General features: G+C 35.3%; 45 protein-coding genes, 26 tRNA genes, 3 rRNA genes and 1 riboswitch (2 of these 75 running past the window's edge). Of the genes, 13 read left to right on the top strand and 61 right to left on the bottom strand.

Annotated elements, in window-relative coordinates; all coding sequences use genetic code 11:
- Together EQM13_RS11970 and EQM13_RS11975 are read right to left on the bottom strand one after the other, a co-directional pair.
- Positions 1–71, bottom strand: partial view of a winged helix-turn-helix domain-containing protein gene (locus EQM13_RS11970; protein ID WP_128752781.1) — the beginning only. Its footprint begins 1114 nt before the window's first position; 71 of the gene's 1185 nt are visible here — the first part of the coding sequence; it begins with the start codon at positions 69–71; its stop codon lies beyond the left edge, outside the window.
- Between the two features lie 262 nt (positions 72–333).
- Complete coding sequence (locus EQM13_RS11975; RefSeq protein WP_128752783.1) at positions 334–2055, bottom strand: IS1634 family transposase; 1722 nt, start codon at positions 2053–2055, stop codon at positions 334–336.
- 285 nt (positions 2056–2340) lie between these two features.
- Between EQM13_RS11975 and EQM13_RS11980 the strand changes: the two genes are divergently transcribed.
- From EQM13_RS11980 to EQM13_RS11990, 3 genes are all read left to right on the top strand, one after another.
- Positions 2341–2416, top strand: a tRNA-Thr gene (locus tag EQM13_RS11980).
- A gap of 227 nt (positions 2417–2643) precedes the next feature.
- Positions 2644–3174 (top strand): flavin reductase family protein, encoded by a 531-nt coding sequence (locus tag EQM13_RS11985; RefSeq protein WP_128752784.1) that lies wholly within the window; start codon positions 2644–2646, stop codon positions 3172–3174.
- A gap of 35 nt (positions 3175–3209) precedes the next feature.
- The gene (locus tag EQM13_RS11990) at positions 3210–3464 is read left to right on the top strand and encodes a TIGR04076 family protein (protein WP_071140974.1); all 255 of its coding nucleotides are present in this window, start codon (positions 3210–3212) and stop codon (positions 3462–3464) included.
- 158 nt (positions 3465–3622) lie between these two features.
- Here the strand turns inward: EQM13_RS11990 and EQM13_RS11995 are convergent, their stop codons facing one another.
- A complete protein-coding gene (locus EQM13_RS11995) occupies positions 3623–5182 on the bottom strand; it encodes a ClC family H(+)/Cl(-) exchange transporter (protein WP_128752786.1) in 1560 nt (519 codons plus the stop codon).
- Between the two features lie 287 nt (positions 5183–5469).
- Between EQM13_RS11995 and EQM13_RS12000 the strand changes: the two genes are divergently transcribed.
- From EQM13_RS12000 to EQM13_RS12025, 6 genes are all read left to right on the top strand, one after another.
- A complete protein-coding gene (locus tag EQM13_RS12000; RefSeq protein WP_128752787.1) occupies positions 5470–5775 on the top strand; it encodes an AbrB/MazE/SpoVT family DNA-binding domain-containing protein in 306 nt (101 codons plus the stop codon).
- Positions 5772–6506 carry an ABC transporter ATP-binding protein gene (locus EQM13_RS12005; protein ID WP_128752789.1) on the top strand — a complete coding sequence of 245 codons (735 nt, stop codon included), beginning with the start codon at positions 5772–5774 and terminating at the stop codon, positions 6504–6506. The genes EQM13_RS12000 and EQM13_RS12005 overlap by 4 nt, the downstream gene beginning before the upstream one ends.
- A complete protein-coding gene (locus tag EQM13_RS12010; RefSeq protein ID WP_071140970.1) occupies positions 6503–7240 on the top strand; it encodes an ABC transporter permease in 738 nt (245 codons plus the stop codon). The genes EQM13_RS12005 and EQM13_RS12010 overlap by 4 nt, the downstream gene beginning before the upstream one ends.
- Positions 7241–7497: 257 nt before the next feature.
- Positions 7498–7926, top strand: a complete 429-nt coding sequence (locus tag EQM13_RS12015) for a MarR family winged helix-turn-helix transcriptional regulator (RefSeq protein WP_128752791.1) — start codon at positions 7498–7500, stop codon at positions 7924–7926.
- Between the two features lie 30 nt (positions 7927–7956).
- Positions 7957–9681, top strand: a complete 1725-nt coding sequence (locus EQM13_RS12020) for an ABC transporter ATP-binding protein (RefSeq protein ID WP_128752793.1) — start codon at positions 7957–7959, stop codon at positions 9679–9681.
- Positions 9681–11540: an ABC transporter ATP-binding protein gene (locus EQM13_RS12025; protein WP_128752795.1), complete on the top strand. Its 1860-nt coding sequence runs from the start codon at positions 9681–9683 to the stop codon at positions 11538–11540. Before EQM13_RS12020 ends, EQM13_RS12025 begins: the two co-directional genes overlap by 1 nt.
- A 98-nt stretch (positions 11541–11638) precedes the next feature.
- Here the strand turns inward: EQM13_RS12025 and asnB are convergent, their stop codons facing one another.
- The 17 genes from asnB to EQM13_RS12110 all read right to left on the bottom strand — a co-directional run bounded on the left by asnB (position 11639) and on the right by EQM13_RS12110 (position 28306).
- A complete protein-coding gene (gene asnB, locus EQM13_RS12030) occupies positions 11639–13462 on the bottom strand; it encodes an asparagine synthase (glutamine-hydrolyzing) (RefSeq protein WP_128752797.1) in 1824 nt (607 codons plus the stop codon).
- 185 nt (positions 13463–13647) lie between these two features.
- On the bottom strand, positions 13648–14013 hold the full coding sequence (locus EQM13_RS12035; protein WP_128752799.1) for a phosphatase PAP2 family protein: 366 nt from the start codon (positions 14011–14013) through the stop codon (positions 13648–13650).
- 68 nt (positions 14014–14081) lie between these two features.
- Positions 14082–14825, bottom strand: coding sequence for an AAA family ATPase (locus tag EQM13_RS12040; RefSeq protein ID WP_128752801.1), 744 nt, complete (start codon positions 14823–14825; stop codon positions 14082–14084).
- A 64-nt stretch (positions 14826–14889) separates the two neighbouring features.
- Complete coding sequence (locus EQM13_RS12045; protein ID WP_128752802.1) at positions 14890–15465, bottom strand: SGNH/GDSL hydrolase family protein; 576 nt, start codon at positions 15463–15465, stop codon at positions 14890–14892.
- A 39-nt stretch (positions 15466–15504) separates the two neighbouring features.
- Positions 15505–16497 (bottom strand): lipoate--protein ligase, encoded by a 993-nt coding sequence (locus tag EQM13_RS12050; protein WP_128752804.1) that lies wholly within the window; start codon positions 16495–16497, stop codon positions 15505–15507.
- A gap of 52 nt (positions 16498–16549) precedes the next feature.
- Positions 16550–17743, bottom strand: coding sequence for an NAD(P)/FAD-dependent oxidoreductase (locus EQM13_RS12055; RefSeq protein WP_128752806.1), 1194 nt, complete (start codon positions 17741–17743; stop codon positions 16550–16552).
- Positions 17744–17878: 135 nt separating this feature from the next.
- Positions 17879–18916 (bottom strand): ABC transporter substrate-binding protein, encoded by a 1038-nt coding sequence (locus EQM13_RS12060; RefSeq protein WP_240663033.1) that lies wholly within the window; start codon positions 18914–18916, stop codon positions 17879–17881.
- Positions 18917–18921: 5 nt separating this feature from the next.
- On the bottom strand, positions 18922–19707 hold the full coding sequence (locus tag EQM13_RS12065; protein WP_128752809.1) for an ABC transporter permease: 786 nt from the start codon (positions 19705–19707) through the stop codon (positions 18922–18924).
- Entirely contained in the window at positions 19701–20540 is an 840-nt protein-coding gene (locus tag EQM13_RS12070) for an ABC transporter permease (protein ID WP_170177315.1), read from the bottom strand. Before EQM13_RS12070 ends, EQM13_RS12065 begins: the two co-directional genes overlap by 7 nt.
- The gene (potA, locus tag EQM13_RS12075) at positions 20537–21586 is read right to left on the bottom strand and encodes a spermidine/putrescine ABC transporter ATP-binding protein (RefSeq protein ID WP_128752811.1); all 1050 of its coding nucleotides are present in this window, start codon (positions 21584–21586) and stop codon (positions 20537–20539) included. The genes EQM13_RS12070 and potA overlap by 4 nt, the downstream gene beginning before the upstream one ends.
- A gap of 21 nt (positions 21587–21607) precedes the next feature.
- On the bottom strand, positions 21608–22147 hold the full coding sequence (locus EQM13_RS12080; RefSeq protein ID WP_114219052.1) for a helix-turn-helix domain-containing protein: 540 nt from the start codon (positions 22145–22147) through the stop codon (positions 21608–21610).
- A gap of 289 nt (positions 22148–22436) precedes the next feature.
- Positions 22437–23204, bottom strand: a complete 768-nt coding sequence (locus tag EQM13_RS12085) for a TPM domain-containing protein (protein WP_071140955.1) — start codon at positions 23202–23204, stop codon at positions 22437–22439.
- A gap of 13 nt (positions 23205–23217) precedes the next feature.
- Positions 23218–23775 carry a LemA family protein gene (locus EQM13_RS12090; RefSeq protein WP_128752813.1) on the bottom strand — a complete coding sequence of 186 codons (558 nt, stop codon included), beginning with the start codon at positions 23773–23775 and terminating at the stop codon, positions 23218–23220.
- Between the two features lie 87 nt (positions 23776–23862).
- Positions 23863–25233 (bottom strand): radical SAM protein, encoded by a 1371-nt coding sequence (locus EQM13_RS12095; RefSeq protein ID WP_071140953.1) that lies wholly within the window; start codon positions 25231–25233, stop codon positions 23863–23865.
- 22 nt (positions 25234–25255) lie between these two features.
- Positions 25256–25846 carry a TetR/AcrR family transcriptional regulator gene (locus EQM13_RS12100; protein WP_128752815.1) on the bottom strand — a complete coding sequence of 197 codons (591 nt, stop codon included), beginning with the start codon at positions 25844–25846 and terminating at the stop codon, positions 25256–25258.
- Positions 25847–25977: 131 nt separating this feature from the next.
- Complete coding sequence (gene thiI, locus EQM13_RS12105) at positions 25978–27144, bottom strand: tRNA uracil 4-sulfurtransferase ThiI (RefSeq protein WP_128752816.1); 1167 nt, start codon at positions 27142–27144, stop codon at positions 25978–25980.
- 4 nt (positions 27145–27148) lie between these two features.
- A complete protein-coding gene (locus EQM13_RS12110) occupies positions 27149–28306 on the bottom strand; it encodes a cysteine desulfurase family protein (RefSeq protein WP_128752818.1) in 1158 nt (385 codons plus the stop codon).
- A 669-nt stretch (positions 28307–28975) separates the two neighbouring features.
- Here EQM13_RS12110 and EQM13_RS12115 point away from each other — a divergent pair.
- Positions 28976–29989 carry an asparaginase gene (locus tag EQM13_RS12115; protein ID WP_071140949.1) on the top strand — a complete coding sequence of 338 codons (1014 nt, stop codon included), beginning with the start codon at positions 28976–28978 and terminating at the stop codon, positions 29987–29989.
- Between the two features lie 3 nt (positions 29990–29992).
- Here EQM13_RS12115 and EQM13_RS12120 read toward each other — a convergent pair whose 3' ends face one another.
- Both EQM13_RS12120 and EQM13_RS12125 read right to left on the bottom strand, forming a co-directional pair.
- On the bottom strand, positions 29993–30187 hold the full coding sequence (locus EQM13_RS12120; protein ID WP_071140948.1) for a DUF5320 domain-containing protein: 195 nt from the start codon (positions 30185–30187) through the stop codon (positions 29993–29995).
- Positions 30169–31236 carry a hypothetical protein gene (locus EQM13_RS12125; RefSeq protein ID WP_071140947.1) on the bottom strand — a complete coding sequence of 356 codons (1068 nt, stop codon included), beginning with the start codon at positions 31234–31236 and terminating at the stop codon, positions 30169–30171. The genes EQM13_RS12120 and EQM13_RS12125 overlap by 19 nt, the downstream gene beginning before the upstream one ends.
- Positions 31237–31387: 151 nt before the next feature.
- On the opposite strand from EQM13_RS12125, the gene EQM13_RS12130 reads away from it, so the two are divergent.
- A complete protein-coding gene (locus tag EQM13_RS12130; RefSeq protein WP_071140946.1) occupies positions 31388–32386 on the top strand; it encodes a hypothetical protein in 999 nt (332 codons plus the stop codon).
- Positions 32387–32443: 57 nt separating this feature from the next.
- Here EQM13_RS12130 and EQM13_RS12135 read toward each other — a convergent pair whose 3' ends face one another.
- The 10 genes from EQM13_RS12135 to EQM13_RS12175 all read right to left on the bottom strand — a co-directional run bounded on the left by EQM13_RS12135 (position 32444) and on the right by EQM13_RS12175 (position 46876).
- Positions 32444–33745 carry an acetyl-CoA hydrolase/transferase family protein gene (locus EQM13_RS12135; RefSeq protein WP_128752820.1) on the bottom strand — a complete coding sequence of 434 codons (1302 nt, stop codon included), beginning with the start codon at positions 33743–33745 and terminating at the stop codon, positions 32444–32446.
- A 62-nt stretch (positions 33746–33807) separates the two neighbouring features.
- Positions 33808–34269 carry a nucleoside recognition domain-containing protein gene (locus EQM13_RS12140; protein WP_071140944.1) on the bottom strand — a complete coding sequence of 154 codons (462 nt, stop codon included), beginning with the start codon at positions 34267–34269 and terminating at the stop codon, positions 33808–33810.
- A gap of 9 nt (positions 34270–34278) precedes the next feature.
- Positions 34279–34695 (bottom strand): nucleoside recognition domain-containing protein, encoded by a 417-nt coding sequence (locus EQM13_RS12145; RefSeq protein ID WP_071140943.1) that lies wholly within the window; start codon positions 34693–34695, stop codon positions 34279–34281.
- 134 nt (positions 34696–34829) lie between these two features.
- Positions 34830–36965, bottom strand: a complete 2136-nt coding sequence (locus EQM13_RS12150; RefSeq protein WP_161567239.1) for an S-layer homology domain-containing protein — start codon at positions 36963–36965, stop codon at positions 34830–34832.
- 60 nt (positions 36966–37025) lie between these two features.
- Positions 37026–41480 (bottom strand): GLUG motif-containing protein, encoded by a 4455-nt coding sequence (locus EQM13_RS12155; protein ID WP_128752824.1) that lies wholly within the window; start codon positions 41478–41480, stop codon positions 37026–37028.
- 150 nt (positions 41481–41630) lie between these two features.
- Positions 41631–41783 (bottom strand): hypothetical protein, encoded by a 153-nt coding sequence (locus EQM13_RS18265; protein WP_159429069.1) that lies wholly within the window; start codon positions 41781–41783, stop codon positions 41631–41633.
- A gap of 196 nt (positions 41784–41979) precedes the next feature.
- A riboswitch (cobalamin riboswitch) is annotated at positions 41980–42159 on the bottom strand.
- 103 nt (positions 42160–42262) lie between these two features.
- Entirely contained in the window at positions 42263–43243 is a 981-nt protein-coding gene (locus EQM13_RS12160) for an acyl-CoA dehydratase activase (protein WP_071140940.1), read from the bottom strand.
- Entirely contained in the window at positions 43218–44327 is a 1110-nt protein-coding gene (locus EQM13_RS12165; RefSeq protein ID WP_071140939.1) for a CoA protein activase, read from the bottom strand. The genes EQM13_RS12160 and EQM13_RS12165 overlap by 26 nt, the downstream gene beginning before the upstream one ends.
- On the bottom strand, positions 44299–45300 hold the full coding sequence (locus tag EQM13_RS12170; protein ID WP_128752826.1) for an acyl-CoA dehydratase activase-related protein: 1002 nt from the start codon (positions 45298–45300) through the stop codon (positions 44299–44301). The genes EQM13_RS12165 and EQM13_RS12170 overlap by 29 nt, the downstream gene beginning before the upstream one ends.
- A gap of 163 nt (positions 45301–45463) precedes the next feature.
- Entirely contained in the window at positions 45464–46876 is a 1413-nt protein-coding gene (locus EQM13_RS12175; RefSeq protein WP_128752828.1) for a hypothetical protein, read from the bottom strand.
- A gap of 141 nt (positions 46877–47017) precedes the next feature.
- Between EQM13_RS12175 and EQM13_RS12180 the strand changes: the two genes are divergently transcribed.
- A complete protein-coding gene (locus EQM13_RS12180; RefSeq protein WP_128752830.1) occupies positions 47018–48025 on the top strand; it encodes a ribonuclease H-like domain-containing protein in 1008 nt (335 codons plus the stop codon).
- A gap of 107 nt (positions 48026–48132) precedes the next feature.
- Here EQM13_RS12180 and EQM13_RS12185 read toward each other — a convergent pair.
- The 28 genes from EQM13_RS12185 to EQM13_RS12320 all read right to left on the bottom strand — a co-directional run bounded on the left by EQM13_RS12185 (position 48133) and on the right by EQM13_RS12320 (position 55849).
- Positions 48133–48205 (bottom strand) — tRNA-Phe (locus EQM13_RS12185).
- Between the two features lie 4 nt (positions 48206–48209).
- Positions 48210–48286 (bottom strand) — tRNA-Ile (locus EQM13_RS12190).
- 35 nt (positions 48287–48321) lie between these two features.
- Positions 48322–48395, bottom strand: a tRNA-Pro gene (locus EQM13_RS12195).
- 12 nt (positions 48396–48407) lie between these two features.
- Positions 48408–48480: transfer RNA gene (locus EQM13_RS12200), tRNA-Val, on the bottom strand.
- 23 nt (positions 48481–48503) lie between these two features.
- A tRNA-Trp gene (locus EQM13_RS12205) sits at positions 48504–48578 on the bottom strand.
- Between the two features lie 18 nt (positions 48579–48596).
- Positions 48597–48673 (bottom strand) — tRNA-Ile (locus EQM13_RS12210).
- A 35-nt stretch (positions 48674–48708) separates the two neighbouring features.
- A tRNA-Pro gene (locus EQM13_RS12215) sits at positions 48709–48782 on the bottom strand.
- A 12-nt stretch (positions 48783–48794) separates the two neighbouring features.
- Positions 48795–48867: transfer RNA gene (locus tag EQM13_RS12220), tRNA-Val, on the bottom strand.
- Positions 48868–48890: 23 nt separating this feature from the next.
- Positions 48891–48965 (bottom strand) — tRNA-Trp (locus tag EQM13_RS12225).
- An 18-nt stretch (positions 48966–48983) separates the two neighbouring features.
- Positions 48984–49060 (bottom strand) — tRNA-Ile (locus EQM13_RS12230).
- 16 nt (positions 49061–49076) lie between these two features.
- A tRNA-Ser gene (locus tag EQM13_RS12235) sits at positions 49077–49167 on the bottom strand.
- Positions 49168–49179: 12 nt separating this feature from the next.
- Positions 49180–49269, bottom strand: a tRNA-Ser gene (locus EQM13_RS12240).
- Positions 49270–49278: 9 nt separating this feature from the next.
- Positions 49279–49354: transfer RNA gene (locus EQM13_RS12245), tRNA-Lys, on the bottom strand.
- Between the two features lie 18 nt (positions 49355–49372).
- Positions 49373–49450, bottom strand: a tRNA-Gln gene (locus tag EQM13_RS12250).
- A 7-nt stretch (positions 49451–49457) separates the two neighbouring features.
- A tRNA-Arg gene (locus EQM13_RS12255) sits at positions 49458–49534 on the bottom strand.
- A gap of 10 nt (positions 49535–49544) precedes the next feature.
- Positions 49545–49618, bottom strand: a tRNA-Gly gene (locus EQM13_RS12260).
- A gap of 18 nt (positions 49619–49636) precedes the next feature.
- Positions 49637–49722: transfer RNA gene (locus EQM13_RS12265), tRNA-Tyr, on the bottom strand.
- Positions 49723–49798 (bottom strand) — tRNA-Thr (locus tag EQM13_RS12270). It lies immediately after the preceding tRNA gene.
- A 552-nt stretch (positions 49799–50350) separates the two neighbouring features.
- Positions 50351–50427: transfer RNA gene (locus EQM13_RS12275), tRNA-Asp, on the bottom strand.
- A gap of 64 nt (positions 50428–50491) precedes the next feature.
- Positions 50492–50567, bottom strand: a tRNA-Val gene (locus tag EQM13_RS12280).
- Positions 50568–50573: 6 nt separating this feature from the next.
- Positions 50574–50648, bottom strand: a tRNA-Glu gene (locus EQM13_RS12285).
- Positions 50649–50735: 87 nt separating this feature from the next.
- Positions 50736–50812, bottom strand: a tRNA-Met gene (locus EQM13_RS12290).
- Between the two features lie 15 nt (positions 50813–50827).
- Positions 50828–50914, bottom strand: a tRNA-Leu gene (locus EQM13_RS12295).
- 13 nt (positions 50915–50927) lie between these two features.
- Positions 50928–51002 (bottom strand) — tRNA-Asn (locus EQM13_RS12300).
- Between the two features lie 3 nt (positions 51003–51005).
- Positions 51006–51122, bottom strand: a 5S ribosomal RNA gene (gene rrf / locus EQM13_RS12305).
- Between the two features lie 64 nt (positions 51123–51186).
- Positions 51187–54118, bottom strand: a 23S ribosomal RNA gene (locus EQM13_RS12310).
- Between the two features lie 41 nt (positions 54119–54159).
- A tRNA-Ala gene (locus EQM13_RS12315) sits at positions 54160–54235 on the bottom strand.
- Positions 54236–54319: 84 nt separating this feature from the next.
- Positions 54320–55849: ribosomal RNA gene (locus EQM13_RS12320) — 16S ribosomal RNA — on the bottom strand.
- The 16S, 23S and 5S rRNA genes sit together here with 7 tRNA genes alongside, the layout of an rRNA operon.
- Before the next feature lie 319 nt (positions 55850–56168).
- On the opposite strand from EQM13_RS12320, the gene EQM13_RS12325 reads away from it, so the two are divergent.
- Positions 56169–57083 carry a selenium metabolism-associated LysR family transcriptional regulator gene (locus EQM13_RS12325; protein ID WP_071141354.1) on the top strand — a complete coding sequence of 305 codons (915 nt, stop codon included), beginning with the start codon at positions 56169–56171 and terminating at the stop codon, positions 57081–57083.
- A 114-nt stretch (positions 57084–57197) separates the two neighbouring features.
- Here EQM13_RS12325 and EQM13_RS12330 read toward each other — a convergent pair whose 3' ends face one another.
- Positions 57198–57671 carry the 3' end of an aminopeptidase gene (locus EQM13_RS12330; RefSeq protein ID WP_071141355.1) on the bottom strand. It continues 948 nt past the right edge of the window, so 474 of the gene's 1422 nt are visible here — the last part of the coding sequence; the start codon falls outside the window, past its right edge; it ends in the stop codon at positions 57198–57200.

Here is a 57671-nt window from a genome sequence, read left to right on the forward strand (position 1 = left end):
TCTCCGATTAAACCTTGCTTTAAAAGTATAAAATTACGACCTTGGTCATTTGTTAAATTGTAAGTTTCCATTAAAAGTACCTCCTAAAAAGACAGGATAACAAAAATCATATGACATTATAAAGCAGATGAATCTATCAGTCTTGTAAAAATTATATATTAACATATTCAAAATTACAATTGGATACTATGATTTAATAAATTTATCGCTGGACAAAATAGCCTTTAGATGGTAATATCCCAAGTTTGACAGTTGGAGAAAAGAAAAAGCTTGTAGGCTATTGAAAACAATAGGATACAAGCTTTTATAGATTAATATAAAAGTGCGGAATGTTTATCGATTTTTTGTCAGCTTAAAAATTTTTTTCATTTGTTTTAATGTTACGATTTCATAGTCAGTACGAAATCCGAATACCTCATGCAAGGCATCAGTAAAATCTGTTCTGGTGTATATGGGAATATATCCTTCTCCCTCTTCTAATTTAAAATTCATTTTACGTAAGCTGTTGATAATAGTACTACATGTAAACTTCTCTTCTAATTTTTTCTCCAATATCCTATAGATCAATAAAGCCATAAAACAGGTCATAAAATGTGCCTCAATCCTGTCATCACGGCTTAGGTGTACAGGCCTTGCTTTAAATTCACTTTTCATAATCCTGAATGATTCTTCAATTTCCCAGCGCTTTCTGTTTACTTTGACGATTATATCAACATCATCTTCAAGATTTGTACATACACCATAGAAACCGTCATATGTTTCTTCTTTTGATATAAGATCCGTATCTATGCTGTAAATCTCTTTTTTTGCTTGTTTCCCATCAGAAGTGTAATGTTTTTTTTCTATGAATCTTTTATAGTCATTTTGATTTGCCTTCTTTAATTTTGCTTTTGGATTTGTATTTATCAATTTCATAGCACGTTCAATCTGCGAGCTGCGTATCTTTCTATGATAATTTCTGTATTTTATTGAATATGTAACAACCAATCTTTGCTCTAATCCATCTTCTTTTATCCAGCGTTCTTTGTAAAATATTTTTTCAATATCATTTTTTTCATCAAGCTCCATGATATCGTAGACCCCATCATCTCCTGAAAGATGCCATCCTTTCGGATCAAGAGCCCAGTCTTTAAGATAGTTTTTCAATTTTTTGATCGATTGAGTTGTAATAAAAGCACGATCGTTTTTATCGTTGAATTTCCTGTTAGCATTAGACGCAAGCCCTGCATCAGTACATACCACAAATCTTGAAACATTGAAGTCTGACAAAATCTTTTTTTCCAAAGGCTTTAAGGTAAGCTGTTCATTTGTATTTCCTTTGCTGATTGAAAAAGCAAGAGGAATGCCGTTACCATCCATAAACATTCCCATCTGTACAATGGGGTTTGGTTTGTGATCTTTTCCAAAGCCATATTGTTTTAGTCCTTCTGATTGTTCAATTTCGAAAAAGTAATTAGTGCAGTCGTAATAAAGAATCCCGGTGTTTCGTTTAGAAACCTTTAAACTGTTTTGATACAAAGATGATTGAATAAAATCTGATTCCTTTGAAATGATTTCAAGTGCCCTGTATATATGCTGGAGTTGAAAATCCGGCGGTTCAATTAATTCAGAAGAAAGTTCATAGGTCGACAGTTTAGAACCGGGGAAAAGTATTCTGCCATAAATTAACCTTGAAAGAATGGAATCTAAATTAAAATTGAATTTATGTTTTTTTTTAATTTCGCTGCAGATATTATGTATCCCTAAATCATGATAAATTTTCTGGAGGAATAGGTAGCCACCATTGAAACTAAATTGAACATCTTTTTTCAATAATCTTGATGGAGAGTACTTAGCAATAACATCAGTTTCTTTGCCTTCTTTTTCAAGGAGATTCATCTGAGCAATATATTTTTTTGCCCATTCAACAGGATCTTCGCCGCCCAACTTTTTTTCCAATTCGGCAACAGTGCCTAATTTTTCAACTATTTTAGTAGTCCTTTTACCATTGACCACAACATCTTTTTTAACATAAAGTGAAGTAGCATTTTTAGATTTAGAGATTGATAACCTCATGGACGACACCTCCTATATATAAGAATATTATAACACATTCCGGCCTATTCCGCAATATAAATATTTTAAATTTGACAAAAAATAAAGCCATTTCAATGACTTTAGCGATTTTTTTATTCTTCAACTGTCAAAGACCCGAATCATATGACATTATAAAGCAGATGAATCTATCAGTCTTGTAAAAATTATATATTAACATATTCAAAATTACAATTGGATACTATGATTTAATAAATTTATCGCTGGACAAAATAGCCTTTAGATGGTAATATATATTTATGTTATGCTGTTGTGGCTCAGTTGGTAGAGCGGCGCACTCGTAATGCGCAGGTCACCGGTTCAAATCCGGTCAACAGCTCCAAGTGAAGAGGTTGTAATAGGATATTTATTCTATTACAACCTCTTTTTCATAAATTAGAAGGAAAAATCTGTTTTATAGAGAATAATCAAATAGTAGAAGTAGAATACGTTTGAAGACATATCAGAAGGGTAAAAATCCTATTTTTAATATATATGCAGAAATAAAACTGATTTCTGAAAATATAAGATATTATGAAAAAATATAAATAATCATGTCATACTGTTGTCATGTTTGGTTTGTTATACGGTAAACCTAACGTGAATCTTCACTTCTGGAGTTCCTTTTCCGGTGATGGCAGCGGCTTTTTTGCAATCATTTCCGGACTTTACCAACATACCCATGCTTATAAAGACATCCTCAGGACAGGTGAATTCTGTATTAACTTTCTCAGTGCTGATTATTATGACAACCTTTATGATACGATCAAAAATAATAATTATGAAGCTGATGAATTTATAATTGGCAAGTTTACGGAAGAAAAAGCGAAACTCATTAATGCTCCGCGAATTAAAGAAAGCTTCTTGTGCTTGGAATGTAAATTACACAGTACCTCGGATTTAACCAATATGGGTATTGCAGTACTGGTCATTGGTGAAGTAATTAATATTGCTATAGATGAAGAATACTCAAAGGGCATAGATAAAAAATATTCCGAGACAGGTTTTATGTTTAATATCCACGCTCCAAAAAATCTATCTACAGGAGAAGATAATATCAGCGCCGTTGCCACATGTAATATAGTCAGAACGGAAAGTTGAATTATAAAAGATTATGGTACAAAGGAGGAATAAAAATGCCTAAAGTCAAATTGACTGTAGTAAAAAGCAATTGTAGAGGTAGATATTGCAAAGAAGGGGATGAATACATCATTGAAGATTTATGCCCCCCTATCTGCCATGAACTTTGGAATGCGGCATATCCTTATGTCTATACATTGCTAAATGGTGGAACACTGGATTATGGCAATAAAAGGGCAGCTATGTTTGACATAAAATGTCCCGATGAAGGTAGGGTCATAATCCATGGTGAAATAATAAATAATAGCTGAGATATTTTATAGGGAACTGTTTACACAACAGTTCCTTTATGTTACAACCCATTATTTAATCAATATCAATTTTCTCTAATTTTAATATCTGAATTATTTAATCAAATTTATTTTATATTTTTCTGTCCAATAATCCATCAAATGAACCAAGTCATAAATTACTGTAAAGTTGTAATTCTGTTTAATATCTCTCTTACCTTAGGTTCTTCATTTAAATTAATAAGAAATACCAGATAATCTTCTCCCAAAATTCTCGTATTTCCTTTAGGAATAATATCCCTTCCTCCCCGTCTGATTGAAATAAGGAGGCACTCCTTCGGAAAAGCAATTTCTTTTACAAGTTTATTCTCAGCTTGGCAACCGTGATGAACAATTGTTTCTATGGTAATTTTCTTGCTTTTATCATATTCCGTGTCTATCTTGGATTCTGAAATTTGATTTTCCAGCAGAGAGTCATATATAGGTGCACTTTTCAATAAATCAGCAACTACATAAGCCGAAACTGCAACTACGGTGAGGGATAACAGATGAGTAAATGACCCGGTCATCTCAACCAGCAAGATAATACCCGTTATGGGTGCTCGGACAATCGATGTGAAATATCCAGCCATAGCAAGTATTATAAAATTGTAAAATAAATTTTCGTCACACCCTAAATAGTTTATTGAAATATTTCCCCAAATTGCACCGATAATCCCTCCCATAATGAGAAGAGGAAAAAATATTCCTCCCGGCGCACCGGAGCCAAAGCTTACCATAGAAAATATAAATTTAACGGCAAGGATCAAAAATAAAAACCTAATCCCCGTGGATAACTGAAGTTGACCGATTATTTTATTTCCACTTCCCAATACGATGGGGAAAAATATTCCCAATAATCCAGCACAGGCAAATGGAATTATCATTCTGACTTTTATATTGGATTTCCCGATTTTTTTATAAAGTTTCTGGCTCTTTAATAATATATAATTATAAAAGGCTCCAGCAATTCCAAGTATAGCTCCAAGTATGAAAAGCAACCAATATTTATTCAACGGTATGGTATTTTGAACGTTAAAATTAAATACGGGACTGGTTCCGAAAATAACTCTGGCAATAAAATCAGAAACAACAGCTGCTGTCATAGTCGACAATAAAATAACAGGAGAAAAATATTTAAATATCTCTTCCATTGCAAACATAGCCCCTGCCAGAGGAGCATTAAAGGCAGCCGAAAGTCCTGCACTTGCACCGCTTGCAATCAGTATCTTCTTCTCTGTCTGAGAATCGGCAAATTTATCTCCTATTCCCTGAGCCACACAAGCTCCAAGTTGAACCGACGGTCCTTCTCGCCCTAAAGAAAGGCCTGATAATATAGAAAGAGCTCCTCCTCCAAATTTTGCAATTAACGTACTGAACCAATTATTCTTAAAATATCCCATTATAATTCCTTTAACTTGAGGAATACCGCTTCCGCTAATCATCTTATATTTTGAAACCAAAATTCCTACAAAAAAACCGAGAAGACAAAGTATTATAAATACAAAGGGGAACAATATCAAATGACTATCTATGTAATCATATACTCTAAAACATAATTTTTCTCCACTCATAAGAACTAAACGATAAAAAGATGCTACAATACCTACTGCCAATCCTATTAATATGCTCTTATATAAAACCGGCAATTTCTTGGAATTAATATCAATTACTGATTTGTATTTGTTGTTAGTATTCATAAAATTTCCACCTTTAAATTATTGAATTTAATTAAATAGTCCAATTGCGATTATAACATAAAAAAATAAAAAATAAAAATACGTTTCTGTTAACCAAACAGTTATTTAACGACAGCATATATTTATATTATGCTGAGATAATGAAATTATCAAAGTAGTTAACCTGTAAATGAAACATTTGGCCTCAAATTAAGTTATTATTCGGAGGTTTTCATTGACAAAATTTAAATTTAAAAGTATAATTAGTTATACAAGTATTACATGTAAAACTTATTGGAGGTTTTAATATGAAAAGTAAATCTAAGAACACAGGTAAATATATGGGTTCAGTCAAGGTAGGCCCAAAAGGTCAAATTGTAATTCCTAAGGAAGTTCGTGACATGTTTGGAATTGAATCTGGAGATACATTGATTTTACTTGCCGACGCCCAGAAAGGTATTGCAATTGAAAGAACAGGTATTTTCGACAAGATTGCAGATGAAATTTTAAGTGGGAGGGGCAGAGAAATTTATCCCGAGCATAGCAATGAAGACAATTTAACTTTTGCAAAGGAAATTAAAAAAATCAGCGACAATGAGGAGAAAAAGAAATGATAGCAATTCAAACAACTAATCTTACAAAAAAATATAATGAAAAAACAGTTGTCAATTCTCTTAACCTAACTATTGAACAGGGAGAACTGTTTGCTTTATTAGGCGTAAACGGTGCAGGAAAATCCACCACCATAAAAATGTTATCATGTCTTACTAAACCGACAAAAGGCGATGGAATAATTTTCGGTAACAGCATCGTCTCAAATCCAATAAAAGTGAAAGAACATATCAACATTTCGCCTCAGGAAACGGCCATAGCTCCTAATCTGACTGTCAAAGAAAATCTTGAATTTATTGCAGAAATATACGGAAGTAACAAAAAACAAGCCAGACAAAAGGCCGAAAATACTATATCAGCTTTTGATCTCTCCGAAATTGAACAGACCAAGGCAAAAATATTATCGGGTGGTTGGCAAAGAAGACTTAGTATTGCAATGGCATTAATTTCAGAACCTCGAATCTTGTTTCTTGATGAACCTACCCTTGGTCTTGACGTACTTGCAAGGAGAGAGCTCTGGAATATTATTAAAAAATTAAAAGGTAAAGTTACGGTTATTCTAACCACTCATTATTTAGAAGAAGCAGAATCTTTGTCCGACAGAATCGGCATTATGGTAAAGGGTGAGTTAAAAGCAATAGGTACCGTAAGCGAGCTGCTGAAAAAGACAAATACAACAAAATTTGAGGATGCTTTTATTGCTATCGCAGAAAATGGAGGTATGGATGTATGAAAACATTAGCTTTTGCTTCACGAAACGGAAAAGAAATTGTGAGAGACAGAATTAATTTAGCCTTTGGCATTGGTTTTCCCGTAATCCTGCTTTTACTTCTATCAGCAATACAATCAAATATTCCCGTTAAACTATTTGAAATTAAGCACCTTACTCCCGGAATTGCGGTTTTTGGACTTTCCTTTATTTCGCTTTTTTCAGGTATGCTGATTGCAAAGGACAGAACCAGTTCATTTATGCTGCGTTTGTTTGCTTCTCCCCTTAAATCAAGTAATTTTATTTTCGGATATATGCTTCCCCTATTCCCTATGGCTATGCTGCAAGTTTGTGTATGTTTTGTCGTGGCATTTTTCTTGGGATTAGCCCCAAGCATGAATGTATTGCTTACCATCATCGTATTAATTCCGGCAGCAGTTTTGTTCATTTCAATAGGTTTGCTTTGCGGCAGTTTATTCAATGACAGGCAAGTGGGCGGTATATGCGGTGCACTGCTGACGAATTTGAGCGCGTGGCTTTCCGGAACTTGGTTTGACATTGATCTGGTCGGCGGCGCATTCAAAAAAACTGCAGAGGCACTTCCCTTCCTTCATGCTGTCAATGCCGGAAGAGCCGCCATTTCCGGCAATTATTCTTTAATTTTATCAGATTTATGGTGGGTAATCGTATATGCAGCTATTATTACGGTCATTGCTGTCCTTGTATTCACAAAAAAGATGAACAGTGACAAAATATAATGGAATCCATTTGCTGAAAATGTAAATTAGAATAAATTGGATTTTCCTATAGATTATAAAAGTATATGGAAAGGAACTTATTTTAAATTAATATTAAAAATAGGTTCCTTTTTTATAACCCATAGAAGAATCATAATTTTTTTAATATAAATTTTTCGTAAATGGGTCCCAAAAAAGTATTATTTGACATTTAAGTCTAATTAAAATATAATTAGGTTACTAACAATTAGTTTACTAATTATAAAGGAGGAAAATTTATGTCTATTGGACTACACATGGCTTTGGTTAAAACCTCTCATGCTCAGAAAAATAAGACACGCCCCGGTATGACAAAAATTGGTCTTTCTCCAGGGCAGCCGAAAATTTTAACTTATGTCTCGGAACATAATTGCTGTATGCAAAAAGAAATAGCGATAGCACTAGATATCGAACCGGCAACAGTATCCCAGCTCCTAAATAATATGGCACAAAACGGCTTAATCAAACGTTCGGCTCCTGCTGAACGAAAGCGTGCAGAATCGGTTTCAATTACCGAAAAAGGACAAAGTGCCTATAAGAAATGGCTGTGTCTCTGTAAGGAAATTGAAGAAGTTTCTCTGCAGGGTTTTACAAAAGAAGAACAAGAACAATTTTTGGACTATCTCAGTCGTATGTATTATAATTTAACAGATAAAATCCTTGAATAAAAATTTATTTAGATAATTGGAGGTAAATAAGTGCTGAAACGTTTTTTTATTTATTTTAGAAAATATCGATATCATCTAATCGGAAGTATGGTCTGTGTTATGCTTGAATCAGCATTTGAATTGGTAATACCGTTGATTATGTCCGATATTATCGATGTAGGCGTCGCCAATAGAGACAAAAATTATATTTTGGGCAAAGGCCTTGCAATGATTGTATGTGCACTTATTTCACTTCTTTTAGGAGTGATGTATGCCCGTTTAGCTGCAAAAGCAGGACAGGGTTTCGGAGCGGAACTTAGAAAAGCGGAGTATCAAAAGATACAAAGTTTTTCTTTTTCCAATATGGATCATTTCAGTACGCCGTCACTTATAACGCGTCTTACAAGTGATATCACAATAATGCAAAACGCAATATGCAACGGAATACGTCCTGTGGTACGCAGTCCCGTAATGCTGGTACTGGCATTGATAATGACCATCTTAATGAATCCACAGCTTGCAATGATTTTCGGAATAGCAATGCCGATATTAGCTGTCTGCCTTATATTAATTTTAAAAAAGCTTGGGCCTATATACAGAAAAATGCAGCGTACTCTTGACAGAGTAAACTCTATCGTTCAAGAAAATTTAACAGCCATAAGAACCGTGAAATCATATGTAAAAGGTGGGTACGAATGTGGCAAATTCAGTAAAGTCAACAAAGAATTTAAGGAATCTTCCGAAGAGGCTTTCCATTATGCAGTAATGAACATGCCTTGCTTTTTGCTTGTCATGTATTCTACCATTATCGGCATATTGTGGTTCGGAGGAAACTTCATTAATTTGGGAACAATGCAGGTTGGAAAATTAACCGGATTTTTAAGCTATGTACTTCAAATTCTTAATTCTCTTATGATGATTTCAAATGTATTTTTAATGTTGAGCCGGTCCATGACTTCCGCCGACCGTATTCTTGAAGTTATGGATGAACCTTTGGGTATAATTGGAGGTCCATCTGATTATATAATTAAAGAAGGTACAATAGATTTTGAGCATGTGTATTTTAAATATCAGGAAACTGCCAAGGAATATGTTCTTTCAGATATTTGTCTACATATTGAGAAAGGACAAACAGTCGGTATTATAGGCGGAACGGGTTCCGCAAAATCCACATTGGTGCAGTTGATTCCAAGGCTTTATGACGTAACTTCCGGAATCATAAAAATAGACGGACGTAATGTAAAAGAATATTCTCTCATTCATCTTCGCGATGCCGTGGGTATGGTTTTACAAAAAAATACTCTCTTTTCCGGAACAATTCGTGAAAATTTGAAATGGGGTAATGAAAATGCAACAGATGAAGAACTTGATTTAGTCTGCCGTATTGCCTGTGTAGATGAATTTCTCGAAAAGATGCCGGAGAAATATGATACAAATTTAGGGCAAGGCGGTGTAAATATTTCGGGTGGTCAAAAGCAAAGACTATGTATTGCGAGGGCCCTTCTCAAAAAGCCAAAAATTCTTATTTTGGATGATTCAACAAGCGCGGTAGATACAGCTACAGAAGCAAAAATATACAGGGGAATGGCAGAGAATCTAAAAGATACTACTAAAATAGTTATTACCCAACGTGTCAGCTCCATAAAAAACGCCGATTTTATCATAGTACTTAAAGATGGAAAAATCAACGATATGGGTACCCATGAAGAATTGCTGTTCAGAAACATAATCTATAGGGATATTTATAAATTTCAGGAAAAGGAGGCCTCTGCGTAATGGCAAAAACTATGAAGTACGAAAAGCCGAAAAATATTCGTAAAACAATGGCGTTTCTTTGGGGTTATATGAAAAAACATAAAGGCCCTCTTATGATTATCCTTGTATTGGTTATAATAAATGCTCTGACCAATGTCTTTGGGACATACATGATTAAACCTATTATAAATGACTATATTATTCCGGGGGATATGAAAGGTCTCATTAAAATTCTTATTTTCACCGGGATTATATATTTTGCCGGTGTAGTCTCAACCCATGGATACACTCAGTTGATGGTAAAAGTGGCACAAAAAATTATTCAGGAAATCCGTGATGACCTTTTTTCCAAGGTACAAACCCTGCCTTTAAAATTTTTCGATGCAAAAACTCATGGTGAATTGATGAGTCGTTTTACCAACGATATAGATACGGTTGCAGAAGCTTTAAACAACAGCTTTACCGTAGTCATAAAAAATTTTGTTACTATAGTAGCTACATTTATAATACTCCTGATTTTAAACTATAAATTGTCGACTATTGTATTAACATCATTTTTTTGTATGTTTATTTTTCTCAGATACAGCGGAAAAAAGAGCCATACCTATTTTTCTCATCAGCAAAAATATATGGGCAGTTTAAATGGGTTCCTTGAAGAAATGGTAAGCGGACAAAAGGTAGTCAAAGTTTTTAATCATGAGGATAAAAATTTCAAAGAATTTTGCACACATAATGAAAATCTGAGAGAAGCTGCCACAGGAGCATTAACCTATTCCGGGATGTTAGTTCCGATAGTTGTAAGTATTTCATATTTCAACTATGCTATTTCCGCATGTGTAGGTGCGTTTTTAGCTATTTCCGGACAAATAGACCTTGGAAGTTTGTCTTCCTACCTTGTTTATGTACGCCAAACTTCAATGCCTATAAATCAATTTTCTCAACAGCTTAACTTTATTCTTGCGGCTCTTTCCGGTGCGGAACGCATTTCTGAAATTATGGATGAAACCCCGGAAATAGATAAAGGAACAGTTACCTTGGTCAATACAACTGTAGATTCCGAAGGAGTCCTGAAAGAAAACAGCAGTAGAACTGGAAATTGGGCATGGAAATGTCCAAATACCAAAGGCGGATTTAACCTCATACCTCTAAAAGGAGATGTACGTTTCCATGACGTAGTATTCAGTTATGAACCCGGACACCCTATTCTCAACGGAATAAACCTTTATGCAAAACCAGGGCAAAAAATCGCCTTTGTAGGTTCCACCGGTGCCGGAAAAACAACAATCGCGAATCTTATCAATCGATTCTATGATGTGGATTCCGGAAGTATTACTTACGACGGTATCGATGTTCGTAAAATCAAAAAAGATGATGTGCGTCATTCCATAGCAGTTGTCCTTCAGGATACTCATTTGTTTTCCGGAACTATTATAGATAATATACGATACGGAAATCAGGATGCCGACAGACAACAGGTAATAGAAGCGGCAAAACTGGCTAATGCGGATTCATTCATCAGGCGTCTGCCCGAAGGCTATGACACAATGTTATCAGAAGATGGAACAAACTTAAGTCAAGGCCAGCGTCAGTTGATTGCTATTGCCAGGGCTGCAGTTTTAGATCCTCCCGTACTAATTCTTGATGAAGCTACGAGTTCTATAGATACCCATACAGAAAAACTAATTGAAGACGGAATGGATCGTCTGATGGAAAACAGGACAGTTTTTGTAATTGCTCATAGGCTTTCTACCGTAAGAAATGCAAAAGCAATTATTGTTCTTGAAAATGGTACAATTCTTGAACGGGGAGATCATGAAGAACTTATCGCACAAAAAGGCCGTTATTATCAGTTGTGTACAGGTAAATTTGAATTATCCTAATGTTAAGCTTTTATTTGTCCATTACTTAAGACTTCGATCTTAAGTAATGGACAAATATCATCAAAAATTTCAGATAGATAATGATTATTCATATCTAACTATTTAATCAAATTTATTCCATATTTCTCTATCCAATAATCCAATTGAATAAGCCAAGCCATAAATTGGGGGCCAGACATCAATTGGCCAAACCATGGGGTGTTTGATTCCAATATCTGAGATAATTTTTTTATATTAATTATATCCCTCAATATACAATCTTTATGATTTAACCGCTCATCCAAAATAGATTTTACTTTGGAGGCATAATTAGGGCTTACCGTTTTAGGATATGGACTTTTCTTTCGATTCACGACACTTAAAGGAACTATCCCTTTAGCTGCATCCCTTAAGATACTTTTAGGCTGATTGTCCTTATACTTATAGCTCCAAGGAAGGGAAAAAACATACTCGACTATTCTATGGTCTGCAAAGGGTACTCTTACTTCCAGAGATCTGCCCATACTCATTCTGTCTTTTCTTTCCAATAAAGAAACCATGAACCAATTTAAATTCAACCAACATATTATGGTTTTTTCTCTATCTCTATAATTTTCCCCTTCAATTACCGGACAAGATGACACACTTTTCTCATATATACTATTTACATAAGATGTGGATTCCTCTAAATTTATTATATCCGGAGAAAACAATTCTATTTTGTCCTTAAGAGAATATATCCACGGGAAAATATTTTTGCTCATTACTCCTTCCTTATGAAACCAAGGATATCCGCCAAATATTTCATCCGCACATTCTCCTGAAAGAGCCACAGTGTGGTTTTTCTTTATTTCACCGCAAAAATACATCAGGGAAGAATCTATATCAGCCATGCCCGGCATATCCCTTTTATCTACCGCTTCATAGAGAAGATCTATAACTGTATTTAAAGGTGCTGTTAGAACTTTATGAACGGTTTTAGAATATTTTGATACTTCCAAGGAATAATTATTATCGCTGTCCGGTTGAAAAGAATTAGGTTTAAAATATATATTGTTTTCTTCATAATCAAAGGAATAAGTCCTTAAGATTTCATTTCTCTTTGACAATTCCTCTGATGCAATACATGTAATTGTACTGGAATCAAGCCCTCCCGATAAGAGAGTGCAGAGAGGAACATCCGAAACTATTTGCCGTCTCACTGTATCTCTCAAAAGTTCTCTCAAATATACAACTGCTTCCGAATAAGTATGGGTATTTCGTTTTGGTTCTATTTCCCAATATTTTTGAATTATAAGTTTATCTTTTTTAATAATCATAAAAGAAGCAGGTTCCAATTCATTTATCCCTTTGAATACTCCGCTGCCCGGCACACGAGTTGGAAGAAGGCAAGCAACTTCCATAAACCCTTTTCTATCTATCTCGGCTTTCATTCCTTCATATTTTAATATTGCTTTTATTTCCGAACTAAAAATTACTGTGGAATCTTTTTGAGAATAAAAAAGAGGTTTCACTCCTAGCCGATCTCTTGCCAGGAAAACCTGATGGTTCAACTCGTCATAAATTCCATAGGCAAAAATACCGTTAAGTCTTTTCGGAGATTCTTCTTCCCATTCCATATAAGCATGAAGCACCACTTCCGTATCACAGTCAGTCTTAAAGGTGTGTCCCAATGAAAGAAGCTCATTCTTTAATTCTAAGGAATTGTACAGTTCCCCGTTGTATATAATAGTATACTTATATCCGTTCTTCTCTGAAATCATAGGCTGGATTCCCTTTTCCACATCTATAACGGCAAGTCTGTTATGTCCAAAACACCAATCAAATCCAAAAGCAATCCCATTTTGATCCGGTCCTCTGTGAGATAAAGAAGAATTCATTTCCATTATATACTTAGGATCTATCTTTTTGTTAAAATCCACATATCCACATATCGAACACATATTACATACCTCCTAATTCCCCTTTTTTCATAACCCATAGGAAAAGTCCCTGTTTCCCTTAATTCATACTTGACCTTAAACGGGTTTCAAAAAAGGCTTCCTTAGCTTATTGGTGTTTTAATAGAAGCCTTTTTTATTTATAGGTTCTTTATTAAAGTATGCATATGGTGAACAAAATGTTATATCTATAATTTCTGCATCTTTATGAAATTATAAAACTTATCATATATTTTTATCGCTAATAGACCGCATGATATACCAATCAATATTCCGGCAATAACATCTGACGGAAAATGAACATATAAATATAACCTCGAAAATGCCATAAGTATTGAAAATATTATTACAAATGCAGCAAATTTTTTATTAATGAATTTTATCACCGTTGCCACAGCAAAAGACGACCCTGCATGGCCTGACGGGAAAGAATAGCTTATAGCTTCCCCATTCCCAAGTCTGGAAATTCCAATCATTACATGATCCAAAAAATCAGAACGAAGATAAAATTGAATAAAATTTAATATACTAAAATCAATATGTTGTATAATCATAGGCCTCTTTACTACTTCCCTTACAAAATATAAATCACGGATATCATTTTACAGCTCTTATTATATTCTCAATTTAACAGTATATTCAGCATCTTTGATGTATTATTAAGAAATTCCTTTGTAACTTTATAATGATCCGTATCAGTATATTTTTCTTCTTTATAATTAAAATCAATATTATATATCTTGGCATTAGGATATGCCATAATAATTGGTGAATGAGTAGCTATAATAAATTGGGAGTTCTCCTTTACCAATTGATGCATTCTCGAAATTAAAGCCATCTGCCTTGTTGGAGATAATGCTGCCTCCGGCTCATCTAATATATAAATTCCATTACCTCTGAAACGGTTCATCAACAATGCCATAAAGGATTCGCCGTGAGATTGTCTGTGCAAAGAACGCCCTCCATAATAGTCGATTAGTCCCGGATCTATTTTCTCCAATTCATCGACATTTGTTGCTACATTATAAAAGCTTTCTGCCCGTAAAAAGAATCCGCCTTTAGGCTTTTTTACTCCTTTAACAATTTTTATATATTTATATAAGTCTGAATGAGTATCTGCAGTGGAAAAATTAAAATTTTTCGTTCCCCCTTCAGGATTAAATCCATAGGCAACACCTATTGCTTCTAACAAAGTAGATTTACCGCTTCCATTTTCTCCGACAATAAACGTTACATTAGGATGAAAATTAAGAACCGATAAGTTCCTAACTGCCGGTAAATTAAATGGATATTCATTATATGAGGTGATATTGGAACTTAATAATTCCACTTCCCTGATATATTGTTCATAAGGTATTTCGATCATATTAGCCACCTTTCCTTGTATTCAAAGTCCAAATATATTCAGAAGCAAATATTAAAATAAAACTTTACAGTTTCAAAACGGACATTATATAATCGGAAATTTTCAAATTTCCCTCCTTAGTCGGATGTATGCCGTCTATATATAGATCCCTTTTTAAACTCTCAGTTTTGCTGTCAATAAAAATACTATAAAGGTCTAAATATTTACATTGGGACAAAGAAGAAAAATTTATCAGCCAATTTCTATATTCTTCTATATTTGAATTGATTTTTTCAAAGTCATCACTAAATTGGAAGAACTTCTTTGCCTCTTCTGCAACCATTGGTATGGGTATACCCAATAAAGGCAATATTCCATAATGATATGATTGATAGACCATAGAAAAAATGTTGGCCTTAACAATCGAAATAGGCATTTCACAGACAAAATCATTACTCCCTCCCATTATCATCACATGAGTGGGTTTTTCTCTTAGAACATCTCTTTCAAACCTTGACAGCATGCCTGAAGTGGTATCTCCCACAATCCCTTTATTAACAACAGAGATGCCTGATCTTTCAGATAATAATGATACCCAGGATTCCTTTCTCCTTACTCTGTAACCATAAGTTATACTATCGCCTAAACAAACCAATTTCAAATTATCACCTCAAACAAAACATGATTAGCATTCCTCTGTTTAATCGAAAATACAAGAGATGAATTCATCCTTTGATATATTTCCTAAGAATTTATTTATCTCAACATCTTTCAACCTTTCTTTTACTTCGTATTCATCGTATTTTAAACCTATAAGCATATTTTCCAGTTTTTCTATATCTTCCGTTCCAAAAAAGTCTCCGTATATTTTAATATTTTGAATCTTTCCGTCCACCGCATGAAGAGAGACTTCAACAGAACCAGCATCAAATTTCTTATAATTTTTAAAATTGAATTCAGGGGATCGTCCAAAATTCCAATCCCATGTGTTGTATTTTTTATCTGCCAGTTTTTGAATACCATTCTTTTCATCTTCAGTAAGACTATATATTTCCACAGGCTGCCCTTCCGCTTCAAATATATAATTAAGAAGAATTTCTCTGAATTTAAAGATAGTTATTTTTTCCTTCATATAGGGGCTTATATTTGTCACGCGTTTTCTTACGGATTTAATTCCTTTAGACTCTATCTTTTCAGCTCTTACATTTAAAGCCTTTGTCAAAACATCCAACTGAGAATCAAAAAGTAAAGTACCATGATTCAGCACCCTGCCTTTTATTATACTTTGTGCTATTCCAGAAAATTTTTTCCCATTTATAGTGATATCGTTTCTTCCTGAAAGCTCACATTGAATTCCAATTCTTTTTAACGCATTTACTATGGGAACATTATATTTTTTAAAATCAATTTTTTCCAAAGGTCCGGATTTGGTAATAATAGAAAAGTTTAAATTTCCGAAATCGTGATATACCGCTCCTCCTCCCGTTATCCTTCTTACTACATTGATGTTGTTTTTCCTAACAAAATCCATATTTATTTCTTCAATGGTATTTTGATTTTTTCCTACAATAATAGATGGCTCATTTATCCACAATATTACATAGTCCTCATCTATATCCAAATTTTTAAATACATATTCTTCTAAAGCAAGATTATAATGAGGATCATTCGAATTGTTTTCTATATATTTCATATTATTTATTCCTTTCCTTTCACATATAATAAAATATATTAAATTTCAAATTTTATATTTTTCTGAAACCAACATTATCTTCTAAGCATTTTTTAACATCCTCCTTATCTATAACAGCTTTCCTAAACTTATTCATTCCCTTTATATCTCCAAATAAAATAACTCCTGTTATTTTTCCGTCACATGAAAAAAGTTTATGATGAATACCGTTATTTTCGTCCCTAAATTCATACAAATCATCATAAATTTTTATGTTCCCTGCCGAAAATAAAGAAACATCTCCTATCTCCAATGTAGTATAAGGAATCGCCGAAGTATATTCTCTCTCTCCTCCCGACATATTGGCCCCCGCAACTTTTCCCTGCTCATTTCCGGCACTCCAAAGAGCCAATACCTTTCCATCTACTTGTGCTGCATCTCCTGCGGCATAAATATTTTTTAAATTTGTTCTCATATGGCTATCAACTTTTATACCTCTGTCAAAATCTATATCGGTTTCCCTTACCAAACCCAGATTAGATCTTACACCAGTTGAAAATAACACTGCATCCGTATGTATTTCTCCGTTATTCTTTAACTTAATCCCATTAACCTCATCTTCTCCAAGTATCTCTTCACAAGAGGAATTTAAATATATATTGATGCCCATATCAAACAATTTTCTTTCTAACTTTCGAGATATCTCTTCATCTAATTGATTAGGAAGCAAAAAAGGAGAAAACTCTATTACGTTTACTTCTTTCTGTAAATTTTTTATTGACCATGCTGCTTCCAAACCTAAAAGTCCTCCTCCTATAACAGTAATACTTTTACAATGATTAAAATATTCCTTAATATGCCTCAGATCTTCTATTGTCCTCAAAGCGAAAATTCCATCTTCACACTTTCGGATTATCGGAGGGAAAAAAGGACTGCTTCCCACAGTTAACAACAGCTTTTCATAAAAAATTTTCATTCCGTCGTCTAATTCTATGCTCGACTCAGTTACATTGATTTTCTTTGCAATTTTATTTAATACAACCTTCACTTTCTTTTCATCATACCATTCTTGTTTATTGACAAGAAGTTCTTCATCTTTAAAATCTTTGCTTATACATTCTGTCAGTTTAATTCTGTAATATGTAAGATATGGTTCTTTTGAGATCACAGCAATAGTTTCCTCTTTATCATTCTTCCTTATTTCTCTTATTGCCGACAAACATGAGATTCCGTTTCCTATTATTAAATACTTATACTTTTCATTCATAAACTTATCCCCCTCGTTATTTACTCTCTTAATAGTTGTTTAACATAATTCAATCATACCATAAAATTAAAAGAAAAGACGAGTAAAAAATAACGGCTGTTATTTTTTACTCGTCTTTTTAAGTCTTTTATATATTTAGTCACCTATAATTTCAGTCCAGATTCTGTCATATTCTTTAACAAAATCCCCGAGATCCGTGAATATTTCACAATTATTTATAGTTTCTTCATCCGGATATGCTACTTTATCATTTTGAATATCTTTAGGTAAAAGTTTCACCCCCTCTTTGTTGGGAGAAGAATACCCGATATATTCGGCATTTTTTGCTGCTATATCCCCTCTGCACAAAAAATTTATAAATTCTTCCGCCTCTTTCTTATGTTTGCTTCCTTTAGGTATCACAACATTATCAAACCACAAATTAGAACCCTCTTTAGGTACCACATATTCCAGATTGTTATTTTCTTTTATCATATATGCCGCATCCCCAGACCAAACAATTGCTAAATTTGCTTCTTCTCCAATCATCAGGTCTTTGACTTCATCTCCTACGTATGCATACACCAATGGTTTCTGCTTTATAAGTTCATCTTTAGCCTTTAAAAGTTCTTCGGGATTTTTGGTATTTATAGAATAGCCGAGCCTTCTAAATGCAGCCGTCAGAGAATCCCTTTGACTGAAAAGCATAAGTATCTGGCCTTTATACTTTTCATCCCATAAAGCATTCCAGCTGTCAATTTTTTCATTGACAAACTTTTTATTATATATAATTCCCAGAGTTCCCCACATATAAGGAACCGAATATTCATTTTTCGGATCAAAATCTAAATTTTTAAATTTATCATCTATATTTTTATAGTTGGGAATATTATTCATGTCTAATTCCAAAAGCATATCTTCTTTAATCATCTTTTCAATCATATAGTCCGAAGGAAACAGCACATCATAATTTCCTCCTCCGGATTTGATCTTTACATACATATCTTCATTGGTAGAAAAGGTATCATAATTAACGTCAATATTGAATTCCTTTTCAAATTCATCAATTGTATCGGGATCAATATAATCTCCCCAGTTATAAACATTGAGTACAGCTTTATCATCTTTCTTACAGGAAACACCTACTAAAGTCACAAAAACTATTACGGCAACAAATACAAATTTTCTTACTATCTTGCTCACATTAACCCACCTCCATCTTCCTTTGAATTTCTTTTATTTATCAATAAAAGGAGTATAAGAACAGTTGAAAACATTATTGTTGAAAGTGCGTTTAACTCTGGCTTTATACCCCTCCTTGCCATGGAATATACGGTAATGCTCAAATTAGTAACGCCGTTACCGGTATTAAAAAAACTGATAACAAAATCGTCAATAGATAAAGTAAATGCCAAAAGCCCTCCTGTTATAATCCCCGGCATTATTTCGGGAATTATAACCTTTCTCAAAGCGTACAAAGGAGTCGCCCCCAAATCCATTGCTGCCTCCTCTAAATATTTATTCATATGTTTCAGTTTAGGAAGTATTGATAATACTACATAAGGAACATTAAAGGCTATATGAGATAAAAGCATAGTCATAAATCCAAAATTCATACTCATAAACTTAAATAAAGTCATAAAGGATATGGCCGTAACTATATCCGGATTTAAAACAGGCAAATAATTTATATTTAAGATAATTTTCTTTTTAAATCCTTTCATATTATGTATACTCAAAGCTGCAAATATCCCTATTAGTGTAGAAATCACCGATGAAAGACATGCAATTACAATTGTATAGTATAAAGATTTCATTATTTCATCATCTTTGAATAACTCCAAATACCACTTAAAAGTAAAACCATCCCATTTACTTAAAGTTTTGGAATTATTAAAGGAAAATATTATGAGTATTATAATGGGAGCATACAAAAATACAAATATCAAGAATACATAAAATTTTTTCAGTGCCTTTTCTACCATAAGCTCCCTCCTTCTTTATCTTTATTTTTGTCAAATACAGCTGTCAATCCCATCGATAGTAATATTATAAGCATCATTATAATGGAAATTGCCGAACCGAAGTTCCAGTCTCCAACCCATAAAAACTGCTGCTCTATCAAATTCCCTATAAGCATATATTGTCCTCCCCCCAGAAGTCTTGATATTACAAATGTACTGACAGCCGGCATAAATACCATAGTTACTCCGGACATTATTCCCGGTACGCTTAAAGGAAAGGTAACTCCTAAAAAAGTTTTAAATTTATTGGCTCCAAGGTCCTCTGCCGCTTCAATTAAATTGTTATCTATTTTTATAAGTACGGAATAAATAGGAAGAACCATAAAGGGCAAAAAATTATATATCATTCCCAAGATAACAGCTCCGTCATTGTATATCAGATTTGCGGATGAAAATCCCAGCATTTGAATTATATAATTTATAAATCCGTTTTTACCCAAAATAGCTCTCCATGCGTAAGTTCTCAAGAGAAAATTCATCCACATAGGAAGTACAAATAGAAGAATCATTGCATTTCTTTTCTTTATATTTTCTCTTGAGATAATCAATGCTATAGGATATCCCAAAATCAAACAAATAACAGTAGACCTCAATGCTAAATTTATGGATTTTAACAATATTTTTATATATACAGGATCAAAGAATCTTTTATAATTTGTAAGAGTGAATTTAAGCTCGGTTATATTTTGTATATCACCTGAAGTAAAGCTAAATAACAGAATAAGAAGCAGAGGAATTATCGTAAACATTATCATCCAAAAAATATAAAGATATGATAACCCTTTGTTTTTCAATTATTTTTCACCTTCTTCATAATATGTATATTTTCCGGAATTATTTTCATCCCTATTTCCGCATCAACAGGTTTCATAACGGTACTTTGAATCTTCCATGAAAAATTTCCACTTTCAGCAATCATTTCATAATGTACTCCTTTAAAAGTCACGGAGGTAATTTTTCCCTTTAATTGTCCTTCCTCCGCTGATACTATTTCAATATCCTCAGGTCTTATAACTACATCTACCGCTTCGTCTTTATCAAATCCCTTATCTACGCAATCAAACACAACCCCTTGAATTTCCACTATAAAATCATCATGCATAATGCCGTCTATTACATTGCTCTCCCCGATAAAATTGGCTACAAAGATATTCTTAGGTTCATTATATATATCAACAGGGGTCCCTATCTGCTGAATCTTGCCCTTGTCCATTACTACGACTGTATCGGACATTGTAAGAGCTTCTTCCTGATCATGAGTTACATATATAAAGGTTATTCCTATCCTCTTCTGCATCTTTTTCAGCTCTAATTGCATTCCCTTCCTGAGCTTCAAATCCAAAGCTCCCAAGGGTTCATCCAAAAGCAACACCTTAGGCTTGTTAACTAAAGCTCTGGCAATTGCCACCCTCTGTTGTTGTCCTCCGCTCAAAGATTCGATGGGCCTCTTTTCAAAGCCCTCTAAATTTACTAATTTTAACATATAGCTCACACTATCTCTTATTTCCGATTTACTGATTTTTTTAATCTTTAGCCCGAATGCTATATTTTCAAACACATTTAAATGAGGAAATAATGCATACTTTTGAAAAACCGTATTTATTTGTCTTTGATAAGGAGGTACATCTGTGATATCCTTTTCTTCAAATATAACCTTTCCCTTAGTGGGATGCTCAAACCCTCCGATTATTCTAAGAGTTGTTGTCTTCCCACATCCACTGGGACCTAAAAGAGTTAAGAATTCATTTCTTCTCACATATAAGTTAATATCCTTTAAAGCCTCCGATTCACCAAATTTCTTAGAAACGCCAACTAAATCAATAATCCAGTTTTTCTCCAAGTTAATCACCTCTTCTATATATTAAAAGCTGGGGGGAGTACTAACCCAAATAAGCTTGGCAACATGTTTCCCCTCATTGGAAATATAGTGATTAGAATTAGCCTTAAAATAAAAGCTTTCTCCTTTCTTTGCCTTATACTTTTCATTTCCAATATGAATAAATACATGACCTGATATTACAAACCCAAATTCCTCTCCTTCATGAGGTGAATCTTCCTTTGTGCTTCCACCCGGCTGAACTTCAACAAAAATGGGCTCCATTAAATTCTTTTGAGCATTTGGAACTACCCATTTGAGAATATATTTATATTCTTCATTTTCAGTAACAAAGGCATCATCTTGTGAAAACACTATCTTTTCATCTTCGGTTTCATTAAAAAAATCTTTTAGATTAGTTCCCAAACCGTCAAGTATATCAACTAAAGTAGCAATAGATGGAGAAGTTAAGTCTCTTTCTACCTGTGAAATAAAACCTTTTGTAATTTCACACCGCTCTGCCAATTCTTCTTGAGTAAGAGAATTCTTAATTCTGAGACGTTTAATCTTATCTCCGATTTTCACGTTTTCCCTCCTAACGTTCTAACGTTTGCTCTATATATTAAATTATTTGTTTATCATTACTAAACTATTCTTTTAACCAGTTTATTATAATAAAAAAGCTACCAAAAAGTCAATAGTTTTTTGAGTATCTTTTTTATCTTGTATTAAAGTAATATACTATAAAACAGGCATAACAACATATTTTTTTGTTTAATATATGCAAATTTTTTATTTAATAAATAATAATTAGTGTAAAAATCTTTTTCTTCACAAAAAAATAAAATCGGTATTTATCATACCGATTTTATTTTTACCATCTTCCTCCGGCTCCCCCGCCTCCGGAAGAACCGCCGCCGCCCCTGTCTCCTCCACCTCTTCCATTTCCGCCTCGGCCTATATTCCTTAAAATAAAGAAAGTAAGCCAGCCGTGGAAAAAGGTAAAATCTATAAACAGAAAGACGATCACTCCTATAACGATTAAAATCTTAGGGAGTATATTACCTACTCCAAAAAAATTTTTCTCAGAATAATTTTCATATATATTTTGATTAACATTTTCTCTTCCCACATCCACATTGTATTCATCTTCAATAACGGTAATAATGGAATTAAAACCGTTTAATATGCCCTTTTCATATTGATTCTCTTTAAAAGAAGGAATCATTTCATCTTCGATAATCCTTCCTACTTTACTGTCAGGAAGAGGCCCTTCAAGACCATATCCTACTTCTATCCATAATTCTCTGTTCTCCAAATCCATGAGAATCAAAATACCATTATCATATTCCTTACTTCCAATTTCCCATTTCTCGAATAGTCTATTGGCATATTCTTTTATATCCGTATCTCCTGTGGTATTAACTATTGCGACTACAACCTGTGCACCTGTTTTTCTGTAAAGATTTTCATTAACAGAAACAATGTAGTCAGTTCCATCTGCGTCTAATATATTGCCTTCATCATAGACATAAAAATTTTGAGATGCTTCCGGAAGGTTTAATTTTTCGGCAAAGGATATATTGGTTCCTATTAAAAGTATTAAAAATAATACAATTAAGCCCTTAACACTTTTTTTCATTTAGATCCTCCCATTAAAAGTTTACATCCGGCACTTCCGCATCCTTTGCATCTATTTCAAAATATGCTTTCTTCTCAAAACCGAATAACTTAGCAACTATGTTAGTCGGAAATTTTCTTATAGTGGAGTTATAGCTTTGTACCGCTTCATTGTATCTTCTTCTCTCAGTCGCAATCCTGTTTTCAGTACCTGAAAGCTCATATTGAAGATCAGAGAAATTTTTGCTTGCCTTAAGATCGGGATAATTTTCTGCTACCGCATACAGCTTGGTTACAGCTGCACTTAATTGCCCGTCGGCTTCCGCATATTCTCCCGGAGTATTGGCGCTTTCAAATTTACTTCTTGCTTCAGTAATACTTGTCAGTACTTCTTTTTCATAATTAGCATATCCCTTTACGGTATTCACTAAATTCGGTATAAGGTCTGCTCTTCTCTTTAAAACATTCTCTACCTGAGACCAAGAACTATCCACATTTTCTTCCAATGTATTAAGATTGTTATATATGCTTACAATACCAAATACCAAAATTAAAGCTACTACTATAACAATAATAATGGGTGTTTTTTTCATTTAACATCCTCCTTCATTTATCATATATATAATACTACATTTATTTATTTTTAGCTATAAAAAAAGCCGATAAGCATCGGCTTTTTTTTATACTGCATTCTTTTTTTGTCCTTTCCTTATTAACGTTTCATCCCACAATTTATCTGCAGTCTCTGCCCATTTTTCCGCAGCCTTTTCTGTCTTTGCGGTTAAATCATAAACATCTTCCTTATCAAGAGGCTGGGTTGATACCGCTCCGGATCTTTCAACCATACCTTTCAATTTTTCAGGATTATCAAGTAGAGGACAAGGTCTCAACTGATTTCCGTTAAATGGCTGACCTTCATTATATTCCTTAAATATAGGAGACTGAAGGGCTTCTATCAGGCTGACATCTTTTATATTTACATTGGAATAATGAATAAACGCACAAGGTTCTACATCTCCTCTGGCATTTATATGGAAATACTTTCTTCCTCCGGCAATACATCCACCTACATATTCTCCGTCATTCCAAAAATCAAGTACAAATATCGGCTCAGTTTCCCTGAATTCTCTTACTCTATGATACATCTCTTCTCTCTGCTCTGCAGTTGCCATCAAATCCGTCACAGCATCCTTGCCAATGGGCATATAAGTAAAATACCATCCAAACATACATCCCTTATCTATAAGCATCTCTAAATATTCTTTTGATCCCACTACGTCAACATTATATTTATGATAGCAAGTCGAAAATCCAAACACCACTCCATACTTTTTAAGAAAATCCATTGCATTCATTACACTTTGGAATGTCCCTTTTCCTCTTCTCATATCCGTTTCTTTTTCAAATCCTTCTACGCTTATTGCAAGTCCAAAGTTACCTAACTCTCCAAGTTTCTTAGCAAATTCTTCATCAACTAATGTGGCATTAGTAAAGGAAAGGAAAGCACAATCGCTATGTTTTTCCGCAAGACGTATCAGATCATTTTTTCTCACTAAAGGTTCTCCTCCGGAATATATATACATATATATTCCAAGTTCTTTTCCTTCATTTATTATCCTATCCAAAGTATCAAAACTCATAGAATCCGTCTTTTCGTATTCTGCAGCCCAGCATCCTGTACACTTTAAATTGCAGGCACTGGTAGGATCCATAAGTATTGCCCAAGGAACATTGCAATGATATTTTTCCTGCATTTTCTTTTCAATAGGAATACCGACCATACCTGAATTAACCATATAATTTATTAAAAATTTCTTTCTGGTACTGGGCGACAACTCATCAAAAAATCTTTCTATTAATTTATACCAGTTACTGGTAGGATCATTTACAATCTTCCTGAAAGTTTCTACATGTTTTTTATGATTATCCAAGGTGACAATCTTTCCGGCCCAGTCAACAAGTTTAGGCAAGTTTGCCATAGGATCCTTTTCAATATATTTTAGTCCTTCATTCATTAATGCAGTACTTACAATTTGCTTTACATTTACCACAATAAATTCCTCCTTAACATAATTAAGCTCTTAACCCATCAATTAAAATATTAAGGGAGCTCAATCTTTTTTTAAAATCAATGTCACTATATGAATCCTGTTGGATAATAAAAGAATTGATAAAAGAAAATATTGTTTCTGCCATTCCTTCACTATCAATAGGTTTAATTTCTTTTGATTCAATTCCCTGAGATATGAGGTCGTTAATAGAATCCATTATCTCTTGAAAATATTCTTTAATCTTATTTACTATTTTGTTATTCTCCATTTTTAATATCACACATATTTCCGCAACAATAATAAATACATGATTATATTCATATTCATTAGTTAATTCAAATACCAGTTTTTTTAGTTTTTCCACAATTGTAAGATCTTTATCCGTTACAATAGTTTCCACTTTACCTTTAATTTCTTCCAACGTTTCACTTATAGCATAATAAAATATCTCGTCCTTATTTTTAAAATATTGATATATTGTAGTTCTGCCAAATCCACAACTATTAGAAATATCAGAAATGTTTGTATTAAAATATCCTCTTTTAATAAATAGTGCCTTAGCCTTTTCTATAATCTCTGCTTTCCTTTCTTCATAATTAACAACTTTTGGCAAACTTTTTATTCCCTCCTTTCCATGGATTATTAATATCTAATTAATATCTATTCTTATTTTAACATAAATGACACCAATGTCAATAAAAAAATACAATATCTTCTAAATGCGAATGATTAGCTTTAACAGCATTATTTAATAATTGTTACTGTTATTTTATTTAACGCTTCCTCAATCAATTCATCTATATTCAATTTTTTTTCGGATTCTTCAATAGTTTCTATTTTAGGTCTGGTCACAGGGTGCTTTGGTAAAAATACGGTACAGCAATCATCAAAAGGTTCTATGGATTTCTCATAAGTTTCTATATCCTTCGCTATTTTAATTATCTCTACTTTATCAAAACCTATCAGGGGCCTAAAAACGGGCCTATCCACAATATTGTCCGTTACCTTAATCCCATCTATGGTCTGGCTTGCAACCTGTCCTAAACTTTCTCCCGTTATGATTGCATCGCAACCCTCTTTTTCCGCTACCATATCTGCTATCCTCATCATGAATCTCCTCGAAATAATGGTCATCTCGTCTTCAGGGCAACTTTCGTGAATAGCTTTCTGGATATTTAATATATTAATGCTATAAAACTTTATTTCTCCATTAAAATGAGTAAGCATCTCTGCCAATTCTTTAACTTTCTGTTCTGATCTTTCACTTGTAAAGGGATAACTGTGATAATGAATTATACTTAATTTGACTCCCCTTTTCGCCATCAAAAATCCCGCTACAGGACTGTCAATACCTCCTGATAACAAAAGAAGGCCTTTGCCGTTTGTTCCCACAGGGAGCCCTCCATAGCCCTTAACTTTCTCAGTATATACGTAGCACTCTTTTTTAATATCTATATACAAAAATGTGTCAGGATTATGAACATCTACTTTTATATCATCAAAAGTCTTTAATAAAACCTCTCCTATCCTTCCTGAAAACTCAGGAGATTTTATCGGAAATTCCTTATCAACTCTATTTGTCTTTACTTTAAAGGTGCTCACTTTTTTTTCATCAATTGCTTTCATCATCATTATTTTGGCAGCCTGTTCTATACTCTCAATATTTTTCTCCACTCTTAAGCATGGACTGATATATACAATTCCAAAAACTTTTGTAAGCCTCTTAACTATTAAACTAAAATACCTTTCATCAGCTTCAATATATATCTTTCCCTGATCCTTATATACATTTGAAAATCCAAAATCCTTTATTGCTTTTTTTATCTGCTTTATAAGAACTGCCTCAAAGCTTCCTCTGTTTAGTCCCTTTAATGCTATCTCGCCTAAACTTACACTTATCACGTTCTCCATTTCATCACCTCTTAGTTATTTGTCTTATTTCTTCCAAAGAATCTTTCAGTACATCTAAAGTATAATCTAAATCTTTCTTTGTATTCATAGCCGAAAAACTAAATCTCACAGTTCCTTCTATTTCTCTGTCTTTAAGGCCTATAGATTTTAACACATGACTTTTTTCTTTGCTGTGAGAAGAGCAAGCGGAACCTGTAGAAATATATATACCCTTTTCTTCAAGATAATGTAGGAGAACTTCTCCTCTTATCCCCATAAATGAAACATTAAGTATAAACGGAGAAAATCTCTCATCAATTCCACTATTAATTTTTATATCACTAATTTCATTTTTTAATCTTCCGATAAAATATTTTTTTAATTCCGTCACTTTTTCTCTTGCTTCAAAAAATTCGTTATCCAATATCTCCACTGCTTTTCCCATTCCTACTATCCCCGGAACATTCTCGGTACCGGATCTGATTCCTCTTTCCTGCCCTCCTCCAAAAATCAGAGGATTTAAAATTACGTTTTTATTTAGATATAATCCTCCTGTCCCTTTAGGACCATGAATTTTATGACCGCTAAAAGAAAAAGAGTCTATTCCCCATTCTTTTAAATGTAATGGAATTTTTCCAAAGGCTTGTATTCCATCTACATGGAAAAAAGATTTACTTCTTTTTCTCATCAAAATTTTTTTTACTTTTTCCACCGGTTCAATTGAGCCGATCTCATTATTAACCAGCATAAGAGCTATAAGAATAGTCTCATCATCTATGCTTTCTTCAAGCTCTTCTAAATCTATAATCCCGTCTTTATCTACATCCAAATAAGTAACCCTTAACCCCCTGTTCTCATAGTTTTTAAAAATATCAAGCACAGAAGGATGTTCTATCTTTGAAGTAATAATGTGATTGCCATATCTTAAATTTTTATTTATTATCCCTTGGATTGCTAAATTATTACTTTCTGTACCTCCGGAAGTAAAAAATAATTCATCACTTCTTATTTTTAAAAAATCGGCAATTATATTTCTTGCCCATTTTACCTTTTTCTCTGCATCAAACCCCATTCTATGAAGAGAAGAAGGATTCCCATAGCAAGTTTTAAGCATAAAAGTCATTTCTTCAATTACTTCATCTCTTGGTTTTGTAGTCGAGCTATTATCCAAATAAATTTCCATGATCATCACCTTATCCTTTGTCAATATATAAAATTTAATTAAATAACATGGTATAACTTACTTTATACAACAATTTTCCAATATCTAAAGAACCTATAAAAACAATCTCCATTTTATATTATATATCATATTATCTTCTTTTTTATAACCCCTATAAAAGTTATATTTTTCATTAATACACAGTTGACCTTAAATGGATTTCAAAAAAGGCTTAATTGATTTACTAATATTTCTATTAAAGCCTTTTTTATAACCTATAGGAAAGTCATGTTCTTCCTTAATTTGTACTTTCCGTTAAATGGGTTTCAAAAAAGGTTTCATTAATTTATTAATATTTCTATTAAAACCTTTTTTATATTATTTATACATTAAAAATATTATATACAATCTTGATAAATTAGAGAAGTAAAAATATATTACAAGTTTTTTAAATTTTTTTAGCAAAAGATGTTGCAAACCATGTCGTAATTTGCTATAATATGAGAGTGGTTATCCCCCTGGTAACCTCAAATAAGATCTCTATTCCCAATACCCCTTTTGAACGGTTTTATGTTACATCCCTTTGTGGATGTAGGGGCTCCTTAATAAGGAGTCCTTTTTTATTTTATTTATTTTTGTATAATATGTTAAAATATAATTGTACATAAAATAACTTTAGGAGGCTTTATTATGAAAAGAAAAAAAGTAGCCATTATATTCACAGGCGGGACTATTTCTATGAAGATTGATCCTCGTATTCATGCTGCTATTCCTGCTTTGTCCAGTGAGGAAATACTATCTATGGTCACGAATATTGAAAAAGCGGCGGAAATCGAAATTATTGATTTTGCTAATCTTCCGAGTCCTCATATAACTCCTGACATAATGATGAAATTATCTCAGACCGTTAAAAAAACGATTTCCCGTGAAGACATCAATGGTGTCGTTGTGACTCACGGAACGGATACTCTCGAAGAAACAGCATACCTATTGGATTTAACTATTAAAACAGAAAAACCTATAGTAGTGGTGGGAGCTATGAGAAACAGTTCAGAACTTGGATATGACGGTTCGAGCAATCTTTCTGCCGCAATTTGTACGGCAACTTCTGAAGATGCAAAAAATAAGGGTGTATTGGTAGTTATGAATAATGAAGTTAACAGTGCAAGTGAAGTAACAAAAACAAATACTCTTTCTCTTGACACTTTTAAGTCACCCGAATTCGGTCCTCTTGGAATTATAGATAATGATGAAGTTATTTTTTATAGAGATATACCATATAAACAGCATATTCAAACGGAAAGTATTGAATCCAAAGTCGGACTTGTAAAATGTGTTTCAGGAATGGAATCGGACATACTCCACTTTTTAATAGATTCCGGATATAAAGGAATAGTATTAGAAGCCCTTGGAAGAGGAAATATTCCTCCAAAGATGATGGAAGGAGTAGAAAAAAGCATAAATAAAAATATTCCTGTAGTAATGGTATCACGATGTCCTACAGGACGAGTTTTGGACTCTTATGGGTATGCCGGAGGCGGAAAAACTTTAAGAGAACTTGGCGTTATATTTGGCGGCGATCTCCCCGGCCAGAAAGCAAGAATAAAATTAATGTTAGCTTTAAGCATAACTGATGATATTGAAGTCATAAGATACTTATTTGAAAGAAAGGAGCATTCTACCTTAGTTAAAAATATAAACTAAATATTATCTGCCCTTAATTCTTGAGAAAAAGCCCCGGGTTTTTCTGTCTAAAAAGTACTCAATATATGATACTCTTTCCTTTAAATCTTTATCTATACTTTTTAGTTGATCTTCAAGAATCCGAACCTTCTCTTCAAGAGTCTCTATTGTTTTGTCTTCATAATTTTTTTCTTTAGATGTTAAAAGGGTAGAATCCATGAATGCAAGTTTTTTTTTAGAGGTATTTCAGCAGTATTCTGCAAATTTCCAAAACCAATAAAAGATATCTCGGGATATATTTTTCCAAAAGAAAAGTTCAAGATATGTCGGTCTGTATTGAAATACCTCTTATATTTATATCTTACAACTTCTTTTCCTTTAGATTCTTTCCATTGATAAATACTGCCCCATGTATCTCCTTCGTCTGCACTGAATCTGCTTGTTATATTATCATATTCAATCCATTCCACCCATAATTTATCTTCAAAATATACTAAAGTAGGATGAGAACAGTTTTCAATATTAGATATATCCTCTCTAACTTCCATATTAGCTATATTTTCCGAAAGAGAAAATCTTTCATATCTTATTTTCAAATTTCCTTCGTAATATTCGCTATACACTAAATGTATTTTTTCATTTAACACTATCATGTCTATATATAATTTGGGTTTCTGATCTTTTGTAAGCTGTATCTTTCTATCCCATTTCCCTTCTTTTAGTGAAAAAGATTTAACACATACTTCTTCTTCCATATTAAACAGGTCATAGTATCCTATCATAATGGTATCCTTGTTTTTAATCAGCTGAATAGGATTTAATATTTTTTTTACCTTTATGTCATCAACAATATTGGTTATCCACTTGTCTTCTTTTTTATATTGATGACATATTCTATAAATGTTTTCAATATCATGAAGAGGCACTTCATATATTATATGAATATTTTCTCCACCCATCATAATATTTAAATTATACATAACTGGAAGGGGTTCTTCCGTAATTACAGTTCTCTTTATACGGTTCTCTTTTAATTCCAACAATATTAAATTAAAGGATTGATCTTGGTAAACCAAATATATATTATCCTCTGAATCCACAGTAACATCAAATTCTTCCAATGTATTTTCCGCAATAATCCTTCTATCCGTCTGTTTATTGGCCAAATTAAAATAGTAGGAATAGATATTCCCCGAATTCCATTGAAACATATGAATATTTTTCATACTATCCGTAATGATAGGAATATTATCATTAAAAAAAGCCATATATACACCACCTGTCATTTAATCTTTCTATATAGATATTAATTGATTAAATAAAATATTCTTTATTTTTAGTCTGTAACACAAATATAGTATTTCGAATATATTATCAGTGAGAATGTAATTTAAAAATTCCATGAAAGGAGGATATATAATGGGTTCTGCTGATATAAATAAAGATATTTTAAGCCAGTCAATAACAGAAAGTTGTTGTAACGGTACAACCGGATGCGATTGGGATGGAACACTGAGAAGAGTTAAAAACGAACCAATATATGTTCAAAAAGTTTTTGATGCAACTCTACTGAATTCTCAGGCATTAAGAACTATTCAAAATCAACCATTTAGCCCAAGTTTAGGAAGAAATGCACAAATTATAAGAGTAACCGATATTAGATGTAGAAAATACTTCAATCCGGCAAATATATTTGATAAAGATAATTTAACAGTTAATGCAAATACGGTATTATCAGGAGGTAGCTTCGTTGAAGATGGAGCTTGCAATCCTATTACTGTTATAGGTCCTGACGGAACTTCAAGTGAAAAAATAATATATGTAAATACTTCTGATTGCGATAAACAAGGAAGGGGAACACCAGTCTTTGGAACTCAGACTGTACGTATTACAGGAAATGTTGTTGTAGAAATCGACGTAGTTTTCCTTGATGGAAGAGGAAGAAGAACTCCCATAACTCTAAAAGCTGTTGTACCTATTGCATCAGTTAAAAATCCAATAGTTCTGACAAACTTCTTCGAACTGTGCGTACCATCAGTATTTAATTCCGCATTTTTACCAAGATTTGCTGAATTCTGCAGCGTAGCATGTGAAACAAGGTTAGCAACTAATAGTATTACCAGAGATATATGCATCGATCCTGTTACAGGACAAATAAATGCAAGCCTTATAATTGCTATATGTATAACTTGTGAAAAGAAAGTGGTAGTTCCTGTACAGCTTTGCGTATTGTCAACAGGATTCCCTGTACTATCGCCGATAGTATCTCCGATATGCTCTACTTTCCCGACTCTTTTCCCAAGACAAATTGACGAAAGCAGTAATGATGACAACGATGGTTGTGGTCGAAATTCCCAATCTCTTGGAATAAGCGAAGATGAAAAAGACGAATGCGAAGAATATGGGGATAATTATTAATAAATAGGGACTAAAACAGAAAGCAGGTAATTGATTTACCTGCTTTCTATAGTTTCTTTAATACCTGTCTCTAAATCTTCTTTCCCATTCTTTTATAAGCTCTTCTCTAAAATCAGGGTAAGCAATATTTATCAGCTCTCTTCCCCTTTCCTTTAAAGTTTTCCCCTTAAGTTGCGCTATCCCGTATTCCGTGACTATGTAGTTAGCGTCATTTCTTGAAGTTGTAACGGAAGCTCCATGATCAATAAAGGGAACTATTCTCGATATTTTATTATTTGCTGCAGTAGAAGGCATTGCAATTATCGATTTTCCTCCATCTGCCATATTTGCTCCTCTGACAAAATCCACTTGCCCTCCTGTACCACTAAATTGCCTTTCTCCTATTGTTTCCGAAACTACTTGGCCCATTAAATCAACCTGTATACATGAATTTATTGAAATCATTTTATAATTCTTCATTATAACGGTAGGATCATTTACATAATCTACAGGATACAATTCTACATTCTTATTATTATTAACAAAATCATAAAGACGTTTAGTTCCCATCATAAATGTAACTATAATTTTATCTTTGTGAATAGATTTTTTCTTATTCGTAATAACTCCCGATTCGTAAAGATTCAAGATTCCATCGGATATCATCTCTGAATGAATTCCAAGATCCTTTTTATCTTTCAGGAACAATAATATAGCATCGGGAATCGCTCCTATTCCCAATTCAAGAGTAGAGCCGTCTTCAATCAAAGAAGCGCAGTACCTTCCTATAGATTCTTCAACTTTAGTTATTTTCGGAGGATTTAATTCCAATATAGGTCTATCCGCCTCAACTATATAATCAATATCAGATATATGGATAAAGGAATCTCCAAAAGTCCTCGGCATTTCCCTATTAATTTGAGCAATTACAATATTCGCACTTTCTGCTGCTGCCTTCGTATAGTCTACTGAAATACCAAAACTGCAGTAACCCTCCTCATCGGGAGGGCTCAATTCAATTAATGCCACGTCTACCGGAAGATACCCCTCTCTAAAAAGTTTAGGTACCTCATAAAAAAAACACGGAGTATAATCTGCTCTGCCACAATTAATCGCATCTCTCGTGGATACACCTGCGAATAGAGAATTGTGACGAAAATGCCCTGCCATCTCTAACTTTGTATATTCTCCCTTCCCCATAGGAACCATATGAGCTATTTCTACATCTCTATATTCATTATAATTAGCCACCAGTTCATCAACTAAAACAGAGGGTTCCCCTGCTGCATGGCCTATTACAACTCGATCTCCGGATTTAATATGTTTAACTGCTTCTCTTGGAGATACTAATTTTGATCTATATTCATTTTTCCAATCCATTTCCCTCACTCCTCAATCTAATTTGGTATGTATTGTTTCATAAGGTTTAAATTAACCTTCAACTATAAATTTTTATTATTAAAGTCAATTTTATCTATTACCTTAGATGCAAAAAAAGAAACGACTACAGCTATAGTTATCCTTATACTCAAAAGAAGTATCCCATTAGCACCTACCGAAACAAAAATTAACGTATCTTCAAATACCGAATGGCACGATATCAAAAATATGATAAGAACATATAGATCCTTTTTATTCAAATTACTTTCCTTAGCACTTTCAATTATGACTCCAGCTCCATAGGCCAACCCAAAGACAAGACCCACTATTAACGGGAAAGTAGCTTCTTTCGATATATTATAAAATTTAGAAACAGGGCTTAAAAATTTTGCCCCTTTATCAAGTATCTTTAAATCCTTTAATATCTCCATTATAATCATAAGGGGAATAATAATTAAAGCCAATTTATAAACAGATTTGATACTTCCAAAAGTACTTTCCTTTAAAAATCCCAATAAATTCATAGAAGCCTCCTACAATACAAGATTCAATACAATTCCTGAAATAATAGCTAATGAGAACCTGCAGGCCAAAACTATAAATACATTCATCCCTGTCTTTTTTACAACCGCTGTCTCCATAAACAAACTGTGAGAAAAAGAAAGCATAAAAGCAATTATGGTAATCTGCTTTGCTTTGAGGTTTAAACCTGCTATGGCACCTATTCCGGCATATAGGTTAAGCATGTTTCCCAACACTAAAGGAAGACTCGCTTCTCCAGGAAGACCAAATATTTTCATCACAGGAGTAAAAAAATCGGATATCCAGTTAAGAATCGGAGTGTATTTTAAAAAGGTGACAAAAAAATAAACAGGAACTATGACTTTCGTTAATTCCCATGTCGTTGAAATACCTTTTCTTAATCCTCTTGAGATACTTTCTTTGTACATACAATCACCTTTCCGCACGTTTATATATTTATTATACATCACAAAATTTCTCAATTCAATGTTAAAAGATCAGACATTTCAGTTTAACATTGGCCAATCTGAAATATCTGATCTTCATTTATAAAGATTATCAGCTATTGATTGATTATCAGATTATACAATCTATCCAGCATCACTGCTGTCTCTGCTCTTGTGGCATATTTCTGCGGAGAGAATTTTCCATCTGTTCCTTTTATCAGTCCAAACTGAGCTGACAAATTCACTCCGTCTTCTGCCCATTCCGCTATTTCATTATTATCACTGAAATTGCTTAAATAATCTCTTCCATCATATTCATACCCTGATAAGGTCAGTATATTTGCCATGGCCTGAGTCAATTCCTGTCTTGTTATCTTGCCTTCAGGAACAAATTTAGTTTCCGATTTCCCTTCCATCAGGTTATTCTCATAAGCTGCATTTATTACTTCCCAATACCATGCATCGGACTTTACATCTTCAAATGCCTTTATATCTTTGACATCGGAACTGTCCGCTTTCACCATTCTTACCAAAAGTGCCGAAATTTCTGCTCTTGTCAGCTCTCCAGACGGTACAAATGATCCGCCGCCTCTCCCATTGATTATTCCTTTTGATGCCATAGAATTTATAGAACTTCTTGCCCAATCGTAATTCTGCAAATCTGTAAACTTTACCGGATTATCGGTAATATAATATTTACTGTTACCTTTTGTGGTAAACACCATCTCCTTGTTTTCCTTATCGTATATTCCTCCAAGATTTTCTTTACTACCATTATCGTCTTCCCTCATTACAGTTTTTCCTGTACCATTTTTCTCATAGGGAAGCCCTATGGTTATAGGTTCTTCAAATTTTTTCTCAGGCAATATCTGTATCTCTGTATAGTCAGCCATATTTTTCATCATAATGGTAATTTCTTTATCCAATATTAACTGTTTTATAGGTATCTTCATATTTCCACCGTTGAAATATAGCATTAATTTGTCTAATCCTGATCTCAATAATTTTTCAGTAGTATCAGTGGGCATAACTATTTTTTCAATATCATTGTTCATATAGAAAGCAAGAACCGCTTCTAACTTTTTACCGTTGGTTATCTTGGCATTTTCTACGGATTTGATTAAACTCCTGTTAAATTCCCCTATGGTTTCAAAATCCTTCGTATATTCTACCGTTATTCTTTCCGACTGTACTTTTATATTCGATTTCTTATCAAGAGCTTTCTGTACTGTAGAAATCAAGTCCTTTTGGCTGTTTATGCTATCTTCCTGAGCCATGCCATTTTTCACTTTCCCCAGATTATCTATTATATACACGAGTACTTGTTGAATATAGCTCACGTTCTGTGTCTTATCCACCAGCAGATCTGCTATTATATTTAAATCTCCGACTATGTCTTTTATCTCCTGAGGATTCATCTTATTTACATCAATTTCCTTTATTACCTTGGATATAACTTCTTCCGATTTCTTTTTAATTTCAGGATCTGTCATATTTCCGCTGTATAAACTGTTGGCTAGCTCTTTTAAAGCAGCATTCTTTATGTTGTTAACTGCTGGACTTGGTTTTACAGCTTCAGAAGGTTTATCTCCCATATCGTATCCCAAATCTTTCCCTAAATCCATAGTATAGAGCCATCTTATATAATCTCCGTCCTCTACTTTTACGCTTCCTGCCCCTACATTCGGAAACTTTCCGTTGACCGAATACATCCAGCCGCTTCCAGGCCCTTTATCCATTTCTCCTTGTCCATCTATACTTGCTATATATCCTGAACGTTCAACGTATTCTATATTCTTACGATTCAGTACCCTTTTTGTTAACCCCAATACTGTTTCTCCTTTATTGATATCTACTTTTTCTTCATCTACTATTATTCCATCATATCCTTTAACATAAATATATGCTGACTCAGGTTTGTCGGGGTCATCCGGATCTTTTTCATCAATAACAATAGTTTTGGATGCGGTCTTTCCGTCAATATTAACTAAAAGGTTATATTGTTTTCCTCTTTCTAACTGAGCTTTAAATTCAATTTTTCCCTTTGAATCCGTAACTCCCTGATTTATATAATATTTTCTGTTATTGTCCTTTATGGATATACTTACAGGCTTATTTCTTTCTCCTTGAATTGAAATAACGGTTGTTTCTCCTTCTAAGCGGTAGTCAATATTAAAGTCGGCTTGAGCAAATACAAATGAAGGAATCGTTAAAATCAATATAAGAAGAACCGCAATTAATTTCTTATTCATTATTTTCCTCCTCAAACAATATTGTCCGAACAAAATTTCTGATTTCATCTATTCCCTTTATTATTCTACTTCTATCCTCAGGGGTATTCCCAATAGAATATTTTGATTTTCAAAATTATCCCATACCATTGCTTTTATTATATAATCTCCCGTTTCAGGTATCAAAAATCCTGCTCCCATTTCCTTTGTTTCTCCTGTTTTTATAGCTTCATTTACATAGGAATAATTTATCATTTTGCTCTCATCTTTATTAAATAACACCACTATAAAGGTAGCCGATTTATCTGAACTGCTTATATTCTTTATTCTTATTTCCACTCTTCCTTCGGTTCCCTTTCTTATGGGATCATTTCCTATTCTTTCTATCTGAAAATCTTCCGGTTCCACAGTTAAGCCTACAGTATCCGCTATATTTTCATATCCTTTTATCTTTACCGTTATTGTTACTTTTCCTGCCTTCTTGGCAGTTACTGTTCCATCTTTATCCACTTCTGCTACATTATTATCGGAACTTTCCCACAGAAGATCATAAGCCGGAAGGTAATTATTGTTTTCATCATAAGTTCTTGCTTCTAAATTCAATGTTTCATTTTCCTTTAAAACCGTCTTGGCTGGTTCAAGAATTCTTACAGTTGCAGGTTCTCCTTCTTCTAATCCTATTTCTTTAAACATGGATTTCCCTCTGTATAAATCGGCCAATGCTATAAATGCCTGTTCCGTAGCACTGTCTATTTCCGTTCCCCATTCTGAAGTACTTTCAAAATGATCTCCTACTTTATAGGATATTAGAGCGTCTAACATTGAATTACCGTTTTTTCTCCACTCTGATGACAGCGGATCCGCTCCTACAGCAATAAGCCCTTGTATAACGGCCGATACAGAGTAAGGATTTTCTGAGCCAAAAGCTTCAAATCCTCCTGAATTTTTTTGATTTGCCTTTAAATAGGCCAGAGCTTTATCTATCGAATCATTTACTCCGTTAAGGTCTCTATGGCTGCCCAGCGCCATGATGCTCATAGCTGCATCATCTACCATTCCATAACTTCCAAAACTTCCGTCATTATTTTGATATCCTATAAGAGCCGATACGGCCTTTTCTACATCATATTCTCCCTTAGCCATGTCCAACGCTATAATGCCGAAAGCTAAGGCAGTGGGATAATCGTCAGATGTGCCAACTATGAATTTACCTGAATCCTGCTGAGAATCCGCCAACTCTTTCACATAATTTCTTCCGTTATAATCATATGGATTTCTTCCCGCGGATATCAGCCCTATAATATTTCCTGCATAAGCTGTTGCCCCGTTCAAATTTTCGCTTACCGCATACCTATCCCGAATTATAGGAATGTCCCTCTCCAAATTATCGCTTGTATAATTATATCCTATAGCTGCTCTAAAGGTATACGCCGCTTTTTCTCCATAGTAGTTTCTCAGAGTCTCTACAGTTTCCCTGATTGTTCTCTCATCTTCCGTTTCTTCCTCTTCCAGGCCTTCCAGCGATGATACCAATCCGGTTAAAGCCTCTACTATCTCCTGTTGGGAAGGATTTTCTTTTTCTAATACCTCTTTGGCAATGTTTAATGCTTCTTGTAAAGCCCTCCAGCTTTCTTCTGTATAATCACTTTCCTTTAAAGTCCCGTCTTCAATCTTGCTTTCTATTTCATTTACCTTTGCTGACAAAGTCTCTTTACTTATAGGTACAGTACTTTCAATGGTAACTGAAATGTCCTTGGTGAAAAATTCACCGTTTTTTATAAATCCAAGAGTTACACTTGTTTCCTCATTTCCTTCTGTGGTCTTTTGTTTCAATAACGTGTACTGGCCCGGAGTAACACTGTCGGAAACATAACCCGTATAATTCTTTTGAGCATAAACAAGGTATATGGTCGGGTCTGATGTTTGTCCATCTTTTAACCTTACAATATAACTTGTAACATTTGAACCTTCCGCAGCTGTATTGGGAATTAATACACTATCTTCGTATTTTTCGGCTTCCCTTCTCACCGATAATTTATCGTCATTGTCATCTTCCTCCGGAAGAGTAACTCCCAATATTTCTTGCAGTTTTTCTCTTGCTTCTTCCGGCGTAACGCCTATTTCACCGTACTCGTCTTCTGTGTCGTTTCCCAATCCTTTAACTATATTCCCCAGATAATCAGTAGAATTTCCGAAACAATTCTCAAAATCATTTTCCGCATCGTAACCGTCATAATAACCTGCAAAACCTCCGTTCCAGCTCCAGCTCGGCACAACCGTTCCCGTGCTTACGGAATTTTTTGTTTTACCTGATGTACTTCCTACAAATCCTCCGAAATAATTACCCTTGTTAATTTTGTCGCCGATAACATTTCCTGTGGAATAACAGTTCTCTATAGTAGTATATAAGTTGTTTGATCCTGCAAAACCTCCTACCGTTTGACAGCCCGTTACGTTCCCCATAGCATGGGAATTGTATATCTGTTCCCAATTTGAGCCAACCAGTCCTCCTACAAGATTACCGCCATTTACATTTCCTTCTGCATAGCTGTTTCTGATTATACCTCTATTCCAGCCTACAAGGCCTCCTACGTCTCCCCCGTCTCCTATGGGAACGGTGGAACATATAACTTCCGCATCCGCCGAACAATTATCTATAATACTGTAGATATAACTTCCACTTCCCGTTCCCGGTACTGTATTGTTACCATCGTTGATTCCGATTAAACCTCCTATACGGGTAGCTTTTATAACATCCGTGCCTAAAGCCGTTATCCTTCCGCTTACATGACAGTTCCCTATTAAGCAGAAACCGCCTTCCCCATCCTCTTTTGCATAGCCTGCCAGAATTCCCAACCTGCTGCCGCCTGTAACGTTGGTATTTGTTATTGTTACATTCACTATTTTTGCATTGTCTAAAACCCCGAAAAGCCCTATATTTTTGCTGCTTTCCGGTTTATCGATTTTCAGGTTCGAAATCTCTTTATTGTTTCCGTCAAAGGTACCTCTGAAAGGATTGCTTTCAGTTCCTATAGGCTCAAATTCCGCATCTTTCAGATTTATATCATTGTTTAATTTAAAATGGGCCTCAGGATATTCCATAATATGAGAAAAATCTTTTGCTTTTTCTACCAGATAAGGATTTTCCTCCGTTCCTTCTCCTTCAAAATAACCGCTTTCTTCCCCTTCTCCCGGAGTCGGAGATACCATCTCATCCCATTTAGGCCCTTTAAAATTGTTAACGGGGCTTCCGTAGTACCAAAGAATTTTATCTCCGTCCTTAACGGTAGCGGTAGATACTCCCACAGGCGAAACCTTATCATTAACGGTAAACATCCATCCGTCGGGAGATACGGCTTCTATTCCGTCTATGGACTTTATAAATTTTCCGTAATCTCCGTCTTCCGCTTCGTAAGGGATCTCTTCCTCTCCTGCTTCCAAAACATCCAAAGCAGTAGGACTTGTACCTTCTTTCTCGACTTTTATGGGAGTTACGCCGATATGGGTTTCAAAACTGTAATTTTCAAAATCATAAGTTGCGACCAATACTTCTACTGTTATTTCACCGGAAGGTTCAGGTCCCGAAGATTCCGGAGCGATTGACAGGATATAAGGAAATCCTCCGTTGATATTATCCGCCTTTCCCCAGATGGAATTTCCGTTATTCAAAGCAGCAAGCACTTCGTCGGATTTCAGTTCTTCCGCCGTTTTGGCTTCGATTCCATCCAAGGTCGCACTGTTTTCAGACGGCAGCTGCCTTTCCGAGTTGTAGAAACAGTTTGAAGCTGTCCCTCCTCCAGAGGATAATCCGCCTATAAAAGCACCTCCGCTTGTTTCAGGTACAACATCAGTATTTGCATAGCAATTCTCAATATTTGAAGAGTCTGCTGCACGTCCTATAAAACCGCCTATTTCTTCCGTACCTTTAACAGTTCCTGTACTGTAGCTGTTAATGATAGAACCATAATTCCAACCAACCAATCCTCCGCACCATTTTTTTGCTTCAACAGTAGCAGAAGAATAACATTCGTTGATAGTACCATCAGGGGTATTTCTGCCTACCAAACCTCCGTGAGTTGTCGTACTATATGTATTATCATATTTAACAACCCCGCTATCAATAAAACTTCTTTCGACCGTTCCTTCATTAATTCCTACAAGTCCTCCAACGACATTGCTCGTACATGTAATTTGCGTATTTACCGACGAACAGTTTTCTATTGTTCCTTCATTGGTTCCTGCCAAAGCTCCGGAAGAACCATACAAACTAAAATCACCGTCTACCAACTTCAGATTTTTTACTGTAGCTGAAGAGGACAATTTGTAAAACAACCCGCCATTTTCACTACTAAAAGATATTTCAAAATTTTTAATAGCATGTCCGTCTCCGTCAAAAACTCCTGTGAAAGGATGTGACGAGTTTCCTATAGGTTTCATCGTCTGTCCTGGAGTCGCCTCTTCCATATCAATATCATTGGCTAATTGATACGTCTTTGCCCATTCTGTTTCTTGAGCTGACTGGCTTTTATTAGCCAAATCAATCAGCTGATCCGCAGTACTGATCTCTACTACTTCCGAATCCTCTTCGCCTGATATTTCATTATTGGATTCAATATTAATTTCCTCTGGTTTTTCATTTTTTTCCTGAACCGGTTCTTCTGCTTTTTCTTTGTCTGTATATTTTTCTTATTCCTTAACTGGTTTTACCTCTTCATTTATTGTTTCCGTAGGTACTATTCGGTTTCCTGTATCTACTGCCAGTCCCAAATTTGAAAATGTTCCTATCAACATAATAATCGATAAGAATAATGCTAACATTTTTTTGCTGAATATTTTCATTTAATGCACCTCTCTTTTCCCCTTATTTTTATATATAATCAACATAATTAAGGCTATTTTGCTCTTATTTTATGTTGTTTTATAACTACTTCAACTAAAAAAATCCCAACTTCCGTGAAGTTAGGATTTTTATTTAAGTAAAGCACATATTTATCTAAACAAAAAAGACATTAAACTTACCTCAATCCCGGAAGGTTAGTGCTCTCATATATAGGCAGGTCTCCTGACTTATGGATCAGCACTTGACTTTTATCCTTCCCAAGATCGCTCTCAGTGGTATTATTAAAAGCAGCTCCCCAATTACAGTGGCCGGACCGCTCAGGATTTTCACCTGATTCCCTTTTAATTTCTAAAAACCTAAATATCTTATCTATATTCAGTTTTATAAATTAATTTAAAAAATTTCACTATTTTAATTGTATAATAGTATAATCAAATTTTCAATACATTTATACATTTTTTATAACTCATACGAAAACCTATGCAAATTTGCTTTCCCTGTTATTAAGTGAATTAGTCCATTTACCGCATCTGTCTCCGTACCTTGCTATAACTACATCGTTTTCTTTTATCTCTACCACTTCACATGCATTTGAACAGCCTAAGCAGTCAATTCCCTTTACATGGTATTCCATCTCTGATATCCCAAATCCTCTGAAATTGGTACTTTTCTTTTTTCTCATTTCTTCCTTGGCAAGAATTCCTGCACCTACTGCCCCCATCACGTCAAAATATTCGGGAACATATACACTCGTATTTAAAGTTTCCTCAAAGGACTGTTTTATTCCTTCATTAGCCGCTACTCCTCCTTGAAATACCACAGGGCTTTCGATATTCTTGCCCTTACCTACATTATTCAAATAGTTCCTTACCAACGCATCACATAATCCTTTAACGATATCTTCCTGATTATGGCCTAACTGTTGTTTGTGAATCATATCGGATTCCGCAAAAACCGCACATCTTCCAGCTATTCTCACTGGATTGGAGGATTTCAATGCAAGTTTTCCAAAATCCTCTATGGATATTCCCAACCTTTCTGCCTGCCTATCCAGAAATGAACCTGTACCGGCGGCACATACCGTATTCATGGCAAAATCAACTACTATATTATCTCTCAATATTATAATCTTAGAATCCTGGCCTCCGATTTCTATTACCGTTCTTACATCAGGAACATACATGAGAGCGGCAACTGCATGAGATGTTATTTCATTCTTAACCACATCGGCTCCCACAATAATATTTGCAAGATATCTTCCGCTGCCGGTAACTCCCACTCCTTTTATATTAATATTTTTTCTGTTATCTCCAATATCCTTTAGCCCTTCCTTTAATATTTCAATAGGGCGTCCCTGAGTTCTTATATACATTTTATTTAATACTTTATTATTTTCACTTAACAACACTATATTGGTACTTACACTTCCCACATCAATTCCAAGATAACAATTTTCCATACTTTTTCTCCTCTCTTCTTCTTTTAAGTAAATCCACAAAAGCCTCCAGTCTTGTTATATAACCTGATTCTCCTGTCATTTCATCTACTACCAAGGTCATAATTGGAATATTATAATCCTTCTCTATATTCGGAAGTATACTCTTTGCTACTATCTCAGGCATACAATTTAAGGGAAGAAGCTGAATTACTCCATCAAATCCTTTATTGGCATAAATTATGGCACTTCCTAAAGTTTCTCTGCAATGTCCCCCTATTAACTCCTTCATATAGGGCCTTGCATAATGAAATTTTCTTTTCTCTTCCTTTGAACCAAAGGGAAATTTGTAAACATGATGTTCTATCCACTTAGTCGGTGTCAAAGATTTTTCGACTATAACACCCATATGCCCCAATTTTTTTTCAACTTCAAAGTTAACAAATGGTTCAATTATTGTGTATATCTCACCTATTATTCCAATCCTAATGGGATCCCTGTTGTTATCCGTTTTTAAACTGTTAAGCTTATCTTTTACATCTTCCATCAAAATAAGCAGTTCTTTCGCCCCAAATGTTTTTTCCGCTTTTCTATAATAATCTTCCATTATGTTATCAACCTTATAGCTTTCCTCTGCATATGCTCTTTTTATGTTTGATAATTGAGTTAAATCATCGGCTTTGCTGATCAATGTTCTTCCTAATCTAGCTACCGTAGGTATCTTTTTTATATTTTTGATATTTAATCCTTTTTTTAATCCTGATTTTAAATTATCTATTCCCTCTCCTATAGGATCAAAAACAATTAGATTTACATCGTATCCCAGATCTTTTAAGATATTTCTTTCCAATACGGAATAATATCCAAATCTGCACGGCCCGCAACTCCCTGTTATTAGTATTGTATCTGCCCCTCTTTCTATGCTTTCCACATAATTCCCTATATTTATCTTAAAAGGCATACACATCATTTCAGGAGAGTATTTCGTCCCTATCTCAAGGGTTCTGTTGCTGCATCTGGGAGGAGGAATTACCTCCTGACCTAATTCTTCAAGAAGTGCCTTACCGGCTATATAAGTATTACCCAAGTGTGGAAATGTTATTTTCATCTCTATCCCTCCACATCATCATATCTAAAAATGCCTCTATTCTTGTATTTATTCCTGCCTCTCCCGTTTGTTCATCCACCGTTATGAGCATAAAGGGAACCATTTTTTCTTTAGCTTTTCTTTCTATTAAATCAACAAGTATCGAATCCATTCCACATCCAAAAGAAGAGATATAAATCATTCCGTCGCATAAACCTTCTTCTATAGCACAAAAGGATGAACCTATTATTCTCTTGCCATAAGTCCAAAACATCCTTTTAGGTAATTTTGAAGAATAAAATAATATTTTATTTTCGTCTATGGTCTCGGAAGTTATAACCTTTACATTGTTTTTTACTAATTTATAAGCTAAATTCATATTTATATAATTATCATATATATTATAAGGATGGCCTACCATCATTATTGTTCTCTTCTTTTTGTCATGCAAAGAATTTATATCTTTTAAAGTCCTACTTTGTGTTTTTACTCCTTCAATCGATATTATTTTTTTATTTATAAGGTTTTTGTATTCTTTAAAAACTTTTGTTGAGCTATTATAAGCTCTTCTTATTTTAAATAAATCAGGTGTAATCTTCGTCCCTATTTCCAATACCGATTTCTTTATATTGTTATTTCCTTTATACAGGTTTACGGTAGTACTTATAATCTCCGGAAGTTCATCAAAAGAATTTTTTATCATTTCCGGAAGCCCTAATATTTTGGGACAAAAATACTCCTTTCTGCATACGCTCATGATTTTAGGTATAAATAAAAAATCAACTTTATCCTTAAGATAATATACATGTCCATGAAATATTTTTACAGGAAGACATGATTCGTCTACGCAATGGGTTACTCCCTTATCCAATATTTCTTTATTTGTATCGGGAGAGACTATTACCTTCGCTCCCAACTCTTTAAAAAACAAATCCCATAAGGGAAAATAATCATAATATAACATTGCCTTTGGAATTCCGATCTTATATGCCATTTTATCCCTCTTTCTAATTTATTAGTGATTTCAAAATCACTCCTTTATATATTATTGACATATAAAAAAAATATATAACAAAAAATAGGTATTACAAAACTACCGTACAGTAGTCTTGAAATACCTACTTCTTGATAAAGATAAAAAAGAGTTGTTACATAAATTATTTATCCTTTTCTATACTATCTTGAACCATTGCATATAAGATGTTTTGATAATATTTTGCTTCTTCATAGGAAGTAACGGAACTATCCAATGCAATATTTATATAACTCATCAAATCGTCAATATTATTAAAAACATATGGAATCTCAGCCATCAAATTCCTCATCCTGATTTTTCTTTGTACATTATTGCTGGGCAAATTTCTAAAAATATATTGAATAAAATTTTCCGTAATTTGTTCGGAATCATCTAATGTCATAGGATCTCTTTGATTATGAGGCAAAAATCCTAAACTATCTAATTTCATATCATTTAAATAATAAATAATCTCTTCAATTATAATCAGATCCCGGTTCAATTCTTCATCGGCTTTTTCCCTAAAAATATGGTCTTCATCCAATTTTTCTAAATTCTTAGCTCTTTCTTTTATATTATCGTAAACATCTTTGGATTTTTCTTTAAGGAGGGTAATTAAATGTTCTTTATTATTTTGATTATTATTCCAATATAAAGCCCATTCCGATAATATCTTTTCATCTATATTGTTTTTAATTAAATCCTTTGTACTAAATATTACAATTAATTTATTGATTAAGATTCCTAATATTCCAACAAAATGTATAAGATCTGTAATGCTATTCTTTATAACCGTCAAATCTTCAAAAGATTTTTTTAATTCATCATTGGAACATTGCTCATAATTTTTTACCTTAAATTCTTCGATTCTTCTAAAATAATTATCAAATTTTACACCATAACTTCTTTCCATGGTACCATTAAAGATAATTTTATATTTCTCAATATAAAATTCTGCTGCCTTTTTAGGAAACCCCTTAATCTCCTCTTTCAAAGAATCTCCTATAATATCTGAAAATTTATATTTTGTTATTCTGAAAGGTAATATTTTAACAATATTAAAAATTAAATCATTCAATTGTTCTTGGTCTTTTATATTGTCATTTAAGTAATAATAGATGTTTTTAAAAAATGTATATGAATTTTCGGGCCTTGTATCTTCTGAGCTAAATTTATCTTTTATATAACGTTTTTCAATATAATAATTTATGTTTTCAAAGATATAATCAATTTCAATATCATAAGCAGATAAAGAATTTAATATTTCGCAAATTTCTTTCCTCTGATTTTTTACAAGCTCAAGTTTTGATTCAGAACTTTTTAGCTGTTCTTCTATATTTAATCCGATATTTTTTATCTCATTATACAGAGAAACTATATCTTCCCCTTCTTTTCCGTTATTATTTTTTATTCCTTCCAAATCATTTTCCTGTTCTACACTATCCGAAAGGACTAAAAAGTTTTCCAAAAAATCATATAAAGCAACTAATCCAAAATTATTTTTTTGTGCATTGTTTATTTCCAAAAAAGATTTTTTTATGTCTTTAATTTCCACTGCAACTCTCCTCTCAATATAAATAATATTTGATACAAAAGTTAAAAAAGTCTATAATTTATTTGACATCTTATTTAATTATAACACTTTTATTTAATTTAATAAGTAAAAAATATTTGAGTATACGTTAAGAGGTGAAAAATGAAAAACTATATTAATACAGAGCCTATATCCATAGATACAAAAAAATATTTCGATACAGATAAAATATGTTTTTTAGACATTGAAACCACGGGGTTCAGCAGAGAAAAAAGTTTTATATATTTAACCGGAATACTTCTTCCTCATAATGGTCATCTTTCAGTTAATCAGATTTTCATTGATAATCCCAATGAAGAAGACGAGCTTTTAAAAGAAGTAATGAAAATAGCGGAAAGATATAAATATATAATTACCTATAATGGGGACAATTTTGATCTTCCTTTTTTAAATTACAAATATAAAAAATATAATATTGATTATAAAATTTCTTATGATAAAAGTATTGATCTATATAGGATAATTAAAAAAGAAAATGATTTTTTAGGCCTTAAAGATTTAAAGTTAAAATCCGTCGAAAAATATCTTAATATATTCAGAGAAGATAAAATTAGTGGAAAAGAATGTACAAATATGTACTATAAATATATGAATCAAAGAAATGAGGATCTAAAGAGGAAAATACTACTTCACAATTATGAGGACATAAAAAATTTACCTAAATTGTTATCCATATTTAACATAATAGAAGATAAGAAAACTGTAGAAATGTCAGTTTCTTCCAAACCCTTTAAAATAATATTAGAAGAAATGAATATTCAAGATGAATCGTTGGAAATCAAATTTCAATGGCATGGGCTGAAAAATATTCCTATCATATATTTTGATGAAAACTTCAGTTTAAAATACGATCCCACTAATAAAGAGGGAATATTAATCTTACAATCAAATCAAGGTTTATTGTCAAACAACAAGAAATGTCTTTATTTAAATTTATCAAATTTTCCTGAATTGAAGCCTATTAAGGACAGTACCTCCTTTTGCCTTCCTGAAAACATAATATTATTAAAAGCAGATAAAATCTTAATTACCGATAATATCATAAATATAGTTAAAAATATAATAGCTTTTATTGTAAAAAAGCCTTCTATTGAAGCATTAATAAATTAAGGAAGCCTTTTTTGAAACCCATTTACGGAAAATTTATATTAAGGAAATTATAATTTTCCTATGGATTATAAAAAAAATAGACTTATAACATTTAAGTCTATTTTTAGTGCCCAAAGGCGGAATCGAACCACCGACACGAGGATTTTCAGTCCTCTGCTCTACCTACTGAGCTATCTGGGCAAAATGGTGGGCCTTCAGGGACTCGAACCCCGGACCTGCCGGTTATGAGCCGGACGCTCTAACCTACTGAGCTAAAGGCCCTCAATTTTTGAAAAATAATCATATAATTCTTCTAATCGGAGTGGTGGGATTTGAACCCACGGCCTCATGGTCCCGAACCATGCACACTACCAAGCTGTGCCACACCCCGCTATCTTTACAGTGGGTACAATAGGGCTCGAACCTATGACCCCCTGCTTGTAAGGCAGGTGCTCTCCCAGCTGAGCTATGCACCCTAATCCTAATAATTGTTTACTATTGGCAGGGGTGGCAGGATTTGAACCCACGACATTCGGTTTTGGAGACCGACGTTCTACCACTGAACTACACCCCTTTATAACAAATATAAAAATGGTGGGCCTTCAGGGACTCGAACCCCGGACCTGCCGGTTATGAGCCGGACGCTCTAACCTACTGAGCTAAAGGCCCTCAATTTTTGAAAAATAATCATATAATTCTTCTAATCGGAGTGGTGGGATTTGAACCCACGGCCTCATGGTCCCGAACCATGCACACTACCAAGCTGTGCCACACCCCGCTATCTTTACAGTGGGTACAATAGGGCTCGAACCTATGACCCCCTGCTTGTAAGGCAGGTGCTCTCCCAGCTGAGCTATGCACCCTAATCCTAATAATTGTTTACTATTGGCAGGGGTGGCAGGATTTGAACCCACGACATTCGGTTTTGGAGACCGACGTTCTACCACTGAACTACACCCCTTTATAACAAATATAAAAATGGTGGGCCTTCAGGGACTCGAACCCCGGACCTGCCGGTTATGAGCCGGACGCTCTAACCTACTGAGCTAAAGGCCCCTATTCTTTTACTCTTTGGCGGAGAAGGAGGGATTTGAACCCTCGCACCCCGTAAAAGGTCTACTCCCTTAGCAGGGGAGCCTCTTCAGCCACTTGAGTACTTCTCCTTACAAGCTAAATGGCGGAGAGGGTGGGATTCGAACCCACGCGGGCCAAAGACCCAAACGGTTTTCAAGACCGCCCCGTTATGACCGCTTCGGTACCTCTCCAACAATATATGGTGACCCATCGGAGACTCGAACTCCGGACACCCTGATTAAAAGTCAGGTGCTCTACCACCTGAGCTAATGAGTCATAATAATTTTATAATTTTGGCTGGGGTGGCAGGACTCGAACCTGCGGAAATGCTAGAGTCAAAGTCTAGTGCCTTACCGCCTTGGCTACACCCCAAAATTAATGGTGCACCTAGGAGGATTCGAACCCCCGGCACACGGATTAGAAGTCCGTTGCTCTATCCACCTGAGCTATAGGTGCTAATTTCTTCTGGAGCGGGTGAAGGGAATCGGACCCTCGCAACCAGCTTGGAAGGCTGGGGCTCTACCACTGAGCTACACCCGCACATATATTATTTTTTCATGGTGGAGGGGACTGGATTCGAACCAGTGAAAGCTCAGCTAACGGATTTACAGTCCGTCCCCTTTGGCCAACTCGGGAACCCCTCCTGGAGCTGGTGAGAGGACTTGAACCCCCAACCTACTGATTACAAGTCAGTTGCTCTACCAATTGAGCTACACCAGCAGATTTATTAAATTTCTGCCTTAAAACTACAACACTGCTTATATTAACTGTTCCACTAAGCGATTCACTCCAAATCGAAATACACGATTTGGGTTCTCTGCTTATACCAATTGAGCTACACCAGCAGATTTATTAAATTTCTGCCTTAAAACTACAACACTGCTTATATTAACTGTTCCACTAAGCGATTCACTCCAAATCGAAATACACGATTTGGGTTCTCTGCTTATACCAATTGAGCTACACCAGCAGATTTATTAAATTTCTGCCTTAAAACTACAACACTGCTTATATTAACTGTTCCACTAAGCGATTCACTCCAAATCGAAATACATGATTTGGGTTCTCTGCTTATACCAATTGAGCTACACCAGCATGTTTATTAAATTTCTGCCTTAAAACTACAACACTGCTTATATTAACTGTTCCACTAAGCGATTCACTCCAAATCGAAATACATGATTTGGGTTCTCTGCTTATACCAATTGAGCTACACCAGCATGTTTATTAAATTTCTGCTTTCGATTTCATCATTTGTTATATTGTTTTTAATGGCGACCTGGATGGGGATCGAACCCATGACCTCCAGCGTGACAGGCTGGCATTCTAACCAGCTGAACTACCAGGCCGCATTTTACTTACCATCATTTATATATTATTACTTCTACTCACTTTTGCCACTACATTTTTTATTGGTGGGCACAATAGGGCTCGAACCTATGACCCCCTGCTTGTAAGGCAGGTGCTCTCCCAGCTGAGCTATGCGCCCTCCTTTTGGTGACCCTACCGGGATTCGAACCCGAGTTACCGCCGTGAAAGGGCGATGTCTTAACCGCTTGACCATAGGGCCTCAATAGTTACATATATTTTATTATATTGATATCATAGAACAGAAAAAAATAATAATTTAATTTCTTTATTATTCTATTTTTATAAATGGTTGCGGGGGTTGGATTTGAACCAACGACCTCCGGGTTATGAGCCCGACGAGCTACCAGACTGCTCTACCCCGCGATATAACCACCCTAATGCCGGGAACCGGAATCGAACCGGTACGATCTTTTAAGGACCGCAGGATTTTAAGTCCTGTGCGTCTGCCTGTTCCGCCACCCCGGCTTATCTTTTCTTTTGGCTCTTGGGGTGGGGCTCGAACCCACAACCTACCGGTTAACAGCCGGTTGCTCCGCCATTGAGCTACCCAAGAATGTTCTGGCAACGTCCTACTCTCCCAGAGCGTTTCCACTCAAGTACCATCAGCACTGAAAGGCTTAACTTCTGTGTTCGGTATGGTTACAGGTGTTTCCCTCTCGTCTTTGTCACCAAATACTTTTTCCTTTTTTCCTTTTACTTCCTTACCCTTTTCCCTGAAAACTTTGAAGAAGAATCTTTAGGTCAAGCCCTCGACTTATTAGTTTCTCTCAGCTTAAAGTATTACTACTCTTCCACCTGAGACCTATCTACCAGTTCGTCTTTCTGGTGTCTTACCTCCTTTGCGGAGTGGGAAATCTCTTCTTGAGGTCTGCTTCGTGCTTAGATGCCTTCAGCTCTTATCTTTCCCAGACTTAGCTTCTCAGCTCTGCCTCTGGCGAGACAACTGATTCACCATCGGTCTGTCCATCCCGGTCCTCTCGTACTAAGGACAGCTCCTCTCAAATTTCCTGCGCCTGCGACGGATAGGGACCGAACTGTCTCACGACGTTCTGAACCCAGCTCGCGTGCCTCTTTAATGGGCGAACAGCCCAACCCTTGGAACCTATTTCAGCCCCAGGATGAGACGAGCCGACATCGAGGTGCCAAACCTCCCCGTCGATGTGAACTCTTGGGGGAGATAAGCCTGTTATCCCCAGGGTAGCTTTTATCCGTTGAGCGATGGCCTTTCCACTCGGTGCCACCGGATCACTAAGTCCAAGTTTCCTTCCTGCTCCACCTGTATGTGTCGCAGTTAAGCTCCCTTCTGCCTTTACACTCTTCGTACGATTTCCAACCGTACTGAGGGAACCTTTGAGCACCTCCGTTACTCTTTGGGAGGTGACCGCCCCAGTCAAACTGCCCAACTGACAGTGTCCCTGTACTGGCTTCACAGTACTTGGTTAGAATTTCAATATCATAAGAGTGGTATCCCACTTTTGACTCCATAAATGCTGGCGCACTTACTTCTCTGCCTCCCACCTATTCTGTACATATGATATCAAAATCCAATGTCAGCCTACAGTTAAGCTCCATGGGGTCTTTCCGTCCTGTCGCAGGTAACACGCATCTTCACGTGTACTACAATTTCACCGGATCCCTTGTTGAGACAGTGCCCAAGTCGTTACACCTTTCGTGCGGGTCGGAACTTACCCGACAAGGAATTTCGCTACCTTAGGACCGTTATAGTTACGGCCGCCGTTTACTGGGGCTTAAGTTCTAAGCTTCGTATTTCTACTGACTCTTCCCCTTAACCTTCCAGCACCGGGCAGGTGTCAGCCCCTATACTTCGTCTTTCGACTTCGCAGAGACCTGTGTTTTTGGTAAACAGTCGCTTGGGCCCTTTCACTGCGGCCGGATTATTTCCCAGCCGTTTGGCCTTCTCTTCTTCCGGCACCCCTTCTCCCGAAGTTACGGGGCTATTTTGCCGAGTTCCTTAACAAGGGTTCTTCCGTGCGTCTTAGGATTCTCTCCTCGCCTACCTGTGTCGGTTTCCGGTACGGGCAATCATATACTCGATAGTGCCTTTTCTTGGCAGTTTGGATTCGGATGCTTCGCTACTTCTTTTTTCGCTCCCCATCACCTCTCATAACTCTTTCACGGTTTTCCCTATGAAAGCTTACTTCAGGCTTAGACACACTTTTCCATCTGTGTGCTCATCTTATCCTCCTGCGTCAGCACCTCTCTCTAACGCATATTCTTGGTACAGGATTCTCAACCTGTTGTCCATCGCCTACGCCTTTCGGCCTCGGCTTAGGTCCCGACTTACCCTGAGCGGACGAGCCTTCCTCAGGAACCCTTAGGCTTTCGACGGGCAAGTTTCTCACTTGCCTTTTCGCTACTCATGCCAGCATTCTCTCTTCTGTTTCGTCCACTACTCCTTTCGGTATAGCTTCTTCCTCACAGATTGCTCCTCTACCGATATTTCTATCCCACAGCTTCGGTGTCAGGTTTAGCCCCGGAAATCTTCGGCGCAACGTCACTTGACCAGTGAGCTATTACGCACTCTTTAAATGTATGGCTGCTTCTAAGCCAACATCCTGGTTGTCTCCGTAACTTCACATCCTTTGCCACTTAACCTGCACTTTGGGACCTTAGCTGGTGATCTGGGCTCTTTCCCTTTTGACTACGAAACTTATCTCCCGCAGTCTGACTCCTATTTCTATGAGTATGGCATTCGCAGTTTGATAGGTTTTGGTAACACTTTGTGCCCCTTTACCATTCAGTGCTCTACCTCCATCTCACTTTCCATAAGGCTAGCCCTAAAGCTATTTCGAGGAGAACCAGCTATCTCCGGGTTCGTTTGGCATTTCACCCCTACCCACAGTTCATCCGATAGTTTTTAAACACTAATCGGTTCGAGCCTCCACGGAATTTTACTTCCCTTTCACTCTGACCATGGGTAGCTCACCCGGTTTCGGGTCTACTATATGCAACTTTCGCCCTATTCAGACTCGGTTTCCCTACGGCTCCGCAGCTTCACTGCTTAACCTTGCTGCATATCGTAACTCGCTGGCCCGTTCTACAAAAAGTACGCAGTCACACTTTCTAATAGTGCTCCTACTGCTTGTAGGCATAGGGTTTCAGGTTCTTTTTCACTCCCCTCCCGGGGTTCTTTTCGCCTTTCCCTCACGGTACTATTCCTCTATCGGTCATCGGTTAGTATTTAGCCTTGGGAGGTGGTCCTCCCTGCTTCCCACCGGATTTCTCGTGTCCTGTGGTACTCTGGTTCACAACTGTCGAGTTTCTTTGTTTCGCCTACAGGGCTTTCACCTTCTCTGGCGGAACTTCCCAGTCCCTTCGGCTGCTTTTCTTCTCTCCTTATGTTGTGTCCTCAACCCCGAAGGTTTAACCCTCCGGTTTGGGCTCTTTCCTTTTCGCTCGCCGCTACTCTGAAAATCGATTTTTCTTTCTCTTCCTTGGGGTACTTAGATGTTTCAGTTCCCCCAGTCTCCCTTCATTCACCTATTTATTCAGTGCATGATGCCTGAGGTTTGCTCAGGCGGGTTCCCCCATTCGGATATCTCCGGATCTATGTCTGTTTGCGACTCCCCGAAGCATTTCGGCGCTTACCCCGTCCTTCTTCGGCTTCCGATGCCAAGGCATTCACCCTATGCCCTTATTTGCTTGACCTACTTCTTTTCTTCTTCTTTACTTTTCAGTTCTCAAGGTTCTGGTGGAGATGAGGAGATTCGAACTCCTGACCCCCTGCTTGCAAGGCAGGTGCTCTCCCAGCTGAGCTACACCCCCAAAGAGTTAAAACCATATTATATTAATATTTCCTATTAATATATTATTTATAAATTAATACAGTGGGAATTAAATTCTCCTTAGAAAGGAGGTGATCCAGCCGCACCTTCCGATACGGCTACCTTGTTACGACTTCACCCCAGTCATTAACCCTGCCTTCGACGGCTGCTCCCCTTTCGGGTTCGCTTACCGGCTTCGGGTATTGTCAACTCCCATGGTGTGACGGGCGGTGTGTACAAGACCCGGGAACGCATTCACCGCAGCATGCTGATCTGCGATTACTAGCAACTCCAGCTTCATGCAGGCGGGTTGCAGCCTGCAATCCGAACTGGGATCGGCTTTTTGGGATTTGCTTCGCCTTACGGTGTCGCTTCCCTCTGTACCGACCATTGTAGCACGTGTGTAGCCCAAGACATAAAGGGCATGATGATTTGACGTCATCCCCACCTTCCTCCGATTTATCACCGGCAGTCCTTTTAGAGTCCTCAGCTTTACCTGTTAGTAACTAAAAGTAAGGGTTGCGCTCGTTGCGGGACTTAACCCAACATCTCACGACACGAGCTGACGACAACCATGCACCACCTGTCTCCTCTGTCTCCTAAAAGCCATATATATCTCTATATACTTCAGAGGGATGTCAAGCCTTGGTAAGGTTCTTCGCGTTGCATCGAATTAAACCACATGCTCCGCTGCTTGTGCGGGTCCCCGTCAATTCCTTTGAGTTTCAATGTTGCCATCGTACTCCCCAGGCGGAGTGCTTATTGCGTTAGCTGCGGCACTGAGCTTTGACACCCAACACCTAGCACTCATCGTTTACGGCGTGGACTACCAGGGTATCTAATCCTGTTTGCTCCCCACGCTTTCGTGCCTCAGCGTCAGTTTAAGTCCAGAGAGTCGCCTTCGCCACTGGTATTCCTCCTAATATCTACGCATTTCACCGCTACACTAGGAATTCCACTCCCCTCTCCTTAACTCAAGCTGAACAGTTTCATATGCTTATTAAAGTTAAGCCTTAACCTTTCACATCTGACTTGTTCAGCCGCCTACGCACCCTTTACGCCCAATAATTCCGGACAACGCTCGCCCCCTACGTATTACCGCGGCTGCTGGCACGTAGTTAGCCGGGGCTTCCTCCTCGGGTACCGTCATTATCTTCCCCTAGGACAGAGCTTTACGATCCTAAAACCTTCTTCGCTCACGCGGCGTTGCTGCATCAGAGTTCCCTCCATTGTGCAATATTCCCCACTGCTGCCTCCCGTAGGAGTCTGGACCGTGTCTCAGTTCCAATGTGGCCGTTCACCCTCTCAGGCCGGCTACCCATCGTCGCCTTGGTAGGCTTTTACCCTGCCAACCAGCTAATGGGACGCGAGGTCATCTCACACCGATATTCTTTAACTTACTCTGCATGCGCAGTGTAAGTATCATAGGGTATTAATCCCGGTTTCCCGAGGCTATCCCCTTGTGCGAGGCAGATTCCTCACGCGTTACTCACCCGTCCGCCGCTAAGGAATACGTATTCTTCCCGAAGGCTTCCTAAGTATTCCTTCGCTCGACTTGCATGTGTTAAGCACGCCGCCAGCGTTCGTCCTGAGCCAGGATCAAACTCTCAATTTAAAGTTTGCCTTTGCTCTTATCAAACACTAACTTCTTTTTTACAACTTGTTTTTTACTCAAATTTATTCCCACTGTTTAATTTTCTTGGTTCATTGTTGACCTTCTTACTATAGCATAAACAGCTCTCTTTGTCAAGGCCAACATTCTTTATTTTTTATGATTTACAATTGATGCTCTTTTTTGTGACAACTATTTTAATATACCAGCTTAAAATTCATTTGTCAATAGAAAATTAAATTTTATTATTATTTTTTTACTTTAAAAATATACTCATTATCTGATAATATATAATTAGAATTTGAAGAAAGCGGTGATCTTTTTGGATTTAAGACAATTAGAAACTTTCATAGAAGTTGCAAATTTGAAAAGCTTCTCAAAAGCTGCCGATAAATTGTACATTACTCAGCCCACTGTAACAAACCATATACAAAACTTAGAAAAAGAGATGAAAACTTCTCTTATAAATCGCTCTGGCAAAAATATATCATTGACTCCTTCTGGAACCATATTATATGAATATGCTATTAATATAATTAATTCATGCAAGATGGCTAAATTCAAATTGGAATCCTTCAAAGGTAAAATACAGGGACATTTAGACATCTTTTCAAGTACTATTCCCAGTAAATATGTACTTCCAAACATTGTATATAATTTTCTTTTAACATATCCTGATGTAACTTTCTCCTTAATATCCAAGGATTCTAAAAGTATTATAAAAAGTATCCTGGAAGGGCAGAGCGATTTTGGAATAATAGGGACGAAACACTGTGCTAACCAATTAGAATATATTGATTTAATGGAAGATAACCTTTTTTTAATTACTCCTAACATCAAAAGGTTTTCTTGCCATAACTATTCTACATTAGAAAAAAATATACTCTTAAAAGAAAAGATAATAATGAGAGAAAAAGGTTCGGGTGTAAGAGAATTAGTAGAAAGGCAGATGGAACTAAATTTCTTAAATTTAAAGCAACTAAATATAATAGGATACGTTGAAGATACGGAAATAATAAAAAAACTTGTTTCCTTAGGAGCAGGAATAAGTTTTCTTTCGGAAATATCTGTAAAAGATGAAATTCAGCAAAAAAAAATTAAAATATTCAACATTGATGGATTCAATCTTAATAGAAAATTTTATTTTGTATACCATAAAACCAGACATCTATCACCTTTAAGCGAAGCCTTTAAAAATTTTACCTTAAATTATATAGCATCCAATATTAATAATTAGTAAAAAAATATATATAACTGAAAAAGGGGCCGGTACATAATCGGTCATTATTAGTTGTACCAGCCTTTTTATTTATTGAAATCTCAAGTATTTAAAGCATATTGGTTTCAACTTTTATTTAGACAAATAAAAATATTTATATCCCTTGTAAGTTTCATAAACGTCCCCTTTACTTACTATCTCATAAGGAGCATGCATACTCAAGACAGGAACTCCGCAATCCACTACATCCATTCCATAATTAGCTAAAATATATGCGATAGTTCCTCCTCCTCCTTGATCTGTTTTACCTAATTCTCCTGTCTGCCATACGACTTTATTTTCATCAAATATTCTGCTTACATAACCGATAAATTCTGCATTTGCATCATTAGAACCACCTTTTCCTCTTGAGCCGGTATATTTAATTAAACTAATACCATTACCAACTACGGCAGAATTGTTTTTCTCAAAAGCCTCCGGATAATTCGGATCAAATCCTGCTGCAACATCAGCAGACAACATTCTTGAATTTGATAACGTCCTTTTAAATTTAATTAAGTTTGAATCTTTACCTAAAATTTCTGCTACTGCATTTTCAAAAAATTG

The sequence above is a fragment of the Acidilutibacter cellobiosedens genome (assembly GCF_004103715.1).
Taxonomy (GTDB): Bacteria; Bacillota; Clostridia; order Tissierellales; family Acidilutibacteraceae; genus Acidilutibacter; species Acidilutibacter cellobiosedens.

What these genes read in the sequence shown, in the direction of transcription:
- EQM13_RS12170 (WP_128752826.1), bottom strand. Translation starts at nt 45,300, where the DNA reads ATGGCATATAAGATCGGAATTCCAAAGGCAATGTTATATTATGATTAT.
- EQM13_RS12115 (WP_071140949.1), top strand. Translation starts at nt 28,976, where the DNA reads ATGAAAAGAAAAAAAGTAGCCATTATATTCACAGGCGGGACTATTTCT.
- EQM13_RS12050 (WP_128752804.1), bottom strand. Translation starts at nt 16,497, where the DNA reads ATGAAATATATAGAAAACAATTCGAATGATCCTCATTATAATCTTGCT.
- EQM13_RS12005 (WP_128752789.1), top strand. Translation starts at nt 5,772, where the DNA reads ATGATAGCAATTCAAACAACTAATCTTACAAAAAAATATAATGAAAAA.
- EQM13_RS18265 (WP_159429069.1), bottom strand. Translation starts at nt 41,783, where the DNA reads ATGAAAATATTCAGCAAAAAAATGTTAGCATTATTCTTATCGATTATT.
- EQM13_RS12035 (WP_128752799.1), bottom strand. Translation starts at nt 14,013, where the DNA reads ATGATTATACAACATATTGATTTTAGTATATTAAATTTTATTCAATTT.
- EQM13_RS12110 (WP_128752818.1), bottom strand. Translation starts at nt 28,306, where the DNA reads ATGGAAATTTATTTGGATAATAGCTCGACTACAAAACCAAGAGATGAA.
- EQM13_RS12180 (WP_128752830.1), top strand. Translation starts at nt 47,018, where the DNA reads ATGAAAAACTATATTAATACAGAGCCTATATCCATAGATACAAAAAAA.
- EQM13_RS12135 (WP_128752820.1), bottom strand. Translation starts at nt 33,745, where the DNA reads ATGGATTGGAAAAATGAATATAGATCAAAATTAGTATCTCCAAGAGAA.
- EQM13_RS12000 (WP_128752787.1), top strand. Translation starts at nt 5,470, where the DNA reads ATGAAAAGTAAATCTAAGAACACAGGTAAATATATGGGTTCAGTCAAG.
- EQM13_RS12120 (WP_071140948.1), bottom strand. Translation starts at nt 30,187, where the DNA reads ATGGATTCTACCCTTTTAACATCTAAAGAAAAAAATTATGAAGACAAA.
- EQM13_RS12065 (WP_128752809.1), bottom strand. Translation starts at nt 19,707, where the DNA reads ATGGTAGAAAAGGCACTGAAAAAATTTTATGTATTCTTGATATTTGTA.
- EQM13_RS12025 (WP_128752795.1), top strand. Translation starts at nt 9,681, where the DNA reads ATGGCAAAAACTATGAAGTACGAAAAGCCGAAAAATATTCGTAAAACA.
- EQM13_RS12150 (WP_161567239.1), bottom strand. Translation starts at nt 36,965, where the DNA reads ATGAATAAGAAATTAATTGCGGTTCTTCTTATATTGATTTTAACGATT.
- EQM13_RS12055 (WP_128752806.1), bottom strand. Translation starts at nt 17,743, where the DNA reads ATGAATGAAAAGTATAAGTATTTAATAATAGGAAACGGAATCTCATGT.
- EQM13_RS12085 (WP_071140955.1), bottom strand. Translation starts at nt 23,204, where the DNA reads ATGAAAAAAAGTGTTAAGGGCTTAATTGTATTATTTTTAATACTTTTA.
- EQM13_RS11990 (WP_071140974.1), top strand. Translation starts at nt 3,210, where the DNA reads ATGCCTAAAGTCAAATTGACTGTAGTAAAAAGCAATTGTAGAGGTAGA.
- thiI (WP_128752816.1), bottom strand. Translation starts at nt 27,144, where the DNA reads ATGGAGAACGTGATAAGTGTAAGTTTAGGCGAGATAGCATTAAAGGGA.
- EQM13_RS12140 (WP_071140944.1), bottom strand. Translation starts at nt 34,269, where the DNA reads ATGAATTTATTGGGATTTTTAAAGGAAAGTACTTTTGGAAGTATCAAA.
- EQM13_RS11975 (WP_128752783.1), bottom strand. Translation starts at nt 2,055, where the DNA reads ATGAGGTTATCAATCTCTAAATCTAAAAATGCTACTTCACTTTATGTT.
- EQM13_RS12165 (WP_071140939.1), bottom strand. Translation starts at nt 44,327, where the DNA reads ATGAAAATAACATTTCCACACTTGGGTAATACTTATATAGCCGGTAAG.
- EQM13_RS12010 (WP_071140970.1), top strand. Translation starts at nt 6,503, where the DNA reads ATGAAAACATTAGCTTTTGCTTCACGAAACGGAAAAGAAATTGTGAGA.
- EQM13_RS11985 (WP_128752784.1), top strand. Translation starts at nt 2,644, where the DNA reads ATGTTTGGTTTGTTATACGGTAAACCTAACGTGAATCTTCACTTCTGG.
- EQM13_RS12015 (WP_128752791.1), top strand. Translation starts at nt 7,498, where the DNA reads ATGTCTATTGGACTACACATGGCTTTGGTTAAAACCTCTCATGCTCAG.
- EQM13_RS12090 (WP_128752813.1), bottom strand. Translation starts at nt 23,775, where the DNA reads ATGAAAAAAACACCCATTATTATTGTTATAGTAGTAGCTTTAATTTTG.
- EQM13_RS11995 (WP_128752786.1), bottom strand. Translation starts at nt 5,182, where the DNA reads ATGAATACTAACAACAAATACAAATCAGTAATTGATATTAATTCCAAG.
- EQM13_RS12130 (WP_071140946.1), top strand. Translation starts at nt 31,388, where the DNA reads ATGGGTTCTGCTGATATAAATAAAGATATTTTAAGCCAGTCAATAACA.
- EQM13_RS12040 (WP_128752801.1), bottom strand. Translation starts at nt 14,825, where the DNA reads ATGATCGAAATACCTTATGAACAATATATCAGGGAAGTGGAATTATTA.
- EQM13_RS12125 (WP_071140947.1), bottom strand. Translation starts at nt 31,236, where the DNA reads ATGGCTTTTTTTAATGATAATATTCCTATCATTACGGATAGTATGAAA.
- EQM13_RS12160 (WP_071140940.1), bottom strand. Translation starts at nt 43,243, where the DNA reads ATGGAAAATTGTTATCTTGGAATTGATGTGGGAAGTGTAAGTACCAAT.
- EQM13_RS12145 (WP_071140943.1), bottom strand. Translation starts at nt 34,695, where the DNA reads ATGTACAAAGAAAGTATCTCAAGAGGATTAAGAAAAGGTATTTCAACG.
- asnB (WP_128752797.1), bottom strand. Translation starts at nt 13,462, where the DNA reads ATGTGTTCGATATGTGGATATGTGGATTTTAACAAAAAGATAGATCCT.